Source organism: Pseudomonas sp. CCC4.1, from assembly GCF_035019225.1.
GTDB classification, from domain to species: domain Bacteria; phylum Pseudomonadota; class Gammaproteobacteria; order Pseudomonadales; family Pseudomonadaceae; genus Aquipseudomonas; species Aquipseudomonas bubulae.
Map to the genome: position 1 here is coordinate 1 of NZ_JASJWL010000032.1, position 51992 is coordinate 51992.

At 59.8% G+C, this 51992-nt stretch carries 41 protein-coding genes; 28 read left to right on the top strand and 13 right to left on the bottom strand.

The features are described from left to right. Positions 1–241 precede the first annotated feature (241 nt). From QN377_RS13980 to QN377_RS13990, 3 genes are all read left to right on the top strand, one after another. Positions 242–2620 carry an efflux RND transporter permease subunit gene (locus QN377_RS13980; protein WP_322213135.1) on the top strand — a complete coding sequence of 793 codons (2379 nt, stop codon included), beginning with the start codon at positions 242–244 and terminating at the stop codon, positions 2618–2620. 139 nt (positions 2621–2759) lie between these two features. Beyond that, positions 2760–4142 carry a DUF1329 domain-containing protein gene (locus tag QN377_RS13985; protein ID WP_322213134.1) on the top strand — a complete coding sequence of 461 codons (1383 nt, stop codon included), beginning with the start codon at positions 2760–2762 and terminating at the stop codon, positions 4140–4142. 89 nt (positions 4143–4231) lie between these two features. After that, positions 4232–5845, top strand: a complete 1614-nt coding sequence (locus tag QN377_RS13990; protein WP_322213133.1) for a DUF1302 domain-containing protein — start codon at positions 4232–4234, stop codon at positions 5843–5845. Between the two features lie 72 nt (positions 5846–5917). Here QN377_RS13990 and QN377_RS13995 read toward each other — a convergent pair whose 3' ends face one another. From QN377_RS13995 to QN377_RS14030, 8 genes are all read right to left on the bottom strand, one after another. Continuing rightward, the gene (locus QN377_RS13995) at positions 5918–7102 is read right to left on the bottom strand and encodes an acyl-CoA dehydrogenase family protein (protein ID WP_095018862.1); all 1185 of its coding nucleotides are present in this window, start codon (positions 7100–7102) and stop codon (positions 5918–5920) included. Beyond that, positions 7099–8271, bottom strand: coding sequence for an acyl-CoA dehydrogenase family protein (locus tag QN377_RS14000; RefSeq protein WP_095018863.1), 1173 nt, complete (start codon positions 8269–8271; stop codon positions 7099–7101). Before QN377_RS14000 ends, QN377_RS13995 begins: the two co-directional genes overlap by 4 nt. Positions 8272–8370: 99 nt before the next feature. Beyond that, positions 8371–9684: a hypothetical protein gene (locus tag QN377_RS14005; protein WP_301448610.1), complete on the bottom strand. Its 1314-nt coding sequence runs from the start codon at positions 9682–9684 to the stop codon at positions 8371–8373. 19 nt (positions 9685–9703) lie between these two features. After that, positions 9704–10207, bottom strand: a complete 504-nt coding sequence (locus QN377_RS14010; RefSeq protein ID WP_301448611.1) for a CS1 type fimbrial major subunit — start codon at positions 10205–10207, stop codon at positions 9704–9706. Next, positions 10207–10947, bottom strand: coding sequence for a pilus assembly protein (locus QN377_RS14015; RefSeq protein WP_095024488.1), 741 nt, complete (start codon positions 10945–10947; stop codon positions 10207–10209). The genes QN377_RS14010 and QN377_RS14015 overlap by 1 nt, the downstream gene beginning before the upstream one ends. A 38-nt stretch (positions 10948–10985) precedes the next feature. Next, positions 10986–12233 (bottom strand): hypothetical protein, encoded by a 1248-nt coding sequence (locus QN377_RS14020; protein ID WP_301448612.1) that lies wholly within the window; start codon positions 12231–12233, stop codon positions 10986–10988. Positions 12234–12304: 71 nt separating this feature from the next. Further along, positions 12305–14824 carry a CS1-pili formation C-terminal domain-containing protein gene (locus QN377_RS14025; RefSeq protein WP_095021349.1) on the bottom strand — a complete coding sequence of 840 codons (2520 nt, stop codon included), beginning with the start codon at positions 14822–14824 and terminating at the stop codon, positions 12305–12307. 101 nt (positions 14825–14925) lie between these two features. After that, on the bottom strand, positions 14926–15420 hold the full coding sequence (locus QN377_RS14030; RefSeq protein WP_232527604.1) for a CS1 type fimbrial major subunit: 495 nt from the start codon (positions 15418–15420) through the stop codon (positions 14926–14928). A gap of 604 nt (positions 15421–16024) precedes the next feature. Between QN377_RS14030 and QN377_RS14035 the strand changes: the two genes are divergently transcribed. From QN377_RS14035 to QN377_RS14095, 13 genes are all read left to right on the top strand, one after another. After that, positions 16025–16789, top strand: coding sequence for an enoyl-CoA hydratase family protein (locus QN377_RS14035; protein WP_095018868.1), 765 nt, complete (start codon positions 16025–16027; stop codon positions 16787–16789). 10 nt (positions 16790–16799) lie between these two features. Next, positions 16800–17954: an acyl-CoA dehydrogenase family protein gene (locus QN377_RS14040; protein WP_095018869.1), complete on the top strand. Its 1155-nt coding sequence runs from the start codon at positions 16800–16802 to the stop codon at positions 17952–17954. 8 nt (positions 17955–17962) lie between these two features. After that, on the top strand, positions 17963–19021 hold the full coding sequence (locus tag QN377_RS14045) for an acyl-CoA dehydrogenase family protein (protein WP_095018870.1): 1059 nt from the start codon (positions 17963–17965) through the stop codon (positions 19019–19021). A 3-nt stretch (positions 19022–19024) separates the two neighbouring features. After that, positions 19025–20176: an acetyl-CoA C-acetyltransferase gene (locus tag QN377_RS14050; protein WP_322213132.1), complete on the top strand. Its 1152-nt coding sequence runs from the start codon at positions 19025–19027 to the stop codon at positions 20174–20176. 10 nt (positions 20177–20186) lie between these two features. After that, positions 20187–21065: an SDR family oxidoreductase gene (locus tag QN377_RS14055; RefSeq protein WP_133144401.1), complete on the top strand. Its 879-nt coding sequence runs from the start codon at positions 20187–20189 to the stop codon at positions 21063–21065. A gap of 88 nt (positions 21066–21153) precedes the next feature. After that, positions 21154–21939, top strand: a complete 786-nt coding sequence (locus QN377_RS14060; RefSeq protein ID WP_095002415.1) for an SDR family oxidoreductase — start codon at positions 21154–21156, stop codon at positions 21937–21939. Positions 21940–21949: 10 nt separating this feature from the next. Then, complete coding sequence (locus QN377_RS14065) at positions 21950–22420, top strand: MaoC family dehydratase (RefSeq protein ID WP_095002416.1); 471 nt, start codon at positions 21950–21952, stop codon at positions 22418–22420. A 9-nt stretch (positions 22421–22429) separates the two neighbouring features. Then, positions 22430–23638, top strand: a complete 1209-nt coding sequence (locus QN377_RS14070) for an acetyl-CoA C-acyltransferase (RefSeq protein ID WP_095002417.1) — start codon at positions 22430–22432, stop codon at positions 23636–23638. A 146-nt stretch (positions 23639–23784) separates the two neighbouring features. Further along, entirely contained in the window at positions 23785–25881 is a 2097-nt protein-coding gene (locus tag QN377_RS14075; RefSeq protein ID WP_095002418.1) for a putative bifunctional diguanylate cyclase/phosphodiesterase, read from the top strand. Between the two features lie 66 nt (positions 25882–25947). After that, on the top strand, positions 25948–26694 hold the full coding sequence (locus QN377_RS14080) for an SDR family oxidoreductase (RefSeq protein ID WP_095002419.1): 747 nt from the start codon (positions 25948–25950) through the stop codon (positions 26692–26694). A 177-nt stretch (positions 26695–26871) separates the two neighbouring features. Further along, positions 26872–27372, top strand: coding sequence for a sigma-70 family RNA polymerase sigma factor (locus tag QN377_RS14085; RefSeq protein ID WP_095002420.1), 501 nt, complete (start codon positions 26872–26874; stop codon positions 27370–27372). Further along, positions 27369–28346 (top strand): FecR family protein, encoded by a 978-nt coding sequence (locus QN377_RS14090; protein ID WP_322213131.1) that lies wholly within the window; start codon positions 27369–27371, stop codon positions 28344–28346. Before QN377_RS14085 ends, QN377_RS14090 begins: the two co-directional genes overlap by 4 nt. Positions 28347–28446: 100 nt before the next feature. Further along, positions 28447–30882: a TonB-dependent siderophore receptor gene (locus tag QN377_RS14095; RefSeq protein ID WP_146541074.1), complete on the top strand. Its 2436-nt coding sequence runs from the start codon at positions 28447–28449 to the stop codon at positions 30880–30882. A gap of 30 nt (positions 30883–30912) precedes the next feature. On the opposite strand, the gene QN377_RS14100 is transcribed toward QN377_RS14095, so the two are convergent. Both QN377_RS14100 and QN377_RS14105 read right to left on the bottom strand, forming a co-directional pair. Further along, positions 30913–32157 carry an AGE family epimerase/isomerase gene (locus QN377_RS14100; RefSeq protein WP_322213130.1) on the bottom strand — a complete coding sequence of 415 codons (1245 nt, stop codon included), beginning with the start codon at positions 32155–32157 and terminating at the stop codon, positions 30913–30915. Between the two features lie 92 nt (positions 32158–32249). Beyond that, positions 32250–33113, bottom strand: coding sequence for a LysR family transcriptional regulator (locus QN377_RS14105; protein ID WP_322213129.1), 864 nt, complete (start codon positions 33111–33113; stop codon positions 32250–32252). Positions 33114–33289: 176 nt separating this feature from the next. Here QN377_RS14105 and hcnA point away from each other — a divergent pair, with 176 nt between their 5' ends. Genes hcnA through hcnC form a run of 3 tightly spaced genes read left to right on the top strand, consistent with a single transcriptional unit; the run spans position 33290 to position 36259 of the window. Continuing rightward, complete coding sequence (hcnA, locus tag QN377_RS14110; RefSeq protein ID WP_322213128.1) at positions 33290–33607, top strand: cyanide-forming glycine dehydrogenase subunit HcnA; 318 nt, start codon at positions 33290–33292, stop codon at positions 33605–33607. Beyond that, positions 33604–35001: a cyanide-forming glycine dehydrogenase subunit HcnB gene (hcnB, locus tag QN377_RS14115; protein ID WP_322213127.1), complete on the top strand. Its 1398-nt coding sequence runs from the start codon at positions 33604–33606 to the stop codon at positions 34999–35001. Before hcnA ends, hcnB begins: the two co-directional genes overlap by 4 nt. Position 35002: 1 nt before the next feature. Then, positions 35003–36259, top strand: coding sequence for a cyanide-forming glycine dehydrogenase subunit HcnC (gene hcnC, locus QN377_RS14120; protein ID WP_322213126.1), 1257 nt, complete (start codon positions 35003–35005; stop codon positions 36257–36259). A gap of 57 nt (positions 36260–36316) precedes the next feature. Here hcnC and QN377_RS14125 read toward each other — a convergent pair whose 3' ends face one another. Next, positions 36317–38791: a TonB-dependent siderophore receptor gene (locus QN377_RS14125; protein WP_095024497.1), complete on the bottom strand. Its 2475-nt coding sequence runs from the start codon at positions 38789–38791 to the stop codon at positions 36317–36319. Between the two features lie 250 nt (positions 38792–39041). On the opposite strand from QN377_RS14125, the gene QN377_RS14130 reads away from it, so the two are divergent. After that, a complete protein-coding gene (locus QN377_RS14130) occupies positions 39042–39908 on the top strand; it encodes a pirin family protein (RefSeq protein ID WP_095025095.1) in 867 nt (288 codons plus the stop codon). A gap of 81 nt (positions 39909–39989) precedes the next feature. Then, complete coding sequence (ycaC, locus tag QN377_RS14135) at positions 39990–40616, top strand: isochorismate family cysteine hydrolase YcaC (RefSeq protein ID WP_095002456.1); 627 nt, start codon at positions 39990–39992, stop codon at positions 40614–40616. Positions 40617–40690: 74 nt separating this feature from the next. On the opposite strand, the gene QN377_RS14140 is transcribed toward ycaC, so the two are convergent. Both QN377_RS14140 and QN377_RS14145 read right to left on the bottom strand, forming a co-directional pair. Next, positions 40691–41872 carry an acetyl-CoA C-acyltransferase family protein gene (locus tag QN377_RS14140; protein WP_095021359.1) on the bottom strand — a complete coding sequence of 394 codons (1182 nt, stop codon included), beginning with the start codon at positions 41870–41872 and terminating at the stop codon, positions 40691–40693. A gap of 44 nt (positions 41873–41916) precedes the next feature. Further along, complete coding sequence (locus QN377_RS14145) at positions 41917–42831, bottom strand: LysR family transcriptional regulator (RefSeq protein ID WP_095002430.1); 915 nt, start codon at positions 42829–42831, stop codon at positions 41917–41919. Positions 42832–42964: 133 nt separating this feature from the next. Between QN377_RS14145 and leuC the strand changes: the two genes are divergently transcribed. From leuC to QN377_RS14180, 7 genes are all read left to right on the top strand, one after another. After that, on the top strand, positions 42965–44398 hold the full coding sequence (gene leuC / locus QN377_RS14150; protein WP_095002431.1) for a 3-isopropylmalate dehydratase large subunit: 1434 nt from the start codon (positions 42965–42967) through the stop codon (positions 44396–44398). Beyond that, the gene (gene leuD / locus QN377_RS14155; protein ID WP_095002432.1) at positions 44395–45039 is read left to right on the top strand and encodes a 3-isopropylmalate dehydratase small subunit; all 645 of its coding nucleotides are present in this window, start codon (positions 44395–44397) and stop codon (positions 45037–45039) included. The genes leuC and leuD overlap by 4 nt, the downstream gene beginning before the upstream one ends. A gap of 121 nt (positions 45040–45160) precedes the next feature. After that, a complete protein-coding gene (locus tag QN377_RS14160) occupies positions 45161–45928 on the top strand; it encodes a class I SAM-dependent methyltransferase (RefSeq protein ID WP_095002433.1) in 768 nt (255 codons plus the stop codon). 56 nt (positions 45929–45984) lie between these two features. Continuing rightward, entirely contained in the window at positions 45985–47067 is a 1083-nt protein-coding gene (gene leuB, locus QN377_RS14165) for a 3-isopropylmalate dehydrogenase (RefSeq protein ID WP_095002434.1), read from the top strand. Positions 47068–47135: 68 nt separating this feature from the next. Beyond that, entirely contained in the window at positions 47136–48248 is a 1113-nt protein-coding gene (gene asd / locus QN377_RS14170; RefSeq protein WP_095002435.1) for an aspartate-semialdehyde dehydrogenase, read from the top strand. Positions 48249–48414: 166 nt separating this feature from the next. After that, positions 48415–49425, top strand: a complete 1011-nt coding sequence (locus tag QN377_RS14175; RefSeq protein ID WP_095018882.1) for an aspartate-semialdehyde dehydrogenase — start codon at positions 48415–48417, stop codon at positions 49423–49425. 61 nt (positions 49426–49486) lie between these two features. After that, a complete protein-coding gene (locus QN377_RS14180) occupies positions 49487–51853 on the top strand; it encodes a FimV/HubP family polar landmark protein (protein ID WP_133144406.1) in 2367 nt (788 codons plus the stop codon). Positions 51854–51992: the final 139 nt, after the last annotated feature.

Here is a 51992-nt window from a genome sequence, read left to right on the forward strand (position 1 = left end):
CTCTGTAGATACTCTGTTGCAGGTCAAGCCCTATTGTGGGAGCGAGCCTGCTCGCGAACGACCTTCGCGAGCAGGCTCGCTCCCACAGTTGCAGTGTTCCTGCAGCAGCCTTCGTTCCTCGGCAGCTACAGGGGCAGTTGCCCCATCCCTCAAACAGCCTAACCCTTACGGACGATGTTCAAGGCCCGGCCCCGTCTGATTATCGCGATCACTTTCAACCAGTGTGCGAGGGACCGCGAGCATGGGCGCTTTTGTCTTGTCATCGGCTGTGCAACGCTGCGCCGAGCAGTTGATGGCCCGGCGCAAAGCCTTGCTCGGCTTTTTTCTGTTGCTCACCCTGGCCTTGGGCTACAGCGCCACCCAGGTTCGCCTGGACCCCGGTTTCAACAAGCAGATACCGGTGCGCCATGCCTACATGATCAACTTCCTGGACTTCAGCCGTATCTTTACCGGCGCCAATCGCCTGCTGGTCAGCGTGCACTGGAAAGGCGAGGGGGATATCTATAACCCCGAGTTTCTCCAGACCCTGCAAAACGTCACCGATGACGTGTTTTATCTCTCCGGGGTCAGCCGCCCCAGCGTCACCTCGCTGTTTACCCCCAACGTGCGCTATATCGAAATCACTGAAGACGGCTATGTCGGTGATCTGGTGGTGCCGCCGCAATACGCCGCCACCCCCGCAGATTTGCAACAGGTACGCAGTAATGCCGCACGCTCCGGGCAGATCGGCCGGCTGCTGGCCAATGACCTCAAATCCGCGCTGGTGCGCGCTGACCTGCAGGACATCGATCCGAAGACCGGCCAGCCCGTAAGCTACATACAAATTGCCCGTGGCCTGGAAGACATCCGCGCCAAATACGCCAGCGACGATATCGAAATCAATATCGTGGGTTTTGCCAAACTGGTCGGCGACGTGGTCGAAGGGCTGAACACGGTGATGGGCTTTTTTGCCATCGCATTTCTGATCACCGCTGCGCTGCTGTGGTTGTATTCACGCTCGTTACGCCTGACCCTGGTGGCGCTGTTTGTCGCCTTGCTGCCGGTGATCTGGTTGCTTGGCCTGCTGCCGTTGCTGGGCCTGGGTATCGACCCGATGTCGATTCTGGTGCCGTTCCTGATCTTCTCCATCGGTGTGTCCCACGCCGTGCAAATGACCAACGCCTGGAAGCAGGAAGTGCTCGCCGGGAGTGATTCGGTGAGTGCGGCCAAGGTGGCGTTCAGCAAGATTTTCATTCCCGGTGCGCTGGCGTTATTGATGAACGCCCTGGGTTTCGGGGTGATCATGCTGATCGATATCCCCATCGTCCACGAGCTGGGCGTCACGGCCTGTATCGGTGTGATGCTGATGATCATCACCAACAAAATCGTTCTGCCGCTGCTCATCGCCCATCTGCAACTCGAGCCGCACCTGATGACGGTCAGGGCGCGCATTGCCAGCTCGCGTCACCCCCTGTGGTGGCGATTGTCGGCGCTGGCCACACCGGTACCGGCACTCTGGGTGTTTGCCCTGAGCCTGCTGCTGCTGGCGGCAGGCGCGATCAAGGCCCGCGAACTGGCCACTGGTGATATCGGCACCGGCGCGCCGGAGCTGCGGGCCGACTCGCGCTACAACCAGGACAACCAGAAAATCATCAGCAGTTACGCCATCGGCCTGGATGTGCTATCGGTGTTTCTGACCATTCGCGATCGCAGTGAAGCCTGCCTGGACCCGGCCGTCATGCGAGCGGTGGAAACATTCGACTTCAAGATGCGTGAAGTCCGCGGTGTGCAATCGGTGCAGAGCGTAGCGGGGATGAGCAAGCAGGTGATTGCCGGCAACAACGAAGGCAACCCGCGCTGGGCGGCCATCCCCGGTTCCGCCCAGGGCTTGCAACAGGGCGCCTACGCCTATTCACCGGACTCGGGGCTGGTGACGGACGGCTGCCAGAAAATGCAGATCCTGGTGTTCCTGACCGACCACGAAGGCGCCACCGTGGCCCATGTGCTGGATGAGGCCAGGCGCATTATCGCTGCGATTGCCGTGCCGGGGGTGGAGTTCAAGCTGGCGGGGGGCAATATCGGCGTGATGGCGGCGTCCAATGAAGCGGTCAAGCAGGCCGAAGTGGTGATGCTGGCGGCGTTGTTTGTGTCGGTGGCGCTGTTCTGCCTGCTGACCTTTCGCTCGGTGCGCGCAGTGCTGTGCATTCTGGTGCCCTTGGCGATTGTCGCGGTGCTGTGCAATGCACTGATGGCCCTGCTGGGTATTGGCCTCAAGGTCGCGACCTTGCCGGTAATGGCGCTGGGTGTGGGGGTAGGGGTGGACTACGGCATCTATCTGTACGAGCGCATCGAGCATGAGATGGCCGCGGGGCATGACCTGCGCGAAGCCTTCTACCGCGCCATGTGCCAGCGCGGCACGGCGGCGGTGTTTACCGCGCTGACCATGTCGCTGGGGGTGTGCACCTGGGTATTTGCGCCCCTCAAGTTCCAGGCCGACATGGGTGTGCTGTTGGCCTTCATGTTTATGGTCAACGTGCTGGGGGCGATCTTCCTGCTGCCGGCACTGGCTGCGTGGTTCAACCTGGGCAAGCCGCTGGTGGAACCCGCGATGCTCACGATTGCGCAATCAGCCAGAGCGTGAGTGGGCGCCAGGTTTCAGGTGGGAGCGGGCTTGCTCGCGATTCAGGCGCCGCGATGTATCAGCCAGACCACGTCGATCCAATCGCGGGCACGCCCGCTCCCACCAGTAAATGTGCATGACCAATAAAAAGGAGAACTCCATGGGACGCATCACCCATATGGGCGGCTGGCTGTCAGTTGCCCTGGCATTGCAGGGTTACAGCGCTCTGGCGCTGGCCCAGGCCCCTGCCGACCAGATCACCCGGCTGGGCAAGGACCTGACCTGTGTCGGCGCCGAAAAGGCGGGTAACGCCGCAGGCACCATCCCTGCTTTTGGCGGCCAATGGCTGGGCGCGGCACCGGGGATGAAGTTCGAGGGCACGGGCAAGCATCCCGTAGACCCTTACCCCAACGAAAAGCCGCTGTTTGTGATCACCGCGCAAAACCTCAGTCAGTACGACGGGCACTTGTCCGAGGGGCAAAAGGCCCTGTTCAAACTCTATCCGCAAACATTCCGCATGCCGGTTTACCCTTCGCACCGTGACTTTCGTTTTTCTGACACGGTGTGCAAGGCCACTCTGGAAAACGCCTCGGTCGCCAAGCTGGTCGATGATGGCGAAGGCGTGGTGGCCCGCACTGGCGGCGTGGCATTCCCCATTCCGCAAAACGGTATCGAGCTGCTGAAAAATGCCTCGCTGTTTACCGTGCGTGCCTGGACCGAGGAATACACCTCGGACAACGCTTATGTGCTCAAGGACGGCAATATCAACTGGGGCCGCGTGCACTCGCGCAACATGGCGCCGGGGCTGGAGCCGGGCAAGATCGGCGATACGGCGGGCAATTCGTCTTTCTACCTTAACGAAACCCTGCTGCCACAGCGCGACAAGGGTGAAATCAATACCGGTACCGAGTACTGGAACGACAAGACCGAACCGCGCCAGAGCTGGCGCTACGACCCGGGTACGCGGCGTGTGCGGCAGTCGCCGGGTTACGGTTTCGACATGGCCTTCCCGGGCTCCGGCGGTTCGATCACCGTCGACGAAGTGCGCATCTTCAACGGCTCGGCCCAGCGCTACAACTGGAACATTGTCGGTAAAAAAGAGCTGTATATCCCCTACAACACAGCACGCCTGCACGCTAATGACCTCAAGTACGCGAGCATGCTCACCCCCGGGCATATCAACCCTGACAACATGCGTTACGAGCTGCATCGTGTGTGGGTGCTTGAAGGTGTGCTCAAGCCGGGCAACCGCCATCTATATGGCAAGCGCACGCTGTATATCGACGAAGACAGCTGGTTCCCGATCATGGGTGACAACTACGACAACCGCGGCGAGTTGTGGCGCACCTCGATGGTCAATTACTTCTATGCCCCGGAAACGCAAACCTGGCAGGCCGGTGTTGGCCTGTATCACGACCTGAACGCTGGCAGTTATCTGGCCTTCAACCTGATCAACGAACAACGCAACGGCTATGTGCTGAACAAAGGCGGTTTTGCTGCTGGCGATTTTGGCCCCGAAGCGGCACGTCGGGCCGGCAAGTAACGCCCTGACGCCATCCTGCTGTCTGCCACGGGCCCTGCCTGTGCGCAGGTGGCCGGGCGGAGCAAAACAACAATAACAAGGAGCAAGGCATGTTCAAGCAATACACGCGTGTTGTCGGGACCGGTTTATTGTCGGGGCTGAGCGGTCTGGCCCTGGCGGCACCTACCCTCGAGCTGGGCGAAAACACCACCCTCGACTCTTCCCTGACCGTCAACTACACGGCCTCGATGCGTATCGCAAAACCGGATCACGAATACCTGAACAACATCAACTACGATGATGCCACGCGCAACTTCAAGCGCGGCTCGCTGATCAACAACCGGGTCAGCGTATTTGGCGAGTTGATGCTCAAGCACGACAACCTCGGCGCCGTGGTGCGCGGCAGTCATTTCTATGACGAGGTCTACCACCAGCGCAACGACAACGACTCACCGGACACGGTGAACAAGACCGGACGCTACAACGACTTCAGCCAGGACACGCGCAAACTCAGCGGCAGCAAGGCGCGGCTGCTGGATGCTTATGTGTATGGCGACTTTACCGTCAATGACGACCAGTACCTGTCACTAAAGGCCGGGCGGCATCTGGTGGCCTGGGGCGAGAGCCTGTTCTGGCCCAACATCAGCCAGGGCCAGGCACCGGTGGATTCGACCAAGTTCAACGTGCCCGGCACCGAAGCCAAGGATGCCTACTTGCCGGTGGGGCAGATATCGGGCGCGTGGTCAGTGAACGAAGACCTGACCCTGCTCGGGTTCTACCAGTACAAATGGGAAGAAACCCAGCTCAACCCCGTGGGCGACTACTTTGGCAGCGATACCTTTGGCCCGGGGGCCGAGTTTTTCCGGCTCGCCCCGGGTATCGTCGACAACCTGCCCAACGGGGCCGCAGTCGGCTACGCCGGCTCGGTCAAACCGGGCGACAGCGGCGAGTGGGGCCTGGGCACCCGATACCGGGTGACGCAAAACACCGAGGTCGGCCTGTTTCATTACAGTTATCACGACCGCGTCCCGGCACTGTTCTTCGACTTTACCGGGCAGACCCATTACTCGTCTCTGAACAAAGTGGGTGGCAACGGCAATGGCCCGAGTTACCAGCTGGGTTACTTTGACAACATCAAGCTCACCGGCATCAGTTTCACCACCAAAGCCGGTGATTCGGTGCAGTTCGCCGGTGACCTGAGCTATCGCGACGGCGCGGCGGTGTACCTGAGCAACGGTGCGCCGGCGCGGGGGCAGGTGTGGCAGGGAAACCTGAATGCCGTGTACATGATCGGGCCGACGTTTATGGCGCAGCAGACCACCCTGATGACCGAGGTGGTGCACCAGCGCATCCAGGGCGTGGATGACCTGACCATTAGCGGTGGCGGGGCGGGCACGGACGGGACTTTCAATAAATATGTGTATGACGGTCAAACACGGGGTTCAAGCCTGTTGGGGATCGGCGCCTATTTCGATCACCCCAGCGTATTCAACGGCTGGGACTTGACCACCAAGGCCACCTGGACCCAGAACATTGACGGCAGTGCCTATTCGGGGTTGGGCCGTGCTGAAAAGCGTCTGACAGTGGGTGGTGATTTCAAGTACCTGGGCAACTTTCAGCTGGGGCTGACTTATGTGGCGTATTTGAGCTCGGCCGATATTGCCCAGGGACGGACAATGGCGGATCGGGATTACCTGTCGTTCAATGGCAAGTACACCTTTTGACCCGGGCCCTCACGGCAACCCTCTCCCGGAGGGAGAGGGGCGGGATGAGAGGGCTTGTGATTCTCAGCCCGTCTACCGGGCCTCCCGCGGCATCCCCAGCGCTCGTTCGGCAATGATATTGCGCTGAATCTCATTACTGCCGCCATAAAGGGTATCCGCACGGGTAAACAGAAACAGCGCCTGCAACCGTGTCAGCTCATAAGGCGCCCCGGCCAGCAACTCGGCCTCTGGCCCCAGTACATCCATCGCCAGCTTGCCCAGGGCCACATGCCAGGTCGACCAGGCCAGTTTGTAGATCGTCGCTTCAGGCCGCAGGCTGCCATCCTGTACCCCGGACAACATGCGCAACGAGTTGTAGCGCAACACCCGCAAGCCGCTCCAGGCCTGTGCGATGCGCTGGCGCAGCACCGGGTCTTGCGCCGCACCATTGGCCTTGGCAATACGCACCACTTCGTCCAACTCATTCTGAAACTGCATTTGCTGGCCCAGGGTCGATACCCCGCGTTCAAACCCCAGCAGCGCCATGGCGATTTTCCAGCCATCACCCGGTTGGCCGATCAGGTTGTCTGCCGAAGCCCGCGCCTGATCAAAAAAAACCTCGTTGAATTCACTGGTACCGGTCAATTGCCGGATCGGCTGTACCCGTATACCCGGCTGGTCCATCTCCACCAGCAAGAACGACAGGCCGCGATGGCCAACACTTCCCGGCTCGGTACGTGCCAGCACAAAGCACCAGTCCGATTCATGAGCCAGTGAGGTCCAGACCTTTTGCCCGCTGATCAACCATTGCCCGCGGTCTTCATCGAAACTGGCGCGGGTCTTTATATTGGCCAGGTCCGACCCGGCACCCGGTTCGGAGTAGCCCTGACACCAAAAGTGCTGGCCCGCCAGTATCGGCGGCAAAAAACGTTGCTGCTGTTCCTGGCTGCCAAAGGCCGCAATCGTCGGCCCTACCAGCCCTTCGCCGATATGGCCCATACGTCCCGGGCCACCCGCCCTTGCGTACTCTTCGAAAAAGATCACTTGCTGGCTGATGCTCAAGCCACGGCCGCCATGCTCGGTGGCCCAGCCAGCACCCACCCAGTGGCCTTGGGCCAAGACCTGTTCCCAGCGCTTGCGCAACCCGGGAGCAAAGTCCTCATCCCCCGGGCCACCGCGAAAGCGCAAAGCTGCAAAGTCACCGCTCAGGTGCTGCTGCATCCACTGCGCAACCTGTTGGCGAAACTGCTCATCTGCTGCGCTAAAACCGATATTCATGTGCACTCTCCGAAAATCTGCCGGGCCAATTGCTCGCGATGAAACGCCGGGGTGCCGAGCATCTGCTCACTGGCCCGGGCTCGCTTGAAATACAGATGCGGGTCGTATTCCCAGGTAAAACCCACGCCACCGTGCAACTGGATGGACTCGGCGGCACACTGGAAAAAGCCTTCGCTGGCAAAAATTTTCGCAGTGGCCGCGGCTTCCCCAAGTTGCTCACGGATACCCGGATCACCATCGATATTCAGGCACTCGGCGGCGATGCAGGCAGCGTAGTAACTGGCCGAGCGCGCGCATTCGATGGCCAGCATCAAATCGGCACAGCGGTGCTTGATGGCCTGGAAACTGGCGATAGTGCGACCAAATTGTTCGCGGCCGCTGATATAGGCCAGAGTGATGTCCAGCGACTGCTGTGCGCCACCGGTCTGCTCGGCCGCCAGGCCAACACAGGCTATCTGCAGCACATCGCGCAGCATCGGCCAGCCTTGCCCGGGTTCGCTGAGCAACTGATCGTCGTGGACGACTACATCGTTCAGGGTGATGGTAGCCAGGCGGCGGGTCTGATCCAGTGTCGGTTGCCACTGGCAAACAATCCCGGGAGTATCGGCAGGCAGTGCAAACAGGCGGATACCGGCTTCGCCGACGCTGCCCGGCGTGCGTGCGGCAATGATCAACAGCTGGCAATCGCTGCCATCGATCACATAGTGATACTCGCCATTGAGGCGATAACCCCCCGCATGGCTCTGCGCATACACCTGCACGGCGCTGTCGTCCCAGCGAGGCGCGCTGGTGTAGGCGAGGCTGGCGCGAATCTCACCGGCGGCAATCAACGGCAGCCAGCGTTCCTTGAGTGCTTCATTGCGACTGAGCAGCAGGGCAGGGGTGGCCAGGCAGCAGGTTGCAAAGAATGGTGTGGGCAGCAGGCAGCGCCCGAGCTGTTCCTGGAGCAGACTGACTTCGACAAAGCCCAGGCCAAGACCTCCATAGGCCTCGGGGATCGCCAGTGCGGGCCAATACAGCTCCCTGGCCATTCGCGCCCAGGTAGCGGTGTCGTACCCCTGATCGCTGGTCATGGCCGTGCGCACCGCAGCGGAGCTGGCCACTTGGTTCAAAAAACGTTCGGCGGATGCCTGAATCATTCGCTGTTCGTCTGTCAGGGCAAGCTCCATATGGGCCTCGTCGTAAAAATACGGATCAAGGCGCCAGCATGAAAGCGCGCAGCACGGGTGCAATCCCTGAGCCGGACTAGTCCGTTTGATTAGCCCGAGTCAGATTTCGGAGTCCCAGACTACCGTGATATTCCCGGAATACTTGCCTTGCTCGGACAACATCTGCAGGACATGCTGCCTTTGTATTTCAAAATGCAGCGTGGATGGCTTGTTATCGACATAGTGCGTGGACTTGAACAGCAGTCCAGTTGAAGCCCTCAGGGGTTCTCGAGAGACCGAGGAGTCATCATCATTGCCGATGCCATTGGGCATGCTGACCAGAACATCGACTGGAACTGAGTGGCCGCTGCTGGTATTGCTGATTGCGCAGGTATCGCCTACCAACCGGTCACAGGCCAGTTGCATCTTGAAACGTGAGCTGGCAGAAATCATGAAAGGCTGATCCCGAAAAAGTTTCTCGGGCGTGCGGCCATTTTGCATCCATTCTTGCCAACTACCCTTGGGTGTCAGTTCTACTTTATTGCCGCCGGGTGGAATATCCACTTTAAGGGTGTGCTGGACATTAAGCAGGAATTTGATCGTGAGTATATTGTCGCTGGGGAGCATATTGTCTCCCATGTCAATGTCTTGGTAAGGCCCCACGGTATAGTTGATTTCACCATTATAATCACCCGATGACATTCCGAGTGGGTTGGGCGTCTTCATTTCATAAGAGAAGTCCAGGGTTCGATAAGTGAAGTTGGGGATGTCGTACAGTGCTGCTCTACTACAGGTTGCTCCGGAGACAGGTGTTGTCCAGTAGATCGGGATTCCGAACCAGTTAGCGACGAATGTCGTCGCACCAATGCAGGTGCCAGCCCCCCGCCATAAATAACCTCCCACCCATAATTTATTGAGACCATCCGACCAGCTGCTTGCATTGGGTACCAAGGTATGGATGTTCTGTGGTTCGATAGATGTATATGTTCCAATGCCGGTGATACGAACCTGTAACTCTTCAGTTTCCAGCGTTTGAGCATGGGTGACGATCAGAGTACGCCAATCACTGTTTGCCCGAATCATCATGCCTTGCCTGGGGTCTGGGTTGTTGGCAATTATCCGGCTGGAGTTGCGAAAGGAAATAGGGGCGGAAATGCTGATAATGCCTTTATTGATACAGGTTTGAGGCACGTAGCTGCAGTAGTGGCTATTGCTGGGTGTTTTGTTTGTGAATGTATTTTGGTGTGGAAGTGCCGGGTCGGGCTTGAACTCGGCCCGCACATTGACGTTCGCAGCATACACAGGCTGAAGAAAACCAAGTGTCAATACAAAAATGGCCAATACACAAGTTTGCCGATATATTGAGAATGGTGCGTTATTCAAACGGGTGGGGTTGTGGTCAATGACAGAGGCCCTGGAGGGTTTAATCTTCATGCTATTACCTGAGTGCTGTTTATTGAGCTGCAGAAGGCGTCGGCCCATCAAACATGATTTGGACACTGCCAAAGTATGCCCCTGGCTTAAAACCTGTTTCAGGCTTGATCGCCTCGATTCGTAAGGGAACCCTGTAACCCGTTTTGGCTTCGTTGTCGGGCACGACCACTGTGTCGGTCAGCGCAAGTTCGTGGCCATTGAACTTGACCCGCAGGCTGATCAGATCCCGTCCGTTGGACAGTATTGATTCATGGCCCAGGCGTGCGGTAATGGCGCCACTGCGACTGCGTACATCGAATGATGCCTGCAGGGGCTCCAGATACCCGCGGGCAAGGTTCCACTTCATTATTTGTGTGCGTTCAAGAAACTGCGACTCCACGGGCAATATATAGAAGTCCGGGGTCGGAATAGTGACACTCACTTCAAAGATGTGTTCTTCGCGCGCTGCAAACCCCGCTTGCATCCAGAGTGCCAGGCTTGCCGCGACAGTCAGGCATGAGATTTTGCACGCAGATAGATGCATCAGCCTTTAACCTCCATGGGTTTATTGTTACTGCCCTCAATCAGGATAAAGCGATAATGACGGCCAGCTTTTTTGGTAAAGCTGAACAGGCGACCCGGCAAGATATGGTTTTTGGTAACGGGCTCGCACTCCAGCGGGTTCTGGACGGAGCAATCTTTGAATTCATCAAGCAGCATGATGGTATTGCCGTTGTTTTTGACTGAGTACTGTTGTGCGGTGTCGTTTATCTGGGTATCAAAACCGGCGTTTTCAGGGCGTACAACAAAGAAGGTGCCATAGCCTGCGAGCACGTTGATCCCGGCCGACAGGGTCTTTTTATAGACGTCGGTTTCTTCGGTGGAAAGGGCAAATTCATCTTCTTTTTCCGGCACGACCGGCACAAAACGCACGCGAAAGTACCGCTCTTGGTCTCGTATCCCCTTGAACAGCAGGCGGGTGCCCTGGGTGCCGCTGGCAGGGATTATCAGCCGTGCCGGGCTGGCGATCAGGCCATCACGCATGGCTGCATTGCCTTGGGTTTTCAGCGGTACTTCTTCTGAAGTGCCGTCGGCTTTGTAGACTATCTCCAGTATGGAAACGCGAACAAAGGCGGTGCTGCCGCCGCCGTTATACACCCGCTTCAAATAGGTGCTTTTATCGCCATCCATATAGTCAAAGACGGTTCCGACGTTGATACTGGGGCCCGCGATGGCACCCAATGAGATACCCCATAGACTGAGTATGGCACTTGCAAGTTTCATGGTAAGTTCCTGTTTTCTCTATTGACTACCCGGGAGTCTTAAACTTCCGAATCCCAGATGACGGTCACATTTCCTTTATAGGTGCCTGCCTGGTCGAGCATTTCATTCACGTATTTCTTTTCGATTTCGAAGTGCAGTACCCCGGTTTTTCCATCCACATATCGGCTGGGCTGGAACAGTTCAGTACCCTGGCCGCTTGTAAGCAAGGGCTTACGGGTGATCGAAGCGCCGTTTGAATCGGTAATGCCGCCGGGCAGACTGACAAATATATTGATCGGCACGTTGTGGCTCACGTTGTTGCTGAGTGCGCAGGTGTCGCCCATGACTCTTTCGCAGCTCAACAGCATCTTGAAACGTGAACTGGCGGAAACACTAAAGGATTGGTCGCTGGCAAGTGTTTCCGGTACTCGAGCTATGAGCAACCATTGATACCAGCCGCCTTTGGGAACCAGCTCGACCCTATTACCGCCCGGGGGGATATCAACTTTTAAGGTGTGCTGAACGTTCAGGTTAAAATTGAGATTCAGCACGGAGCTGTTAGGGATCAACAAATCACCCATGTTGAAATCCTGGTAAGGCCCTATTGTGTAAGCCAAGTTTCCGGAATAGTCACCTGCTGACATGCCTAATGGATCAGGTGTCTTTAATTCGTAGGCGAAGTCCAAAGAGTGGTATGCCAACTTTGGGATGTTGTAAAGTGCCTTTTTGGCACAGGTTACATCGGCCTCCGGTGCTCCCCAAAAGAACCAAAAATTTCCACCGGTGTAGAGGGGCGTCGATTTTCTGGTGCAGGGTGACGGCGGTATCGACCAGTTACTTCCGGACCACAGTTTGTTATGCCCGTCCCCCCAGCTTGTCGCACCAGGAACCAGGGTGTGTACGGTGTCGGGGTCAATGCTCAGTACTGTACCAAAACCGGTTATACGGATCTTCACTTCCTCTGTTTCCAGAGTCTGGTTGTGCCTGACGGTTAATGTCCGCCATGCTCCCGGGATTGTCACCATCGCACCTTGACGCGGATCTGTGTGATTGGCTACTACAGGCACCGCAGACCTGAAAACTACGGGGGCGGCGATGCCGAACACGCCTTTGGAAGCGCAGTCAGCAGGGTTGTAATAGCAATATTGACCGGTATTCGGTGTTTTATTCGTAAATACATTGCGATTGGGAAAGGCGGGGTCAGGTTTGAACTCTGCATTTATTGTTATCTCTACCCCGTGAGTATTGGGCGGGGCAACAAGGCCACAAACAAAAATCAATACAATACCGGCAGCGGTTTTTGCCATCCGATTTAGCCTGCGGCTTTGTACCAGACTCAATAAACACTTTACGTTGAAGTCCGCCAGATTGTTCCGCTTCATCCTGCTGCCTCAACATTATTAGCCGATTCTGCCAACGTGTCGGGATGGCAACGCAGGTCGCCGATTTCCAGCACATTGTTCTGCCTGAGGGTTTTGGTGATGTCGATACGGAATTGGCAGAGTAATGCTTCGTCCTTGCGCACTTCCAGAGTGGGAGTGCCGGCGTTCATCTCCATTGAGAAGAAACCGTCCACTTCACTGATGCCGCGGCTGGTGGTGTTGATGATGTGATAACCCTTGAGCGGGTTACCGTCCGCGTCAATCAAGCGGCCAAGAACGGTGACGGTATTCACCACGTTGATCTTGCGGTAGCCCACGCCGCCCTTGTTCAGGTGATAACGGGCGCGAGGTGGCTGGATCGCAGCGGCGGGCACGTGGTTGCCCTGAAAGTCGAAACTGACTGAGCTGCTCTCGTACGCGGTGAGGGGAATATAGTTGCGGCCGGGGCGCAGCATGGTGCTGCCACCGCTGAGGTCATCGGCACGCAAGGCAATGTTGGCGATATCGGACTCGACGTCGACGATCATTCCGGCCCCGCGCCCGGAGGGCTCACTGCTCATGGCCATGGTCAAGCCGCTCAGGGCGATGGTGCTGTCCAGGTTAAGGCCACCGCTTAGGTAGCCGTTATAAGACGAGCGTTGCACAAAGGTATCGGCGCTGAGGCTGTCGGTCAGGAAGGTCGCCCGGCCATTGACGCCCACTCCGTAGGTATCGGTACTTGCGGTGGCAGCCACGCTTTGCAGGACGTGGCCTTCGATATTTTTGCTGTAACTGAGGGAGGCATTGTTGTCACGCTCACCGTCCCGGCCGGTGCGTGACCCCAGGCTGGCTGACCAGCGTTCACCCGGGCCGCCGAGGGCCAGGCTGATGCTCAGGTCGACCCCGCGATTGCGCTTGTTGCCGGAACTGAGGCTGCCGGGTCGATCAAAGACCGACAAACGCCAGTTACCGTCGCTGCCAAACAGGTGCGTGGGTTGCGCCCAGCCCACGTCCAGGCCGTAGCCGCGGCTATAGCCATTGCTGTGGGAGAGGCGGGCACTCAAGGTGCTTTGCAGGCCGAAGCGATGGTTCAGGGACAGGGCGGTAGTGCTGGTCTGGCCCACATAGCTGGACTTTGTGCGCAGGCGCGTGCCGTCCGGCAGGGTTTCGTAGGTGTTACGGGTGTCGAGCCAGCTGCGGTTGTGGTTGAACACGACATTGCCGAGGCCGTAGTGGTACTGGCCGTTAAAGTCGACACCGGTGCCGTAGCTTTGAGTCTTGTAAAGATTGGCATAAAAGGTGAGATTGCTGGCCAGCGTCCAGTCAATGGCGGTGCCCCATTGCATCCTGTTTTTTACCTGGCGCGCAGACAGACCCAGGATGGCGCGCGGGTGCAGCAGGTAATTGAGCGAGGCGCCGGCGGTCATGTCGCCGGTGGCCTGGTCGTCCCAGTTGCTCAGCAGTTTGCTTTCGCGTCCGGCGAACAGGTTATAGCGCCATGGGTCGTCGTAGTTGCGCCAGTTGGACGGTTTATAGATCAGCTCCGAAGACGTGCTGCTAACTCGGCCGTCTTCGACCAGGCGAACCTCGACTTCGTAAATACCGCTGGGCAAGGGGCGGGTATCGAGGCTCTGCAATCCGGCGGCAACCAGCTGGGAATTGATCAACAGGCCGTTGCGGTAGATTTGTGCCGTTGCCGGACGACTGGCGGTGACATACACCGGGTATACGCCGGGTTTGGCTTGATCGATGACCAGGCTGTCGGAACTGCCATACATGATGCCCACTGTGGTATCGGGGCTGGCGCCAAAAGTGCGAATTTGCCGGGTCAAACCTTCGGAGCCTGGAGTGAAATAGCCCAGGCGCAGAAATGTACCTTCCAGTTCACGCTGGGTGTGGGCTTCATAGACAGCATGTTTGAGCTGACTTTGGTCCGGACCATCCATGCGTGTGAGTTGCAGGTTGAGCGTTTGGCTCCAGTGGCCGATGCTGCCGCTGGCCTCCAGGCCATAACGACCGTCAACTTGCTCTCGCTGGCCGGCGGTGAGGTTTAGCTGATTGCGCACAATCAAACCGCCGCTGCCGCCGCTGGGCAATTCGTGATAGCGGCTCTTCTGATAATCCTGTTCCGCCCTGGCGGTCAGCAACGAGACCATGGAGTTTTCCAGGTTGTAATGAACCGCCATTAACTGTTCGGGGCATTTGCCAGTGCAGGCTCCCAGTTGCACTCCTTGCTGGAGAAACTCCGACCAGGTGTCGCGCTCACTGGCCGGAATCTGGCTGGCGTTGAAGTCGGTGAACTCAAGGAGGGTCAGACGATCATCGCGGGTCAGTACGACCATGGCTTCACCCACCAGTTGCGAGTTGCGCTCGACCTGAACGGCCAGCGGTACATCGAAAAGGTGCTCTTCGAAGTCAGCCGGCAAGCCTTTGGCCTGGGCAAGCAAACTTCGGGGTGTACTGACTTCTGCGGCTGCCATTGATGCTGCAGGGAACAACAAGGCCAGCGTCACCGCGATGCGAGTCATCGGGAACATAAACGCAATACTCTAATAACGGACAGTCAATCCAGAAGAGGCGCCCGGTCGAAAACCGGCCGGGCGCGGGTATCGCCAGATGAATCAACGGTGTTGGCAGATCAGGGGGTGGGTGGCGTGCTGTCGAACATCACGGTAAATGCGGTACTGAAATTGCCAGAGGCACCTGTTGGTATGGCGCCAGCAGAAACCTCCAGCTCTGCAGTACCGCCTGCGGCGGAGGCGGGGGCGGTTGCCACCTCCAGGGCTGCAGCCGTAAGGGTCACACCGTTGAATTTGGTGGTCAGAGGGATGTTGTGTGCGGTGTTACCGTTGAACAGCGCCCGTGGCCCGCCATCGATATACGCGCGCAATGCACCGCCTGTGCTCTTGTAGGTGAAGTTTTCACGAAGGCTGTTGATTTTGTTTTGGCCGATGTCATAGCCCATTACTTCAGCCTGACCGAAGGTCGGGCTAGAGGCTTGTGCATAGAAAGCAGTGCTTGGAACAGTGGCGCTGATATTAATCTGGGTACTTGTACTGTCGGCAGCCCATGCACTGGAAACACCGAACACCATTACTGCCGCAGCAACCAGAGCGGTTTTGTTTATTAACATTTTGTTTACCTGTTGTATAATAGGTGTAAAGGAACATGCATTTGTGGAAACAGAGTGTTTTCCAATCGGCCGAGGATGATTAAGTTTGAATTCCGTCCAGATATCTGGCGTTTGTCATCAGGCTGGAATGGGCTTTCGACCCCCGGCTGGTCAAGCTGGATCAGAATATTAGAATTTCAGGATGGTTGAAGTAGCCAAGTGCGAACGTTTAAGTGGCTTTGGTCTTGCGATCTTGCGGCTTTCTTCCTTTGATAGTTGAGTGAATAATCCTGCTTGTATGAGTTCCTCCTGTAAGTGCAGGCTATGGCAACAAGTTGTATTGTTTGAGCTTTGTTATTTTCTGCTGGGGCGGCTGATCTGTTTTTATAAGAGAGTGCTGTGTTGTTTGAGTGAAATATCCAAGTAAAACGTAAGTTCATTAGTTCTTATGGCGTAGGGTGTGATTAATTAATGATGATTGATCGCTGCCGCGGGCATTTACTTGTGGCTATACGGGCGTGCGCCTGTGGCTCTGTGTCTTATGTTTAGTCTCAACGGACGATGATCCGCCTCGCGCGCCTTCCCATACTGCTCCCATGGTTTTTTTGCCAATCCAGGAGCACATGTGAACAGCGCAGCCCATACCGCATTTCAGACCAGTATCGACGCGGGCGTCGCTGAACTGGTGATCGACCGGCCACCGGTCAATGCCCTCGACAGCCAGGAATGGCTCGATCTGGCACGTACTCTCGAAGCATTGGGGCAAGACCCGCAAGTGCGAGTCATCGTGATCCGCTCCGAGGGCCGTGGCTTCTGCGCCGGGGTCGATATCAAGGAACTGGACGCCCACCCCGAACGTATCGTGACCGTCAATGCCGGCAACTACGCCACCTTCAAGGCCATTCACCGCAATCCGGTGCCGGTGATTGTTGCCGTGCATGGCTATGTGCTGGGTGGCGGGATCGGTATTACCGGCGCTGCCGATATTGTCGTTGCCTCCGATTGCGCCAGTTTTGCCTTACCCGAAGTGGATCGCGGCGCCATGGGCGGCGGGGCGCATTTGCAGCGTCTGTTCCCGGTGCAGAAAGTCCGTTATCTGTTTTTGACCGGCGACAAGATCAGTGCCGTTGACGCCCAGCAATACGGCTTTATCGAGCGCGTGGTGCCCCTTGAGCAATTGCGTGAAACCGCGCTGCAAATTGCCCGCAAGATCGCCAGCAAAAGCCCGGACATGATCCGCATCGCCAAGGAGGCCCTGAACGGTATCGAAGACGGCAACCTGGAAGACAAATACCGCTGGGAACAGGGGTTCACGCTGCAGGCCTACAACAGCACGGACTCCGCCGAAACCCGCCGCGCATTCGTTGAAAAACGCGACGCCAACTTCTGAGGAGCTGACGATGGATCTGACCTACTCCCCCAAACAAAAGGCCTTTCGCCAGGAGGTGCGCCAATGGCTGGCGGACAACCTGCCGACCACGCCGCTGGCCAGCTACGATACCCGCGAGGGCTTCGAGCAACACCGCCAGTGGGAAGCCAAATTATTCGAAAACCGTCTGTCGATGGTCATGTGGCCCACCGAGCTGGGCGGGCGCGGCTGCGACCTGATCGAGTGGCTGATTTTCGAAGAGGAATATTACGGCGCCGGCGGGCCGATGCGGGTCAATCAGAACGGCCAGCTGTTGCTCGGCCCGACGCTGATGGAGTTCGGCACCGAGGCGCAAAAACTGCGTTTCCTGCCGCGCATGGCCGCCAGTACCGACATGTGGGCCCAGGGCTGGTCCGAACCGAACGCAGGTTCCGACATGGCCGCTATCACCAGCAAGGCCACCCGCGATGGCGACAGCTACGTGCTCAACGGCCAGAAAACCTGGTCCACACGAGCGATTTTTGCCGACTGGCTGTTCGGCCTGTTCCGTAGCGATCCGTCGTCCAGCCGCCATCACGGGCTGTCCTTCGTGATGGTGCCGCTCAATGCACCGGGGGTCACCGTACGCCCGATCAAGGCCCTGAACGGCAAGGATGCGTTTGCCGAAGTGTTCTTTGATGACGTGCGCATCCCGCTGGAAAACCGTATTGGCGATGAAGGCCAGGGCTGGCATGTGGCAATGGCCACTGCCGGCTTCGAGCGAGGTCTGCTGCTGCGTTCCCCGGCCCGTTTTCAATACACGGCGCGCAAATTGGTGGAGCTGTACCAGGCCAACCGCACCAGCGCCGATCGTGATCCGAGCCTTGGCGAGGCGGTGTGCAAGGCCTGGTCGGACGCCCAGGCTTACGCCCTGTCTGCGTACCACACCGTGGGCCGCCTGAGCCGCGGGGCACAGATTGGCGCCGAGTCGAGCACCAACAAAATATTCTGGTCGGAGCTGGATCTGCGCATGCACGAAACCGCCATGCGCATTCTCGGCGCCAGTGGCGAGCTGACCGGTCAATCGGAGGGCGGCTACAGCTGGCTGGACGGCTTTTTGTTCGCCCAGGCCGGGCCTATTTACGCCGGCACCAACGAGATCCAGCGCAACATTATCGCCGAGCGCATGCTCGGCCTGCCGAAGTGAGGCCGGGCATGGACTTTACCTTTACCGAAGACCAGATCTCTTTTCGCGAGGCCATCAGCCGTTTTCTGATGACCGAAGCGGCCCCCGAAATGCTCCGTGAAATCTGGGAAACCGATGTCGGTCGCTCCCCGGATTTGCGCAACAAGATCGCCGAGCAGGGCCTGACCGCATTGTCGATCCCCGAGGCTTTCGGTGGCCTGGGCATGGACGATGTGGCCTGGGCCCTGATGACCCAGGAACTGGGTTACTACGCCATCCCAGATTCCCTGGGTGATACCGCTTATGTGGCCAGTGCGCTGATCGCCGGGCTGGATGACGGCGTAGCCCGTCGCGGCGAATGGCTGGAACGCATTGCCGACGGCAGTTTGCGGGTGGCCATCGGGCACCCGGTCAATCCGCTGGTGGCCGATGCCGCCCACGCTGACTTGCTGCTGCTGGCCCATGGCGATGAAGTCCACGCCGTGCCGCGTAGCCAGGTCGATGTGCAAAATCACGCCAGTATCGATGCCTCTCGGCGCCTGGCGCAGGTCAGTTGGCAACCCTGCGCAGCCACCCTGGTGGCGCAGGGCGAACAGGGCCGCCAGCTGTGGGCGCAAACCCTTGATCGGGGCGCGCTGTCGGTGGCTGGGCAGTTGCTCGGGCTGGCTCAGCGCATGCTGGATTTATCGGTGGACTACGCCGCGCAGCGTAAACAATTCGGTAAGCCCATCGGCAGTTTTCAGGCAGTCAAGCATCATCTGGCCGACGTGGCTACTGCGCTGGAGTTCGCCAAACCGGTGCTGTACCGCGCCGCTTACGCCCTGGCACACAACGAACCGAATGCCGCCGTGTGGGTGTCCCAGGCGCGCCTGGCCAGTTGCGAAGCCAGCTGGCTGGCGGCCCGCCACGGCATCCAGGTGCATGGGGCGATGGGTTACACCTGGGAAGTCGACCTGCAAATGTTCATGAAGCGCGCCTGGGCACTGGACAGTGCCTGGGGCGACCGTGCGCTGCACAAGGCTCGTGTGGCCGAATATGTATTGAGTGGCGCGGCGCCTCTGGGCTGCGGTCACACCTTCGAGGATTGACCGATGCCCCAAGCCTATATTGTTGATGCATTGCGCAGCCCCACCGGCAAGCGCAAGGGTGGCCTGGCCCATGTCCATGCCATCGACCTCGGCGCCCATGTGCTCAAGGCACTGGTGGAGCGCAACGCAATTCCGGCCGACGAATATGACGACGTGATTTTTGGGTGTGTCGACACCATCGGCTCCCAGGCCGGTGATATCGCCCGCACCAGCTGGCTGGCCGCCGGTTTGCCGCTGAACGTGCCGGGCACCACCATCGATCGCCAGTGCGGTTCATCGCAACAGGCGCTGCACTTCGCCGCGCAGGCGGTGATGAGTGGCACCCAGGATGTGATTGCCGTGGGTGGCGTGCAGACCATGACCCAGATCCCTATTTCCTCGGCGATGCTGGCCGGGCAGCCACTGGGCTTTGCCGACCCGTTCTCCGGCAGCAAGGGCTGGCAAGCGCGCTTTGGCAAACAGCCGGTCAACCAGTTCTACGCCGCTCAGCGTATCGCCGACCACTGGAACATCAGCCGCCAGGACATGGAAGCCTATGCCCTGGAGAGCCATCGCCGGGCGCTGGCCGCCATGGCCGACGGCCGTTTCGTCAACGAAATCGTGCCCTGTGAAGGGGTAAGGGACGACGAAACACCGCGCCAAACCAGCCTGGCCAAAATGGCCGAACTGGAGCCGGTGTTTGCCGAGTTTGCGTCGATCACCGCTGCGGTATCCAGCCAGACCTGCGATGCCTCGGCTGCCTTGCTGGTGGTCTCCGAGGCGGCGCTCAAACGCTACAACCTCACCCCTCGGGCGCGGATCCATCACCTGTCGGTGTTGGGCGACGACCCGATCTGGCACCTCAGGGCCCCGATTGCCGCCACCCGTGCCGCACTGAAAAAGGCTGGCATGGGCATGCAGGACATTGACCTTGTTGAAATCAACGAAGCCTTCGCCTCGGTGGTGATGGCCTGGGCCAAGGAGCTGGATTTCGACCCGGCCAGGACCAACGCCAACGGCGGTGCAATTGCTCTCGGCCATCCGTTGGGGGCAAGCGGTGCACGGTTGATGACCGGCCTGCTCAACCAGCTTGAGCAAAGCGGTGGCCGCTACGGTTTGCAGACCATGTGCGAAGGCGGCGGTCAAGCCAACGTGACGATTATTGAACGCCTCTAGGAGCAACGACATGGCAATTTGTGCAGAACGTACCGTCATCATTACCGGCGCGGGCGGCGGTTTGGGCCGCGCTTACGCGCTGGCGTTCGCCGGGGAGGGCGCCAATGTGGTGGTCAACGATATTCGTCGCGAAGCCGCCGAAGAGGTCGTGGCAGAAATCCTCCAGGCTGGTGGGCAGGCCATTGCCAATGCCGATGACATCACCACCCTGGCCACGGCACAGCACATCGTCGACGCCGCCCTGGCCGCGTTTGGCGAAGTGCATGTGCTGGTCAACAACGCCGGAATCCTGCGTGACCGCATGTTTATCAGCCTCGCTGAAGAGGACTGGGATGCGGTCATGCGTGTGCATCTCAAGGGGCATTTTTGCCTGGCCAATATCCTCGGCAAGCGCTGGCGCGACCTGGCCAAGGCCGGCCGGCCGGTGGCGGCACGGATCATCAACACCAGTTCCGGCGCGGGCCTGCAGGGGTCGGTGGGGCAGTCCAACTACAGCGCAGCCAAAGGCGGGATTGCCGCGCTGACCCTGGTGCAGGCAGCCGAGCTGGGGCGCTACGGCGTGACGGCCAATGCCCTGGCGCCGGCGGCGCGGACCTCGATGACCGAAAGCGCGATGCCGGACATGGTGAAAAAACCTGAAGACGGTGGCTTTGATTCATGGGCACCGGAAAACGTCGCGCCGCTGGTGGTATGGCTGGGCAGCGAACTGTCGGGGGATGTTACCGGGCAGATCATCGAAAGCCAGGGTGGGCGATTGTCCCTGGGCGATGGCTGGCGCACCGGGGTGACCCGCGACAAGGGCGCGCAATGGCAACCCGAAGAAGTGGGGGTTGCCCTGGGCCAGATTCTGGCCGAAGCGCCTGCACCGCAGCGGGTGTGGGGTAGCTGATACCGCTGGCCCTCACCCCAACCCCTCCCTTTGGAAGAGGGCCAGGGTGAGGGGCTTTTGATTTGCCGCTTAACAAGAGAATTCAACCATGAGACAAGCACCTCCCTATGTCCCCGGCCACCAGTTACTGGCTGGCAAGTCGATTTTGATCACTGCCGCAGCCGGCGCCGGTATCGGTTATGCCGCGGCCAAACGCTGCGCGGAAGAGGGCTGTCGCGCCCTGATGATTTCCGATATCCACCCGCGTCGTCTCGAAGAGGCAGTCGAGCGGCTAAAGGCCGAAACCGGCTTGCAGGCGGTCTACGGGCAGCTGTGCAACGTCACCGTCGAAGCCGACGTGCAAGCCCTGGTCGCCGCCGCTGAGGATGCGCTGGGCGGTGTCGATGTGCTGATCAACAACGCCGGGCTTGGCGGTCAGGTGCGCCTGACCGAAATGACTGATGAGCAGTGGTCGTCGGTACTGGATATCACCCTGACCGGCACCATGCGCATGACTCGCGCCATGCTCCCGCATATGGAGCGTCGTGGTGCCGGGGCCATCGTCAACAACGCCTCGGTACTGGGCTGGCGCGCGCAAAAGGAGCAGGCCCACTACGCTGCGGCCAAGGCCGGGGTCATGGCCCTGACCCGCTGCAGCGCCCTGGAAGCCGCCGAAAACGGCGTGCGGATCAACGCTGTGGCGCCGTCGATCGCCCTGCACGACTTTCTGAAAAAAGCCGCCAGCAGCGAATTGCTCGACCAGCTCACCAGCCGCGAAGCCTTTGGCCGCGCCGCCGAAGTGTGGGAAGTGGCCAATGTCATGGTGTTTCTGGCCAGTGACTATGCCTCGTACATGGTCGGCGAAGTGCTGCCCGTCAGCTCGCAACAAGCGTGAGGAACAGAGCATGAGCACAGTTTTCAGCAGCACCGGGCAGTTGCTGGCGGCCGAGGGCATGGATCTGGGGCGCACAGACTGGCTGCTGCTGACCCAGGAACGGATCAACCTGTTTGCCGAAGCCACGGGCGATCACCAGTGGATCCATGTCGACCCTCAGCGCGCCGCCACCGGGCCATTTGGCGCCTGCATCGCCCATGGTTACCTGACCCTGGCCCTGGCCAATCTGTTTATGCCGCAACTGATGCAGTTCGAGAACCTGGCCATGGGCGTCAACTACGGCAGTGACCGGCTGCGCTTCCCTGCGCCGGTCAAGGTCGGTTCGCGGATTCGCGGCCATGGCCAGTTGGTACGGGTCGAGATGCAGGGCCAGGCCGTGCAGGCTGTAGTGCGCATGAGCGTCGAAATCGAGGGCAGCGAACGCCCCGGCTGCGTGGTGGACACCATCAGCCGCTACACCTTCAACCCCCTTGAACAGTGAGCCTTGAACATGAATTTGAATGACGTTGTGATCGTATCCACCGCCCGCACTGCCTTGACCAAATCCTTTCGTGGCTCGTTCAACGATACCGAGGCGCCTGTGCTGGGCGGTCACGTGGTGCGTGCCGTGGTCGAGCGCGCGGGTATCGAGCCGGGTTCAGTGGAAGACGTGATCATGGGTGCCGCCGCCCAGCAGGGCACTCAGAGTTACAACATCGGCCGCCTGTGTGCGTACACCGGCGGTTTGCCCGATACTGTGCCGGGCATGGCGCTCGATCGCATGTGCGCCTCGGGCCTGATGAGTATCGGCGTGGCGGCCAATGGCATCATGACCGGCGAAATGAAGATTGCCGTGGCCGGTGGCGTGGAGTCATTGTCGCTGACCCAGAACAAGTACAAAAACACCTACCGCGCCCAGTCCGAGGCCGTGCTTGAGTGCATGCCGACGGCTTATATTCCGATGCTCGAAACAGCCGAAATCGTGTCGCGGCGCTACAACATCAGCCGCGAGGTACAGGATCAGTATGCGTTGCAGAGCCAGCAACGTACTGCCGCCGCCCAGGCTGAGGGCCTGTTTGCCGATGAGATCGTGCCCTTGGCGGCGCGCAAGCTGTGCTTTGACAAGGAAGGCAAACCCGCCGGTCATCAGGACGTGATCGCGGACCGTGACGAGTGCAACCGTCCCTCTACCACCCTTGAAGACCTGTCGACCCTCAAACCGGTGTGGAAAGACGGCAAGTGGATTGAACAGGGTGAGTTCATCACGGCAGGCAACGCCTCGCAGTTTTCCGATGGGGCCGCTGCGGTATTGCTGATGAGTCGTGCCGAAGCCAGGCAGCGCGGTATCGAAGCGCTGGGCGTGTATCGCGGGATTGCCGTGAGTGGTTGTGCACCGGAGGAAATGGGCATTGGTCCGGTGTATGCGATTCCCAAGTTGCTCAAACGTTTTGGCCTGACCGTTGCGGATATTGACCTCTGGGAGATCAACGAAGCGTTCGCCTGTCAGGTGGTGCATTGCCGTGACTTTCTGCAGATCCCCAATGACCGCCTGAACGTCAATGGCGGGGCGATAGCCATTGGTCATCCGTTCGGCATGTCGGGTGCACGGATGGTGGGTCACAGCCTGCTCGAAGGTCGCCGCCGTGGTGCGCGGTTTGTCGTGGTTGCCATGTGCATTGGCGGCGGGATGGGGGCGGCGGGGTTGTTTGAGCTGAGCTGAAGGCAGGGGGACAGTTTCTTTGTGGGAGCGGGCATGGAGCTTAAGGATTTAGTCGCGCGGATAGGTGCGTAAATGCAGGGAAGCAGTACAATTGCGCTTCTTTACCGGGCATGGACGCTGTTCGGCATCTGTTCACGAGTAGGCCCATGGTTTCCGCTAGTTACTCCCCCGCGCTGGTCCTGATTTCCCTGTGTGTGGCCATTCTGGCCTCTTATACCGCCCTTGACCTGAGTGGTCGCATCGCCACGGCGCGCGGCCGTACCCAGTACCTGTGGATTGCCGGCGGTGCACTGGCAATGGGCTTTGGCGTGTGGTCGATGCACTTTATCGGCATGCTCGCGTTGCAGTTGCCACTGGCGCTGGGCTACGACCTGGGGCTGACCCTGTGGTCATTGCTGGTTGCCATCCTGTCTTCGGGCTTTGCCTTGTGGCTGGTCAGCCAGCCGCGTTTGCCGGCGCTGCAGTTGTTGTTCGGCGCCCTGATCATGGGCGCGGGCATCAGCGCCATGCACTACAGCGGCATGGCCGCGTTGCGCATGCAACCGGGCATCGATTACGACCCGGCACTGTTTGGCCTGTCGCTGGTGATTGCGGTGGGGGCCTCGGCGGCCGCGTTGTCGATCGCGTTTCGTCTGCGCCGGCAAACCCCTTACGTGCGGCTGATGCGCGGTGGTGCTGCGGTAATCATGGGGCTGGCCATTGTCGGCATGCATTACACCGGTATGGCTGCGGCGAATTTTCCCATCGGCAGTTTTTGCGGTGCCGCCATCGACGGTCTGAGCGGTAACGGCCTGGACAATCTGGTACTGGTGTCCAGCCTGGCGGTATTGGTCATCGCCTTGCTGACCTCTATTTTTGATGCCCGCCTCGATGCCCGTACAGCTGCGCTGGCGGACTCCCTGACCCTGGCCAACGAAGAGCTGACCCAACTGGCGCTGCACGACACCCTGACCGGGTTGCCCAACCGCATCCTGCTGGCTGACCGTATTGGTCAGGCGATGAGCAAGGTGGCGGAGCAGGGCGGCTGCTTCTCGCTGATGTTTATCGACCTCGATGGCTTCAAGCCGGTCAACGATGCCTTTGGTCATCATCTGGGCGACCGTTTGCTGCGGGAAGTTGCCCTGCGCCTGCGCGAGCAGTTGCGCAGCCAGGACACCCTGGCGCGTATTGGCGGCGACGAATTTGTGCTGCTGGTGCGTCTGCTGGAGCCTGATGACGCACCGCAAGTGGCAGCGCGGCAGGTGGGTCTGTTGTCCAGGGCGTTCCGGGTCGATGAGCATGAGCTGCTGATCTCCGCCAGTGTTGGTATCGCCCTGTACCCCGGCAATGGCCTGACCGCCGAAGAGCTGTTGATGAACGCCGATGCGGCGATGTATCACGCCAAGGGCGCGGGCAAAAATGGCTACAGCTTTTTCGACGCGTCGATGAACACCAATGCCCGCAAGCAATTGCAGCTGCTGCAGGACTTGCGTCAGGCCCTGGAGCTGCAGCAGTTTCGCCTGCACTACCAGCCCAAGTTCGACGCCAGCAACAGCCGGCCGGTGGGGGCCGAAGCGCTGTTGCGCTGGGAGCATCCGCAGCAAGGGTTGCTGCTGCCGGAAAATTTTATCGACCTGGCGGAAAAAACCGGCCTGATCATCCCCATCGGTGACTGGGTGCTCAATGAAGCCTGCCGCCAGATGCGCATATGGTTCGATCAGGGCTATAGCCACTGGCGCATTGCGGTCAACCTGTCGGCATTGCAGTTCTGCTATTCAGGGCTGGTTGACAGCGTGGTCGCGGCGCTCGAGCGTCATCGGTTACCGGCCAACAGCCTGACCCTGGAAATCACCGAAACCACCGCCATGAGCGATGCCGATGCGAGCATGGTGGTGTTGCAGCGGTTGTCGCAAATGGGCGTGGACCTGTCCATCGATGACTTTGGCACTGGCTATTCCAGCCTGATGTACCTCAAACGCCTGCCCGCCAATGAACTGAAAATCGACCGCGGTTTTGTGCGCGACCTGGAGCACGACAGCGACGATGCGGCGATTGTCTCGGCCATTGTCGCGCTGGGCCAGGCCCTGGGTTTGCGTATCGTCGCCGAAGGGGTGGAGACCGATACCCAGCAAAGTTTTTTAACCACGCTTGGCTGTGATGCCCTGCAAGGTTTTCTGCTGGGCGAGCCGCTGCCGGCGGAGCAATTCATGGCCGATATCCAAGGTGCCGAACCCGCCGGGCCGGGCAACAAAACAGCGACCTGACAAAACCGGGCCTTCGCGGTTATTCTGACAGCCAGATTTGGATCGGTGTAAGGGGAACACGTATTTATGGATAAAGTCATCGTGATCACCGGCGGCAGCCGCGGCATAGGCGCTGCCACGGCCTTGCTGGCTGCAAAGCAGGGTTATCGGATCTGCATCAACTACCTGACCGATGATGCTGCAGCCCATGAGGTGCTGGCGCAGGTTCGCGCCATGGGCGCCAAGGCCATTGCCGTGCGTGCCGATGTCAGCGACGAAGAGGAAATCATTCGCCTGTTTCTCGAAGTTGACGAACAGTTGGGGCCTGTCACCGCGCTGGTCAACAACGCCGGCACCGTGGGGCTCAAATCGCGAGTCGACGAGCTGACCGACCTGCGCATCATGCACACCCTGAAAACCAACGTGCTGGGGCCCATTCTGTGTGCCAAGCATGCCGTGCTGCGCATGTCGCCACGTTACGGCGGGCAGGGCGGTAATATCGTCAACGTGTCGTCGGTGGCGGCCCGCCTGGGTTCGCCCGGTGAATACGTCGATTACGCCGCCTCCAAGGGCGCGCTGGACACTTTCACCCTGGGGCTGTCCAAGGAACTGGCGGGCGAGGGGATCCGGGTCAACGCGGTGAGGCCGGGCTATATCTTCACCGATTTTCACGCCTTGAGCGGCGATCCGGGCCGGGTCAGCAAGCTTGAACCTATCATCCCCATGGGGCGTGGCGGGCGGCCGGAAGAAGTGGCCGAAGCCATTGTTTGGCTGCTGTCGGACAAGGCGTCGTATACCACCGGCACCTTTCTCGACCTGGGCGGCGGGCGCTGAAGGTCGTGCTTTTGTGGGAGCGGGCTTGCTCGCGATGGCATCAGCGCGGTCAGGCTGAGTAACCGCGCCGCCTGCATCGCGGGCAAGCCCGCTCCCACATGGCTTGCATTTATGCTTGATCCGACGATAATGCGACTTATTGCTATTTAAGTATGGTTATCTATCGTGTCGAGTCCTGTGGATCCCCAAAGGCTGCTGGCCAGTCTATATCACGACAATCACGCGTGGCTGCGCGGCTGGTTGTCGCGACAGGTACGATGCCCGCAGGATGCGGCCGATCTGGCCCAGGACACATTTTTGCGCGCTTGGGATGCCCGCCAACTGGAACGTATCCAGGAGCCTCGGGCTTACCTGAGTACCGTTGCCCGGCGCTTGCTCTGCTCACTGTGGCGGCGGCGCAAGCTTGAGCAAGCCTATCTCGACCAACTGGCCGAGCTGCCTCTGGCCTACGCACCTTCTGCAGAAGACATTGCCCTGGTCCGTGAGGCGATCGAAGCCATTGATTGCCTGCTCGAAGGTTTGCCATCGCGGGTCAAGCGCGCCTTTTTGCTCAATCGTCTTGAAGGTATGCCCCAGCAGGCCATTGCCGAGCAACTGGGCGTATCCCTGGCCACCGTTGAGCGCGACTTGCGCCGCGCTTTTGTTCATTGCCTGTCGCAAACGGCGGAGAGCCCATGAGTACAGCCAAGGTTGACCCGACCACCCGTGCCGCCATTGACTGGATGCTGCGCCTCGAGTCCGGGCAGGCCTGCCCGTCGGAGCGTCAGGTGTTCAAGGCGTGGCTGGCCGAAAACCCGGCACATCTGGCTGCGTGGCAGCGGGTCGCCGGGGTGCTCAAGGCTCCCGTAGCCGATCTGCAATCGGTTGAGCGGCGCAGCCCGGGGCAATTGCAGGCGGTACGTCGGGCGCTGCTGGCCGGTACATCACCATCGGGCAAAAAGACCCTGCAAGGCGGCCTGCTGCTGTTGGTGCTCGGCCTGGGTGCCGCGGGTCTGGTGGATCGCGTGACGCCCCTGACGGGGTTGACGGCCGATTACCAGACGGCCACCGGCGAGCGCAAAACCGTCGAACTGGCCGATGGCAGCCTGCTCACCCTCAACGCCCGCAGTGCGGTGGATATCGACTTCAATAGCGATCAGCGCCGGGTGCACCTGCGTGAAGGCGAGTTGCAGGTGGATGTGGCAGCCGACGCCCAGCGTCCTTTTGTGGTGAGCACTGCCCAGGGCCAGGTGCAAGCCCTTGGCACGCGCTTTATGGTGCGCCAGGGCAGCACTGAAAGCCTGGCCAGCGTGCAACAGCACAGCGTGCAGTTGCACACCCTGGACGGTCAGCAACTCCACCTCGAAACCGGTCGGGCGGCGTCATTTACCGCCACCCGGATAAACCCGCAAACCCCGACATCCCGTAGCCAGCCCGACTGGCTCGCGGGCCGGGTCGAGCTGCACGACGAACCTCTGTCAGCCCTGGTCGAGGCGCTGCGGCCCTACCAGACCGGCATGCTGCGTATCAGCCCGGAAGCCGCGCGGGTGCGGGTATTCGGTGTATTCCCGCTGGACAACACCGCACACACCCTGAATACGCTGGCGCAAACCTTGCCGATCAAGATCACGCGCTATGGGCCGTGGCTGACCCTGATCGATGTGCGCCAGTAAAAACCAATGAATGCGAATTAATTGCAGATAAGGTGAGGGGAAAGGCTTTCTCGTTGGTCAAGGTTACAACTGCCTACCTTGCAACGAGAAAGGATGCCCCATGCCGTACGCCCATCCCAAAACCTGCCTGCTGGCGCTGGCCATCACCCTGAGCATTGGCGGTTACCCGCTGAGCGCGGTGGCCGAAACCCTGTCTGGCGAGCAAAATGCCACGCGTTTTTTTGACTTGCCTGCCGCGCCCCTGGGCGTGACCCTGAGCCGCATTGCCCGCGACAGCAACCTGACCCTGTCGGTGGCCCCGGCCTTGTTGCAGGGTAAAACCTCCGCGCCGGTCAATGGCATGTACACCCCGCAACAGGCCGCCGAACGCGCGCTGGCGGGCAGCGGGCTGGGCCTGGGCGTGACCGGTAGCGGTGCCTTGAGTGTCTACCCCAATGCCGGTGACGGGGTACTGAATCTGGGCGCAACCAACGTGTCTGCGCTCCTGGGTGAGGATGGTCGTGGCCATGTTGACGGCTTTGTCGCCACCCGTTCGGCCACCGCCACCAAGACCGACACACCGATCCTCGAGATTCCGCAAACCATCAACGTGGTCACTGCTGATCAGGTTGAAGTGCAGGGCGCCCACGATCTGACCCAGGCCCTGCGCTACACCCCGGGGCTCAGCACCAACGGCTATACCGACCGCAACACCATTGCCGATGAAATCACCAGCCGCGGTTTTGCCCCGACCCTGCTCTACCTTGATGGCGCCTATCTGCCTTCGGCGGGCAGCCTGGGCGGCACCCCGCAGATCGACCCCTACACCCTGGAGCGTATCGAAGTGCTCAAGGGGCCGTCCTCCGTTCTGTACGGGCAAAACCAGCCGGGGGGCATGATCAATATGGTGGCCAAGCGCCCGAGCACCGAGGCCAGGCATCAAATCAAGGTCGGCACCGGCAGCTTTGACCGTTACAACCTGGCCTTCGATACCACCGGCCCGCTGGATGAAGGCAAAACCCTGAGCTATCGGCTGATCGGCGTCGGCAACACCGGCAGCGAGCAAATCGACTACACGGAAGATTCCCGCATGCTGCTGGCGCCCAGTCTCACCTGGGCGCCGGATGACCGCAATGAACTGACGGTCTACGCGCAAGTGCAACGGGACGATGCCCTGGCCGACTACCAGTCCTTGCCGGCCGTGGGCAGTCTGTACCGCAACTCCCAAGGCAACAAGATAGATCGAGACTTCTTCTCGGGCGACTCGAAATGGAACGACTACAAGCGCGATCAATATGTGCTCGGCTACCAGTTTTCCCATGCCTTCAACGAGGTCATGACCTATCGCCAGAGCCTGAGCTACATCGACGTCAATGACCGTTACAAGGGCTTTTACCTGAACCGTTTCGTCACCGCCCCGGACGGCGCCACCGATACCCATGCCAGCCGCACCAAGCTCGACTGGCGCCAGCAAAACAGCTCTTATACTTTCGACAACCACCTGCAAAGTGACTTCACCACCGGGCCTGTGCAGCACACCCTGCTGGTGGGGCTCGACTACCGTGACTTCACCCGCAAGTTCCAGGGCTACAACCTGTCCGGCAGCGAGGTGATTGACCTCTACAACCCCACCAACTACCGCACCACGGGTGTGCCGACCCTGACTACCAAATGGGATAACAGGGTCAAGCAGACCGGTTTTTATGTGCAGGACCAGATCAAACTGAACAACTTTATCCTGACCATTGGCGGTCGCCAGGATTGGGCCAAGGTCGACAACAATGACTTGCTGGCCAACTCCCACGAGATCCAGAGCGATAGCAAGTTTACCGGGCGTGTGGGCCTGACCTATGTCACTTCGTTTGGTCTGGCGCCGTATATCAGCTACACCGAATCCTTCCTGCCTTCTGTGGGCACTGCGGCACCGGCCCGAGGTGGCAAGGCGTTCGTGCCCATGACGGGCAAGCAATATGAAGTGGGGGTCAAATACCAGCCCGATGAGAGCACTTTGCTCAGCGCCTCGGTATTTGAAATCACCCAGCAAAACGTCCTGACCGGTGACTTGCAGTACCAGGAGTATCAAATCCAGGAAGGCGAGGTCCGGTCGCGGGGGATCGAACTTGAAGGCAAAAGCAGTTTCAGCAACATCGACCTGATCGCCTCGCTGTCGTATCTGGACGTGTTCTACACCAAGTCCAACTATGGCAATGAAGGCAACCGCAGCGAGGCACAGGCACCCTGGGCAGCCAGCGTGTGGGCCGACTACCACTTCACCGGACAGGCCCTGGCGGGCGTGACCCTGGGCGGCGGTGCACGTTATACCGGGAAAAACTTCGGCGACTCGGACAACACTTTCAAGACGCCGTCGTTTGTGGTGTATGACGCAACGCTCAGCTATGACCTGGCGGCCCTGGATGCGAGCTTCAAGGGTGTCAGTACCCGGCTGAACGTGCAGAACCTGTTTGATCGAGAGTACGTGTCGTCGTGCAACTACAGCTTTGGCTGCTACTACGGCCAGCAGCGCACGGCGTCGCTGGAGGTCAAATACGATTGGTGAGGGAGCGCTCTGCTACGGGGGCGGGATTGCTCAGCGCCGCAGCTTGAGCGCGCTGGCCAGGCTGATAGCCAACGGCAAACGGGGCAGCAGCGTGGCCTGGTAAGCATGGTAAAGGTCCGGCTTGCCCGGCCAGATATTTTGCGAAGGCAGGTTGTCGATCCCCAGTTCGTGATGCCAGCTACCGTTCTGGCGGTCGATCATGTACAGGTCGATATAGTCCCAGAACTGTTGATACCAGACTTCGTATTCATGCTCACCGCTGCGTTGCAATAACGCCGCCGCAGCTGCCGAGGCTTCGGCCAGGGTCCAGTGCAGACGCTCACGCACCAGCGGCTGGTGGTTCCAGTCCACGGTGTAGACGATTCCGCAGTCACCATCGACGTTCCAGCCGAACTGGCATGCACTGGCGAATAACCGCCGCGCGTCTTCCAGCAGCCATTCGGGCGCCGCCAGGCCGCGTTGCTTGCGGGCCGCCTCGAGGTGCAACAGCAGGCGCGCCCATTCGAAGGCGTGGCCGGGCGTTTTGCCGAACGGGCGAAAACCGTCTGCCGGGTTGTCCCGGTTGTAATCGGGCAATGGCTGCCACTGGCTGTCGAAATGTTCCACGGGCAGGTAGCCGGATTGCGCTGCATGCTGGTGAACAAGCTTTTCGGCAATCGACAGGGCGCGATCGAGCCACAGGTCTTCATCGAGGACATCGGCCAGGGCCAGAAAAGCTTCGACACCGTGCATATTGCTGTTGGCTCCGCGATACGCCTCGCAGTCACTCCAGTCGCGGGCAAAGCTTTCCAGCAGGGCGCCTTCTGCCTCGGACCAGAAATTGCCTTCAAGAATGGCCACCGCATCGCCCAGCAACTCGGCCGCACCACCGCGCCCGGCCACCGCTGCAGAGCTGGCGGCCAGCGCGACAAAGGCATGCAGATAGGCCGCTTTGCGCGTGTTGCCGTCCTGCGCGCCGGGGCGGGCAAACCAGCCGCCATGCACGGCATCACGCAGCGGCCCGGCCAGTGCGGCCAGGCCGTGGTCGATCAGCGGCGCGCAACCGGGCAGGCCTTGAATATGGGCCAGGGCAAAACTGTGCACCATGCGTGCGGTGGTGATGGTGTCTGCCGGGGCGTTGTCCGGGCGGCGACCAAACGGGTCGAGCGCGGCGAAGCCGCAGGGCACGCGGGCGGCCTTGGCGAAATCCACCAGCGCCTGGCCCTGATCGCGCAGCCACTGTTGATGGATCGGCGATGTCAGCCAGCTTTCGTTGGCCCGGGTTAGGTCGGTCATGTGCCACCTGTATTGTTTTTATGGGTGATTCAACGCTCGCAGACTAAGGGATCTGGCACAAAGCTGAAAGCTTTCATCCGGCGCCTGGCGACTTAAATTTCCGGCTCCCGGGGCTGTGACCAGTCGCTGTCCTGCCTGACGATTTCGCGCAGCAGCGCGATGCCCTGTTGCAAGGCTGCGCAGTCACGCGCGCGGGAGTACACCAGGTAGGTGGGGTAGCTGAATTCCGGGGCCTTGGGCACCCGTTCCAGGGCACCGCTGTCCAGATAGCGCTCGACCACACGGGTGCGGAAGTAGCCGCTGCCGCCGTTGTCCAGGATGTAATGCAAGGCCACCGGGCCCAGGTTGAAGCTGATGGCCGCTCGCGCCCTGTCGGGCAGGGCGGCGTCATGCTGGCGGCGAAAACCCTCACCCCATTCGACGTATACATAAGGTTCAGGTTGTTCGGGGCGGCGGATCTGGATCAGTTTTTCCTCCAGCAACTGCTCCACTTGCACACCGGGCCAGTAGGCGGGCTGATAGACCAGTGCAGCATCCAGCAGGCCCATCTCGATCTGACGCAGTAATTGTTCGGCATCGCTGATTTGTATGCGCAAGGCATGGCTGGTGAGGTGCTGACGCAGGGCTTTGGCCCAGTTGAGGATCAGCGGGTTGCACAGGCTGACTTCCCCGCCGATATGCAGCAACTGATGCAAGCCTTCGGGGCGCGGCAGATCGCGCCGTGCGGCTTCCCAGGTGTGCAGCAACTGGTTGGCGTACACCACAAAGGCCTCGCCTTCGGGGGTGAGTTTTGCGCCGGCGCGGTTGCGGGTAAACAGGGTGACGCCGAGCAGGCTTTCGAGCTTGTGTACCCGTGCGGTCACGGCTGTCTGGGTAACGTGCAGCTTTTCGGCCGCACCCACCAGGCTGCCGTAGCGGACAATTTCAAGGAAGGTACGGGCCAGGTCGAGGTCCATAAGCGCGCCAGTGTGCAAGGGGCTTGCAGTGTAAGGGTAATGGCTGGAAAACACATGAAACGCGACGTTTATTGGCACGCATCAATGTTTGTTTTCAGGAGCAGGCTAAGGTCGTCGGCCCTGGTACCCGGTGCCAGTGATTGACCGGGCAACACCACATAAAAAGGATGACAGACATGGATGACTTGAAGCGACAGTACGATATTCAACCCTTGAGGCAGGCCGACATGTCCATTCTGGTCAATGGCCAGCCAGTCAATGCCGCTCAAGGTGAAACCGTGCTCAGCGTGTTGAACTCAGTGGGTGTGCGGCAACTGTCGCGCAACGACCACGGGCGGATGACGGGCGCTTATTGCGGCATGGGCGTGTGCTACTGCTGTCTGGTGAATATCGATGGCAGGCACAAGCGTCGCGCCTGCCAGACCGTGGTAAAGCCCGGTATGCAGGTCGAGACCGGGATCAACCGCGTCGCCAGCCAGGAGCTGATGCTATGAGCGCCCGTACGGTGATTGTCGGTGGCGGACCGGCAGGGATGTCGGCGGCAATAGAGCTGGCGCAGCATGGCGTGCAAAGCACGTTGTTCGAAGAAGCCTCGCGGCTGGGTGGTGTAGTTTATCGCGGGCCTTTGCGCGACGGTGTCGAACTCGACTATCTGGGAGAACGCTACAAGGCTGCGCTGCACAAGTTGCACGGCGAATTTTCGGTCATTGCCCACTCAGTGGATGTACGCCTCAACCATCGCGTTGTCGGCGGGCAAGGTCAGCAAAGCCTGCAAGTGCTGGATGAGCATGAGCAATTGCAGCAAATCGGCTTCGATCAACTGCTGCTGTCCGCTGGCTGCCATGAGCGCAGCGTGCCGTTCCCGGGTTGGACCACCCCGGGTGTGATCATGCTGGGTGGCCTGCAGCTGCAGATCAAAAGTGGTGTTGTCAAACCCCGTGGGCCGACGCTGATTGCGGGCACCGGGCCCTTGCTGATGCTGGTGGCGTGCCAGTTGCACGCAGCGGGTGTGGAAGTGGCCGGGGTATATGAAGCGTGCGAGTTTGGCCGCATTGCCAAGGAAAGCCTGGCGCTGCTCAACCAGCCCCAGTTGTTCCTCGACGGCCTGAGCATGCTGGTTTACCTCAAGCGCCATGGCGTGGCCGTGCATTACGGCTGGGGTGTGGTGCAGGCGTTTGGCGAAGGGGAACTGAGCGAAGTGATCGTGGCTCCCTATTCTAGCACCTGGCAGGCCGACATGAGCCAGGCGCAGGCGGTGAAAGCCTGCACCCTGGCGGTGGGTTATGGCTTTATTCCACGCACTCAGCTCAGCCAGCAGATGGGTCTGGATCATGCTTACAACGTCGACGGTTATCTGGCGGCCAAAGCCGACAACTGGCAGCAGAGCAGTCAGGCGTCAATCCACCTGGCCGGTGATGTCACGGGCATGCGCGGGGGCGAGGCAGCGATGCTCACGGGGCGGATTGGCGCGTTGTCGATCTTGCAGCAGCGTGGGGTCCTGAGTGTAAAACAGGCGCTTGAACAGCGCCGCGAGTACCTGTCCAGGCTCAACACCCTCATGCGCTTTCGCGGCGGGATTGATCGTTATACCCGGCGTGGTACGCGCCAGATCGATCTGCCCCAGGCCGACACGGTGGTATGCCGTTGCGAGCATGTCACCCGCGCCGATATCGACCTTGCGCTCAGCCAGGGCGTGCAGGATATGGCCAGCCTTAAAATGCGCACACGCATCAGCATGGGCGACTGCCAGGGCCGCATGTGTGTCGGTTATTGCAGTGACCGCCTGCGTGAAGCCACCGGGCGCAAGGATGTGGGCTGGTTGCGCCCGCGATTCCCGCTGGAACCCGTGCCGTTTTCGGCTTTTATCAACGCGAGCAAGGATGCCTGACATGATCAAAACCTATGACGTTGTCATCGCCGGTGGCGGTGTTATTGGCGCCTCCTGTGCGTATCACCTGTCCCGGCGCAAGGATCTTAAAATAGCCCTGATCGACTGCAAGCGCCCCGGCAATGCCAGCCGCGCGTCGGCAGGCGGGCTGTGGGCCATCGGCGAGTCGGTGGGGCTGGGTTGCGGGGTGATTTTTTTTCGCATGATGTCTGCCGAACGCAAGCGTGAAGCCCAGGGTTCGGCCGTGATTGTCGACGCCAGTACCCCGCATATCCTGCCAGCGTGTTTTTTCGAGTTTGCCCTGCAATCCAATGCCTTGTACCCCGGCTTGCACAAGGAACTGCTGGAAAACCACGGGATGGATTTCAAGTTCGAGCGCACCGGGCTCAAGTACGTGATTTATGACGATGAAGACCGGCTCTATGCCGAGCATATTGTCGCCAATATCCCGCATCTGGCCGATGAGGTGCGCTGGCTCGACCAGGCGGCCCTGCGCGAGGCGGAGCCGAGCGTCAGTCACGATGCGCAAGGTGCGCTGGAGTTTTTGTGCGATCACCAGGTGAGCCCGTTCCGGTTGACCGATGCCTACACCGAAGGGGCCCGGCAAAATGGAGTCGATCTGTACTTCAACACCAACGTCATCGAGGTCATGCGTCAGGGCAGCAAGGTGACCGGCGTGCGCACCGACAGCCAAGGCGCGTTCCACTGCAAAACCCTGATTAATGCCGCTGGCGCCTGGGCGGCAGAACTCAGCGTGATGGCCACTGACTTGAGTATCCCTGTGGCACCGGTCAAGGGGCAGATTGTATTGACCGAGCGCATGCCCAAGTTGCTGAACGGCTGCCTGACCACCAGTGATTGCTACCTGGCGCAAAAGGACAACGGCGAAATCCTGATTGGCAGCACTACCGAAGACAAAGGCTTCGACGTGACCACCACCTTCCCTGAAATCACCGGGCTGGTACAGGGAGCGATGCGCTGTATTCCCGAACTCAAGGACGCCAACCTGAAGCGTACCTGGGCCGGGTTGCGGCCAGGCTCCCCCGATGAGCTGCCGATCCTGGGGCCCATGAAGGGGATTGAGGGGTATTTGAATGCCTGCGGGCATTTCCGTACCGGCATCCTGACTTCGGCGATCACCGGTGTCATGCTCGACGCACTGGTGCGGCAAGAGCCGCTGCCGCTGGAGGTCACGCCGTTTCTGGCGGAGCGTTTTGACTTGCAACCGGTGGCGCTGAAAAAAGCCGTGAGTGCCTGATACGGTCTGCTCGCGATGCGCTTGGCCTTCGCGAGCAGGCTCGTTGCCGCTGCTGACTTAGAAGGTGTACTTGGACGTCAGCATCAGGCTGCGTGGTTCGCCATAGTAGGTGGTGTTGAAGTTACCCAGCCCCGACAGGTACTTTTTATCGAACACGTTGTTGGCGTTGAGGTTAAACGTCAGGTGTTCGTTGTACTCGTAGCGGGTCATCAGGTTGACCAGCGCGTAGCTGTGCTGCTCGATGATGTCGTAGTCGCCCTTGGCATCGTTGTAGATCTTGCCGTAGAACGGGCTTTGCCAGTTCACGCCACCGCCCACGGTGACTTTGTTCAGCACCCCCGGCAGGCGGTAAGTGGTGAACAACCGCGCCACGTTTTCCGGCTTGGTGGTTTCCAGCGGGTAGCCGTAGACACGTTCGCCATCATCAGAGCGGGTGCGGGCGTAGGTGTAGCCGGCGATCAGGTTCCAGTCCGGCATCAGTTCACCGGCCAGTTCCAGCTCGATGCCGTTGGTGGTCGCACCATCAAGGGATTCATAGATGCCCAGGTTGGTGTTGGCGTTGGTGCCGACCTGAATCGGTACATTTTTTTGCTCGGTACGGAAAACGGCCGCACTGGCATTCAAGCGGCCATCAAAGTACTCGCCCTTCAAACCGAGTTCGTAGCTGTTGCCTTCTGTGGGGGCCAGGGTGGCACCGGAACTGCTCTGCTCGGTAAGAGGTTTGTAGATCGAGGTGTAGCTGCCGTACACCGAATAGTTGTCGTTGATGTCGTAGACAACCCCGGCGTAGGGCGTCACCTCGCCGTGCTGTTTTGCCGTGGTCTTGTTGTCCTGGAACGTGCTGGTCTGCTCGTAGTACTTGTAGGTGCTGTTGTACTGGAAATCACTTACGCGGCTGCCAAGGATAATCGACCAGTCGTCTGCCGGCTTGAAGCGTGCGGCGATATAGGCGCTGTTTTGATTTTGGTTGGTTTCGTATTTGCCGTTTTTCGGGAAGTCCGGTCTCGGGTATTTGCCGTTCCAGTCAAAAATGCTGCTCGACAGCTCACGGAATTCGCTGCCGTCGAAGGTCGCGCCGGTCTGGCGGGAGGTCTGGGAGGTTGCTCCCACTACCAGTTCATGTTCGCGGCCAAACAGGGTAAACGGGCCGGTCGCATTGATATCGAAGGTGTTCTGGACGCGATGGCCTTCCCACTGGCCCCAGTAGAAGAACATGCCGTCACCCGTGACCGGATCAGGCATCCCGCCGCTGGCCGAACCCAGCAGGGTGTCGTGGTCGTTGGTTTGCTGGGTGAGGGTGCCTTTGACTTTCCAGTCATTGGCGAAACGGTGCTCCAGGGAGGCGAAGGTGGACTGGATCTGGACGTCGCGGCGGCTCCAGTCGGTGGCCGGGTTGAACGAGCGGCTGAAGTCGGTTTTGGTGTAGTTGGAGAAGTAATACGGGTTGCCGGTCCAGGACGAGCCGCGAGGCTTGATATTCTGGTAGTCCATGCCGAAGGTGAACAGGGTGTCGGGGGTGAGGTCGGCCTGGATGATGCCGTAGAACACGTCATTTTTACGTGAGTAGTGGTCGCGGTACGAGTCGGCATCCTGGTAAACCGCCACCATTCGCCCGCGCACGCTGCCATCGTCATTCAACGGCCCGGAGATATCACCTTCGGTGCGATAGTTGTCCCACGAGCCCGCGCTGGCAGTGACCGATGCCTTGAAGTCGCGGGTCGGTTTTTTGCGAATCAGGTTGACCGTGGCCGACGGCTCGCCCGAGCCGGACAACAGGCCGGTAGCGCCCTTGACGATATCAACGCGGTCATACAGGGCCATATCGACCTTGGTCGCACCTTCATCGAACACGCCGTCATACAGGGTGTTGACCCCGTCGTACTGAAAGTTGGTGATGGCATAGCCGCGGGCCGAGTACTCCATGCGGTCGCTGTCGTAGGCCTGGGTGGAAATGCCCGGCGCGTTGCGCAGTACATCGCCGATGCTCTGTGCGGCTTGATCGTCCATCAGTTGGCGGGTGACTACTGTGACGGTCTGCGGGGTTTCGCGAATCGACAGCGGCAGTTTGGTCGAGCTGTTGCTGGCGCCGGTGGTATAGGAATGGGTGTCTTCGGTGGTCAGCGAATCGCCCAGGCCCTGGCCTGTGACAGTGGTTGCACCCAGTTCCAGACCTTTGCCTTGGGGGGCGCTCAAAATCACCGTGTCGCCGTTGAGCTGATACGAGATGCCGCTGCCCTGCAGCAGTGACTCCAGTGCCTTGACCGGCTCCAGCGAACCGCTCACTGGACGCGACTTGATGCCTTGCACCTGATCCGGGCTGTAGAGGATCTGCAGGTTGGCCTGCTTGCCCAGTTCATTCAGCGCGCTGGCCAGGGCTTGCGACGGAATGTTCAGGGCCACCGGCGCCGCGCTGGCAAGGGATGCCCCCAGCATGACCGAGGCCATCAGGGCACTGGACAGCAAGGTGTGACGTACCGTCCGGCGTTGGGTGGCGATCGAAAGAGGGGTCCGGCTCAAGTTGGGTCGTTGCATCGCGTGCCTAGGCTCCGAAGTAAGAAATTTCATTCTTGTTAATAGGAATAGTTATTAGACGCAGCACGATTGATAAACCAGAAACAAGTTTCTGATTTAGTTGGTTTTGCTCCGGCCATTACAGGCTTGACCCGCTGATGCAGGGCGGAATAATTGTTCCATCCATAGAACGATCAGTACCAAAAAACCTATCTAGTCTTATGGGTGCGACGAATCTATAGTTGTTGCCATGATTTACAGGAGGTGCAACATGAAAAAAATTCTTGGTGTTTATCAGGCCCCCCGCCCTCATTGGGTCGGCGATGGTTTTCCGGTTCGCACGATGTTTTCCTACGACAGCATGGGCAAACACATCAGCCCGTTTCTGTTGCTGGATTACGCCGGGCCAGCCGAGTTCACGCCCACTACAGAGCGTCGTGGTGTAGGCCAGCACCCGCACCGTGGTTTTGAAACGGTGACCATCGTCTACAAGGGCGAAGTGGAACACCGTGACTCCACCGGCAACGGCGGGGTGATCGGCCCGGGTGATGTGCAGTGGATGACCGCAGCGTCCGGCATCCTGCACGAGGAGTTCCATTCCGAGGCGTTTGCCCGCAGTGGCGGCCCGCTGGAGATGGTGCAGCTATGGGTCAACCTGCCGGCAAAGGACAAAATGGCCGCGCCGGGGTATCAGGGCATCGTCGACCGTGACATCCCCGACCTGGCGCTCAAGGACGATGCCGGCCGTTTGCGCCTGATTGCCGGTGAGTTCGATGGCAAACGCGGCCCGGCCCATACCTTTACGCCGATCGACGTGTGGGATATCCGCTTGAATGCGGGCAAGTCGACTACGCTGGATCTTCACCCGGGCCGCAACACTGCGCTGGTGGTGCTGCATGGTGCGGTCGAGGTCAACGGTCAGGACGTGGTGCGTGAAGGGCAGCTTGCGCTGTTTGAGCGTGATGGCTCGAGCATCCGCCTTGAAGCCAATAACGACGCCGTGCTGCTGGTCCTCAGCGGCGAGCCGATCGACGAACCGATCGTGGGCCATGGGCCGTTTGTGATGAACACCGACGCCGAAATCCATCAGGCGTTTGTGGACTTCCAGTCGGGCAAGTTTGGCCGCATGCCCGCGTAGCAATGCTGCACCGAAGCGCAATGCCAGGCCATGAGGGTCATGGCCTGGCCTTTTCTGTCTTATCCCAGAGAGGTAAACCCTGTGACAACTTCTTACAAGCGTTTGGACAAGGACAATGCCGCCGTTTTGTTGGTGGACCATCAGGCGGGTTTGCTGTCGCTGGTGCGGGATATCGAACCGGACAAATTCAAGAACAACGTGCTGGCGCTGGCTGATCTGGCCAAGTACTTCAAGTTGCCGACCATTTTGACCACCAGCTTCGAAACCGGACCCAACGGCCCGCTGGTGCCCGAGTTGAAGGCGCTGTTCCCGCAAGCGCCCTATATCGCCCGCCCGGGGCAGATCAATGCCTGGGACAACGAGGATTTTGTCAAGGCGGTCAAGGCAACAGGTAAAAAGCAACTGATCATCGCAGGGGTGGTCACTGAGGTCTGCGTGGCATTCCCGGCACTGTCGGCACTGGCTGAAGGCTATGAGGTGTTTGTTGTGACGGATGCGTCGGGTACGTTCAACGAAATCACCCGCCATTCGGCCTGGGATCGCATGTCATCCTCGGGTGCGCAACTGATGACCTGGTTTGGTCTGGCCTGTGAGCTGCATCGCGACTGGCGCAATGACATTGAAGGCCTGGGCGCGCTGTTCTCCAACCATATCCCGGACTATCGCAATCTGATCACCAGCTACTCCACGTTGACAGCCGGTAAATAACCGTTGGGCTCGTAGCGGCTGCCGAAGGAACGATGCTGCGTTCGGCGGCAGTTGCTACGAGTTTTGGTCGTGTTTCACACCCGTTCGAAAATCACCGCTATGCCCTGGCCGCCGCCAATGCACATGGTCGCCAGGGCATAACGACCCTGTGTCCGATGCAGTTCATGGATGGCCTTGGTCGCGATGATCGCGCCCGTGGCCCCCACCGGGTGGCCCAGGGCGATGCCCGAACCGTTGGGGTTGACCCTGGCCGGGTCCATATCCAGTTCCTGCATCACGGCACACGCCTGGGCGGCGAAGGCAATGTTGGCTTCGATCACGTCCATGTCACCGATCTTCAAGCCAGCCCGCTTCAATGCCAGCCGCGTTGCCGGTATCGGCCCCAACCCCATCAGCTCGGGTTCAACCCCTGCATGGGCGTAGGCCACCAGCCGCGCCATCGGCGCAAGATTGCCCGCCAGTACTGCCGCGCCAGTGGCCAGCACCAGCGCCGCCGCCCCATCATTGAGCCCCGATGCATTGCCTGCAGTCACGCTGCCGTCTTTCTTGAAGGCCGGTTTCATCAGCGCCAACTGCTCCAGGGTAGTGGCCCGCGGGTGCTCGTCCTGGCTGAACATCACACTGCCTTTGCGGCTGCGTACCTCGACGGTGGCGATCTGGCTGTCGAAGTAACCTTGCTCGATAGCCCGGGCGGCGCGTTGCTGGTCTTCAAGCGCCAGAGCGTCCTGGGCCTGGCGGCTGATGCTGTTGCGTTGGGCGATATTCTCGGCCGTTACACCCATATGAATGCCGTGGAACGGGTCGTGCAAAATACCCAGCATGTAGTCGAGCATTGGCGTATCGCCCATGCGCGCACCCCAGCGGGCGGCGGGCATCAGGTAGGGGCCGCGGCTCATGGCTTCGGCCCCGGCGCCAATGGCGAAGTCGGCGTCGCCGAGCATCAGGGTATGGGCGGCAGAAATGATCGCCTGCAAGCCCGAACCGCACAGGCGGTTGACGTTGTAGGCCGGGGTTTCCTTGGGGATCCCGGCATTGATCGCCGCAACCCGCGCCAGATAGGCATCCTGGGGCTCGGTGGGAATCACGTTGCCCATCACCACATGACCGATGCGCCCGGGGTCGACCTGGCTGCTGTGCAACGCGGCCTTGACCGCAGTGCTGGCCAGCTCGGCCAGGGGCACGTCCTTGAGCGAGCCGCCAAAGGTGCCGATGGCCGTGCGCCGGGCGCTGAGGATGAAAATTTCAGGAGTTTGCATGGCGGGTCCTTATTGTTTTATCGGGCCAAATGCGCGGGATTATTTCACCGGTGTACGGTTTGGGCGTCGTCCGTTTGTGCGGGCAGGGCATCTACCTGGGCATCGAGCAGGGTCATAAAGGCATGGGCCGCATTGGACAAGGTGCGTTCGGTATGCAGGATATACCCCAGCTGGCGGGTCAGCTGGATGCCGGGCAGGGCAATCGATGCCACCTGCTCATCCAGCATGGTGCGCGGCAACACGCTCCAGGCCAGGCCGATGGACACCATCATCTTGATGGTCTCCAGGTAATTGGTGCTCATGGCGATGTTGGGCGTCAGGCCCTGGGCTTCAAACAGGCGATGGACAATATGATGGGTAAAGGTATTGCCGCCGGGAAACACCGCTGGATGGCGTGCAATATCGGCCATGCTTACGGCTTTTTGCCGGGTCAGGCGGTGCTCCGGGGCCACCACGAAATCCAGCGGGTCATCCCAGACCGGTACCGCGCGAATCAGTGAATGGGGCTCCGGCGCCAGGGTAATCACTGCCAGTTCGGCACGCCCATGCAGAATTTCATCGTAGGCCACTTCTGAATCGAGAAACTGAATATCCAGCGCGACCTTGGGGTAAGTGCGGGTGAACTCGCGCAGTAAAGGTGGCAGTCGGTGCAGACCGATATGATGGCTGGTAGCCAGGGTCAGGCGCCCGCTGACTTCGCCATTGAGGTTGTTGAGTGCCCGGCGCGTGTCATCCAGTACGTTGAGGATCTGGTAAGCGCGCGGCAGCAAGGCCCGGCCGGCTTCGGTGAGGCTGACCTCACGGCCCAGCCGGTCGAACAGCCTGAGCTTGAGTTGCTGCTCGATGCTGGCAATGCGTTTGCTGATGGCTGGCTGGGTCAGGAACAGCCGTTCGGCGGCCCCGGAAAAACTGCCGGTTTCAGCAATTGCAATAAACGCATTGAGATTCGCGAGATCCATCTATTCGAATTCCTGTTGGTTATCCAAAGCATAAAAATTATGAATTTGAGTTATTCACTGTAACCCCATAGGATCGACCTCACAAGCCAAGTGGTTATTGGCACAGAAAAGTAGCTGATGAGGAAACCGTCTGATGGCCGGCAAAACGCTCTACGACAAGCTCTGGGATTCGCATTTGGTCAAGCAGCGTGACGATGGCTCGGCGCTGATCTACATCGACCGTCACATCATTCACGAAGTGACCTCGCCGCAAGCCTTTGAAGGCCTGCGGCTGGCCGGGCGCAAGCCTTGGCGTATCGATGCCAACATCGCCACCCCGGACCACAACGTACCGACCACGCCGGAGCGTAAAGGCGGGATCGAAGCGATTGCCGATCAGGTTTCCCGTCTGCAGGTGCAAACCCTGGATGACAACTGTGACGAATACGGCATTACCGAATTCAAGATGAACGACGTGCGTCAGGGCATCGTTCATGTGATCGGCCCGGAGCAGGGCGCGACCTTGCCGGGCATGACCGTGGTCTGCGGTGACTCGCACACCTCGACTCACGGCGCCTTCGGTGCATTGGCCCACGGTATCGGCACTTCCGAGGTCGAGCATGTGCTCGCCACCCAGTGCCTTGTCGCCAAAAAAATGAAGAACATGCTGGTGTCGGTCGAAGGGCAATTGCCGTTCGGCGTAACCGCCAAGGACATCGTACTGGCCGTGATCGGCAAGATCGGCACCGCGGGCGGCAATGGTCATGCCATCGAATTCGCCGGCAGCGCGATTCGTGACTTGTCCGTCGAAGGCCGCATGACCATCTGCAACATGTCCATCGAAGCCGGTGCCCGTGTAGGCCTGGTGGCCGCCGATCAGAAAACTGTCGATTATGTAAAGGGCCGTCCGTTTTCGCCTAAAGGCGCTGAATGGGACCTGGCGGTCGAAGCCTGGAAAGACCTGGTGTCCGACAGCGATGCGCAGTTCGACACCGTGGTTGAACTGGACGCTACGCAGATCAAGCCGCAAGTCAGCTGGGGCACTTCGCCCGAGATGGTCCTGGCGGTTGATCAGAACGTGCCGGATCCGGCACAGGAAGCCGACCTGGTCAAGCGTGGCTCGATCGAACGTGCATTGAAGTACATGGGCCTGACCGCCAACCAGGCGATCACCGATATCCAGCTCGATCGCGTATTTATCGGCTCGTGCACCAACTCGCGGATCGAAGACTTGCGTGCTGCGGCAGTGATTGCCAAGGGGCGCAAGGTGGCGTCCACCATCAAGCAGGCGATTGTGGTGCCGGGCTCGGGTCTGGTTAAAGCCCAGGCCGAGGCTGAAGGTCTGGACAAGATCTTTATCGAGGCCGGTTTTGAATGGCGTGAGCCGGGTTGTTCGATGTGCCTGGCGATGAATCCGGACCGCCTTGAGTCGGGCGAGCATTGTGCCTCGACCTCCAACCGCAACTTTGAAGGCCGTCAGGGCGCCGGTGGCCGTACTCACCTGGTCAGCCCGGCCATGGCCGCTGCCGCCGCCGTGAATGGTCGTTTTATTGATGTCCGTGAATTGATCCAGGGGAGCGCAGCATGAAGGCTTTTACTCAGCACACCGGTCTGGTCGCGCCTTTGGATCGTGCCAACGTCGATACCGACCAGATCATTCCCAAGCAATTCCTGAAGTCGATCAAGCGTACCGGCTTTGGCCCTAACCTGTTTGACGAGTGGCGTTATCTGGATGTGGGTCAGCCCTACCAGGACAACTCCAAGCGCCCGCTGAACAAGGATTTTGTGCTTAACGCCGAGCGTTACCAGGGCGCCAGTGTGTTGCTGGCCCGGGAAAACTTCGGTTGCGGCTCCAGCCGTGAGCACGCGCCGTGGGCGCTGGAAGAGTACGGTTTTCGCAGCATCATCGCGCCGAGCTACGCCGATATTTTCTTCAATAACAGCTTCAAGAACGGTTTGTTGCCGATCATCCTGAGCGACGCCGAAGTCGATGAGCTGTTTGCCCAGGTTGAAGCCGAGCCGGGTTACCAGCTCAAGATCGACCTCGAGGCGCAAACCGTGACCCGCCCGGATGGCAAGGTGCTGGGCTTTGAAATCGATGCGTTTCGCAAGCATTGCCTGCTCAACGGCCTGGACGATATCGGCCTGACCTTGCAGGACGGCGATGCAATTGCCGCGTTTGAAAGCAAGCACCGTGCGAGCCAGCCGTGGTTGTTTCGCGACGCTTGAATGGCCTCTTTGCGGGCAAGCCCGGCACCCACAGGGGAATGCATTTCAAATGTGGGAGCGGGCTTGCCCGCGATGACGGCAGTGTGGACAACCCAAGTCTTGACGCTAAAAGGAAGTTTTAATGACCAGTACCGCCCAGCACACCCAGGTCGTACAAAGGCAGTTCGGCGAACAGGCGTCGGCCTATCTGAGCAGCGCCGTGCATGCGCAAGGCACCGAGTTCGGTCTGCTCAAGGCCGAGCTGGCGGGTAAAGTTGAAGCGCGGGTGCTGGACCTGGGGTGTGGCGCGGGCCATGTAAGCTTTCATGTGGCTGCACTGGTCAAGGACGTGGTGGCATACGACCTGTCGCAACAAATGCTCGATGTGGTCAGTGCTGCCGCCAGCGATCGCGGGCTGGGCAATATCAGCACCGTTTGCGGCGCGGCAGAGCGTTTGCCGTTTGCCGATGGCGAGTTCGACTATGTGCTCAGCCGTTACTCGGCCCATCACTGGAGCGATCTGGGCGTTGCCCTGCGCGAAGTGCGCCGGGTGCTCAAGCCGGGTGGCGTAGCGGCATTTATCGATGTGATCTCACCCGGCAGCCCGTTATTCGACACCTACCTGCAAAGTGTCGAAGTGCTGCGCGACACCAGCCATGTGCGCGACTATTCGAGCGCCGAATGGCTGCGTCAGGTCAGCGAAGCCGGTTTGCACGTGCGCAGCACACAGCGTCAGCGTTTGCGTTTAGAGTTCAGCTCCTGGATCGAGCGCATGCGTACGCCACAGGTTATGAGCGCGGCCATCCGCCAGTTGCAGCAGTCGATGGGCGCCGAAGTACGCGATTATTTTGAAATTGAAGCCGATGGTTCGTTCAGCACCGATGTGCTGGTGCTGTGGGCCGAGAAGTAACCTGAATATTTCCGGGTGCGCCTGCGGGGGCATCAACAGACAAGAAAGAGGAACCCATGAGCAAGCAGATTCTGATTCTCCCTGGCGACGGTATTGGTCCGGAAATCATGGCCGAAGCGGTCAAGGTGCTGGAGCTGGCCAGTGACAAGTTCAACCTGGGCCTGGAACTGACCCACGACCTGATCGGCGGCGCAGCCATCGACAAGCATGGCGTACCGTTGGCCGACGAGACCCTTGAGCGCGCCCGTGCGGCCGACGCTGTCTTGCTGGGCGCCGTGGGTGGCCCGAAATGGGACAAGATCGAGCGCGACATTCGCCCCGAGCGCGGCCTGCTGAAAATCCGTGCGCAACTGGGCCTGTTCGGCAACCTGCGCCCGGCAATCCTGTACCCGCAACTGGCTGATGCATCGAGCCTCAAGCCGGAAATCGTTTCCGGACTGGATATCCTCATCGTTCGCGAATTGACCGGTGGTATCTACTTCGGCGCCCCCCGTGGCACCCGCGAGCTGGAAAACGGTGAGCGTCAGGCTTATGACACCCTGCCGTACAGCGAAAGCGAAATCCGCCGCATTGCCCGCGTCGGTTTCGACATGGCCCGCGTGCGTGGCAAAAAGCTCTGCTCGGTGGACAAGGCCAACGTGCTGGCGTCCAGCCAGCTGTGGCGTGAAGTGGTCGAGCAAGTGGCCAAGGACTACCCGGACGTCGAGCTGAGCCATATGTACGTCGACAACGCGGCCATGCAACTGGTGCGCGCACCCAAGCAATTTGACGTGATCGTCACCGAAAACATGTTCGGTGACATCCTGTCCGACCAGGCTTCGATGCTCACCGGCTCTATCGGCATGCTGCCATCGGCATCCCTGGACACCCACAACAAGGGCATGTACGAGCCTTGCCACGGTTCGGCGCCGGACATCGCGGGGCAGGGCATTGCCAACCCGCTGGCGACCATTTTGTCGGTGTCGATGATGCTGCGTTACAGCTTCAACCAGACCGCTGCTGCCGATGCCATTGAGCAGGCCGTAAGCCTGGTTCTGGACCAGGGTTTGCGTACCGGTGATATCTGGTCGACGGGTTGCACCCGGGTCGGAACACAGGAAATGGGCAATGCAGTAGTCGCGGCGCTGCAGAATCTGTAATCTCTCGGGCCCGTTACTTCCTGTTGGTGGAAGTAACGACCCCACTTTTTGTTAAAGGTGTAGTTGCGATGAAACGTGTAGGTCTGGTCGGTTGGCGCGGTATGGTTGGTTCCGTGCTCATGCAGCGGATGCTGGAAGAGCAGGATTTCGATCTGATCGAACCGGTGTTTTTCACCACTTCCAATGTCGGTGGACAAGGTCCGTCCGTGGGCAAGGATATTGCCCCGCTCAAGGATGCTTACAACATTGAAGAGCTGAAAACCCTCGATGTAATCCTGACCTGCCAGGGCGGCGACTACACCAGCGAGGTGTTCCCCAAGCTGCGTGAGGCGGGCTGGCAAGGTTACTGGATCGATGCAGCGTCGACCCTGCGCATGCAGGATGATGCGGTCATTATTCTGGACCCGGTCAACCGCAAGGTCATCGACCAGCAGCTGGATGCCGGCACCAAAAACTATATCGGCGGCAACTGCACTGTCAGCCTGATGCTGATGGGTCTGGGCGGTCTGTTCGAAGCCGGTCTGGTAGAGTGGATGAGCGCCATGACCTACCAGGCGGCCTCGGGCGCCGGTGCGCAGAACATGCGCGAGCTGATCAAGCAGATGGGCACCACTCATGCGGCGGTCGCCGATCAACTGGCCGACCCGGCCAGCGCGATTCTGGATATCGACCGTCGTGTGGCCGAGGCCATGCGCAGCGATGCCTACCCGACCGAAAACTTCGGTGTGCCATTGGCCGGCAGCCTGATCCCGTGGATCGACAAAGAGCTGCCGAACGGTCAAAGCCGTGAAGAGTGGAAAGCGCAGGCAGAAACCAACAAGATCCTGGGTCGCTTCAAGAACCCGGTTCCGGTGGACGGTATCTGCGTACGTATCGGTGCGATGCGTTGCCACAGCCAGGCCTTGACCATCAAGCTGAACAAAGATGTGCCTATCGCCGATATCGAAGGTTTGATCAGCCAGCACAACCCCTGGGTCAAGCTGGTGCCAAACCAGCGTGAAGCCAGCATCCAGGAACTGAGCCCGACCAAGGTTACCGGCACCCTGAATGTACCGGTGGGCCGTCTGCGCAAGCTGAACATGGGTTCGCAGTTCCTCGGTGCCTTTACCGTGGGCGACCAGTTGCTGTGGGGCGCGGCAGAACCGCTGCGCCGCATGCTGCGGATTTTGCTGGAGCGTTAATTCGCCACCGGCAGGTTCAAGCCCGCGTCTCGCAAGAGGCGCGGGCTTTTTATTGGATGATCAGCTGCTACGAATTGTCATCATCCATCAAATAGGCCGGGCGCGTTGCCTGTCGGGGTTGTGCCCGGTACAGTGCCGCTCCCCACGTTTCGCCTGAGGTAGATACATGAACCAGTCCTTTGATATCGCCGTCGTTGGCGCCACCGGCACTGTCGGCGAAACCATCGTACAAATGCTCGAAGAGCGTGATTTTCCGGTTGGCAAGTTGCACTTGCTGGCCAGCAGTGAATCTGACGGGCATTCGGTGCCTTTTCGCGGTAAAAACGTCAGGGTGCGCGATGTCGACACGTTCGATTTCAGCAGCGTACAGCTGGCATTCTTTGCCGCAGGCCCTGCCGTGACCTTGAGTTTTGCTGCCAAGGCCAGTGCAGCCGGCAGCATGGTGGTCGACCTGTCCGGCGCGCTGCCTTCTGCACAGGCGCCGCAGGTGGTACCTGAAGCCAACGCGCAGGTGCTGGCAACCTTGAAAAAACCACTGCAAGTCAGCAGCCCGAGTCCTTCGGCCACCGCACTGGCCGTGGTGCTGGCGCCTTTGCTAAGAGTGCTGGAAATTCAGCGGGTCAATGTGACGGCCTGCATGGCAGTTTCCGCTCAAGGCCGTGAAGCGGTCTCGGAGCTGGCACGCCAAACCACCGCGCTGCTGAACCTGCATCCGCTGGAAACCAGCTTCTTTGATCGTCAGATGGCCTTCAACGTCCTGGCCCAGGTCGGCACGCCGGACGCACAGGGCCATGTGCCGCTGGAAAAACGTTTGGTCAATGAGCTGCGCGAAGTTCTGGCTATGCCTACGCTGAAGGTATCGGCCAGCAGTGTGCAAGTGCCGGTATTTTTTGGTGACAGCTTCAGCGTGTCCCTGCAACTGGCCGGGCCGGTGGATCTGGTTGAAGTCAATGCCGCCCTCGAGGCAGGTGAGGGTATCGAGCTGGTGGAAGCCGGTGACTACCCGACTGCTGTTGGCGATGCCGTAGGTCAGGATGTGGTGTATGTCGGTCGAGTGCGTCACGGTGTGGACGACACATCTGAACTTAATCTGTGGCTGACGTCAGATAACGTACGCAAGGGTGGCGCATTGAACGCCGTGCAGTTGGCTGAGTTGTTGATAAAAGACCAACTGTAAAAGATACTTGGCTGCTATACAGGTCTCGTGGGACGAGGCCTGTACCAATAAGGAAGAGGCTATGGTTCAGGTTCGCAAATTGGTGTTGGCAATCGCTGCCGCTTCGGCGCTGTCATCCGGTATGGCGCAGGCGCTTGAGCTTGGGGAGCTGACGCTCAAGTCGGCGCAGAACCAGCCGCTGCTGGCAGAAATCGAGCTGCTCGATGTCAAGGACCTGACTGCTGCGCAAGTGGTGCCAAGCCTTGCCCCCGAACAGGAGTTCAGCAAAGCCGGAGTTCCGCGCCCGGCGTTTCTGGATGATTTGCGCTTTACCCCGATCATCAACGCCGATGGCAAGAGCGTATTGCGCGTCACCTCCAGCCAGCCGCTGTCCGAACCTTTTGTGAACTTCCTGGTGCAGGTGATGTGGCCCAACGGCCGCTTGATGCGCGATTACAGCGTGTTGCTCGATCCCGCCCGATTCTCGCCGCAGGCCGCGTCGGCGGCATCAACGTCTGCGCCTGCCGCGCCCGTGCAGTACACCACCACGTCCCGTGACACACTGTGGGAGATCGCCGCCAAGGCGCGCAACGGCGGCTCGGTGCAGCAGACCATGCTGGCAATTCAGGCCCTGAACCCTGATGCGTTTATCAACGGCAATATCAACCGGCTTAAAACCGGCCAGGTGCTGCGCCTGCCAGATGCCTCGCAAAGTGTGCAATTGCCCCAGGCCAGGGCCATCAACGAAGTGGCGTCGCAAAATGCCGACTGGCGCAGTGGCCGTCGCACCGTACCCTTGGCCCAGCAACTCGATGCAACCGGTCGCAAGCCTGTGCCGGCGCCTGCCGCCAAGGCTGTGCATCAGGATGCCTTGAGTCTGGTTTCCGCTCAGGCAGGCAAGGGTGCTGCCGGGGATGCGAAAAAACTGGCTGACCAGCTGGCGATGACTCAGGAAGGTCTGGACAGCAGCCGTCGTGAAAATGCCGAGCTGCAAGACCGGATGAAAGACCTGCAAAGCCAGTTGGACAAGCTGCAGCGTTTGATTGAATTGAAGAACGATCAACTGGCCAGGCTGGAGGCCGGCAAAGGTGCGCCTGTCGACCCGGCAGTTGCGTTGGCCGGCGTACAGGCCGCGGATGCGCCTGAAGCCGATATTGCGCCGGCAATCGAAGGTGCACCGGCCACTGCAGTGGCACCAAGTCCTGAAGACACCGGGGCGACGCAAGGCCATGAGCGAAACATTCAGGACCTGCTGAACAGCCCGCTATTACTGGGGCTTGTCGGCGGCGGGGCGGTCTTGTTGCTGCTCTTGCTGTTGTTGCTCGTGCGTCGGCGCAAGGCGCTGCAAGAAGCACAAAAACATGCGCGAATGGCTCGGGATCTTGAAAATGAGTCCGGGTTTGCAGCCGATCTGGATCTGCCGCAAAGCAGTTTTGAGGGGCTTGAAACGCCGTCGCGCAGTATCGATCCTGCACCTGCACCTGCACCTGCACCTGCACCTGCACCGGTCGTGGAGGCAGTAGCTCCGGTGGTCGCGCCGGTTACCCTGGCCAAGCCTGCGGCTGATGTGCTGGATCAGGCCGAGCGGTTGATTGAGCAGCGTCAGTTGAGCGAGGCCGTTGTATTGCTCAAGGCTGCGATCGATCGGGAGCCCCAGCGCAGTGATTTGCGTCTTGAGTTGATGCGGGTTTACGCCGAACTGGGTGATCGTGACGCTTTTATCGCTCAAGAGCGCCAACTGGTAGCCAATGGCAAGAATCACGCCCAGGTCGAGCAGCTCAAAAATCGTTATCCGGGCATGGCGGTGGCGGCAGCGGCCGGCATTGCTACCGCAGCGGTGGCCACCCAGCTGCAAGCGCAATTTGTCCAGGACATGATGCGCGACGATCGCGAGGTCGAACCGCAGCCGGAGCCTGCTGCACCTGCACCTGCAGCGTTCGATCACGATTTTGATCTGAGCCTTGATGAACTGGAAGCGGCTTCCCCTGCGGTCGTGACGCCAGAACCTGCAGGGCTCGACAAGCCGGCGGCAGACAGTTTCGAAGCGGTGCTTGAACAGCAGGCTCAGGTTCAGGCGGCTCACGAAGGGGCGTCGGACTTTGATCTGGACCTGCCGGCGGACTTTGACCTGTCCCTGGCTGAAGAAAGCGCTCCACCCGCTGTGGCGGCGGACAGCTTTGCCCTTGAGCTGGACAAGGTCAATGCCGAGTTGCATCGCCTGTCGCAAAGCCTTGAGCAATCATCGCTGGAGCAGCCCTTTGCCGATGATGAACCGGAATTCGACTTCCTCTCGGGCGCCGATGAAACGGCCACCAAACTCGATCTGGCCCAGGCCTATATCGATATGGGTGACGACGAAGGTGCGCGGGATATTCTGACCGAGGTCATGGAGGAGGGTAATCCACAGCAGCAGGCCGAAGCCCTGGAAATGATGGCACGCCTGACCTGAGTGAAACTCCTTTAGATACTCTGTTGCCGGTCAACCCTCCCTGTGGGCTGTCTCTTATACACATCTGGGTTGGCGTGTTGTGGGTGTAAAAAAAAAATGGGGGGGGGGGGGGGGGGGGGGGGGGGGGGGGGGGGGGGGG

Bases quoted from the DNA above. Each gene is read 5' to 3' on its own strand.
- QN377_RS13980 (WP_322213135.1), top strand. From the start codon at position 242: ATGGGCGCTTTTGTCTTGTCATCGGCTGTGCAACGCTGCGCCGAGCAG.
- QN377_RS13985 (WP_322213134.1), top strand. From the start codon at position 2,760: ATGGGACGCATCACCCATATGGGCGGCTGGCTGTCAGTTGCCCTGGCA.
- QN377_RS13990 (WP_322213133.1), top strand. From the start codon at position 4,232: ATGTTCAAGCAATACACGCGTGTTGTCGGGACCGGTTTATTGTCGGGG.
- QN377_RS13995 (WP_095018862.1), bottom strand. From the start codon at position 7,102: ATGAATATCGGTTTTAGCGCAGCAGATGAGCAGTTTCGCCAACAGGTT.
- QN377_RS14000 (WP_095018863.1), bottom strand. From the start codon at position 8,271: ATGGAGCTTGCCCTGACAGACGAACAGCGAATGATTCAGGCATCCGCC.
- QN377_RS14005 (WP_301448610.1), bottom strand. From the start codon at position 9,684: ATGAAGATTAAACCCTCCAGGGCCTCTGTCATTGACCACAACCCCACC.
- QN377_RS14010 (WP_301448611.1), bottom strand. From the start codon at position 10,207: ATGCATCTATCTGCGTGCAAAATCTCATGCCTGACTGTCGCGGCAAGC.
- QN377_RS14015 (WP_095024488.1), bottom strand. From the start codon at position 10,947: ATGAAACTTGCAAGTGCCATACTCAGTCTATGGGGTATCTCATTGGGT.
- QN377_RS14020 (WP_301448612.1), bottom strand. From the start codon at position 12,233: ATGGCAAAAACCGCTGCCGGTATTGTATTGATTTTTGTTTGTGGCCTT.
- QN377_RS14025 (WP_095021349.1), bottom strand. From the start codon at position 14,824: ATGTTCCCGATGACTCGCATCGCGGTGACGCTGGCCTTGTTGTTCCCT.
- QN377_RS14030 (WP_232527604.1), bottom strand. From the start codon at position 15,420: ATGTTAATAAACAAAACCGCTCTGGTTGCTGCGGCAGTAATGGTGTTC.
- QN377_RS14040 (WP_095018869.1), top strand. From the start codon at position 16,800: ATGGATCTGACCTACTCCCCCAAACAAAAGGCCTTTCGCCAGGAGGTG.
- QN377_RS14045 (WP_095018870.1), top strand. From the start codon at position 17,963: ATGGACTTTACCTTTACCGAAGACCAGATCTCTTTTCGCGAGGCCATC.
- QN377_RS14050 (WP_322213132.1), top strand. From the start codon at position 19,025: ATGCCCCAAGCCTATATTGTTGATGCATTGCGCAGCCCCACCGGCAAG.
- QN377_RS14055 (WP_133144401.1), top strand. From the start codon at position 20,187: ATGGCAATTTGTGCAGAACGTACCGTCATCATTACCGGCGCGGGCGGC.
- QN377_RS14060 (WP_095002415.1), top strand. From the start codon at position 21,154: ATGAGACAAGCACCTCCCTATGTCCCCGGCCACCAGTTACTGGCTGGC.
- QN377_RS14065 (WP_095002416.1), top strand. From the start codon at position 21,950: ATGAGCACAGTTTTCAGCAGCACCGGGCAGTTGCTGGCGGCCGAGGGC.
- QN377_RS14070 (WP_095002417.1), top strand. From the start codon at position 22,430: ATGAATTTGAATGACGTTGTGATCGTATCCACCGCCCGCACTGCCTTG.
- QN377_RS14075 (WP_095002418.1), top strand. From the start codon at position 23,785: ATGGTTTCCGCTAGTTACTCCCCCGCGCTGGTCCTGATTTCCCTGTGT.
- QN377_RS14080 (WP_095002419.1), top strand. From the start codon at position 25,948: ATGGATAAAGTCATCGTGATCACCGGCGGCAGCCGCGGCATAGGCGCT.
- QN377_RS14090 (WP_322213131.1), top strand. From the start codon at position 27,369: ATGAGTACAGCCAAGGTTGACCCGACCACCCGTGCCGCCATTGACTGG.
- QN377_RS14095 (WP_146541074.1), top strand. From the start codon at position 28,447: ATGCCGTACGCCCATCCCAAAACCTGCCTGCTGGCGCTGGCCATCACC.
- QN377_RS14100 (WP_322213130.1), bottom strand. From the start codon at position 32,157: ATGACCGACCTAACCCGGGCCAACGAAAGCTGGCTGACATCGCCGATC.
- QN377_RS14105 (WP_322213129.1), bottom strand. From the start codon at position 33,113: ATGGACCTCGACCTGGCCCGTACCTTCCTTGAAATTGTCCGCTACGGC.
- hcnA (WP_322213128.1), top strand. From the start codon at position 33,290: ATGGATGACTTGAAGCGACAGTACGATATTCAACCCTTGAGGCAGGCC.
- hcnB (WP_322213127.1), top strand. From the start codon at position 33,604: ATGAGCGCCCGTACGGTGATTGTCGGTGGCGGACCGGCAGGGATGTCG.
- hcnC (WP_322213126.1), top strand. From the start codon at position 35,003: ATGATCAAAACCTATGACGTTGTCATCGCCGGTGGCGGTGTTATTGGC.
- QN377_RS14125 (WP_095024497.1), bottom strand. From the start codon at position 38,791: ATGCAACGACCCAACTTGAGCCGGACCCCTCTTTCGATCGCCACCCAA.
- QN377_RS14130 (WP_095025095.1), top strand. From the start codon at position 39,042: ATGAAAAAAATTCTTGGTGTTTATCAGGCCCCCCGCCCTCATTGGGTC.
- QN377_RS14140 (WP_095021359.1), bottom strand. From the start codon at position 41,872: ATGCAAACTCCTGAAATTTTCATCCTCAGCGCCCGGCGCACGGCCATC.
- QN377_RS14145 (WP_095002430.1), bottom strand. From the start codon at position 42,831: ATGGATCTCGCGAATCTCAATGCGTTTATTGCAATTGCTGAAACCGGC.
- leuC (WP_095002431.1), top strand. From the start codon at position 42,965: ATGGCCGGCAAAACGCTCTACGACAAGCTCTGGGATTCGCATTTGGTC.
- leuD (WP_095002432.1), top strand. From the start codon at position 44,395: ATGAAGGCTTTTACTCAGCACACCGGTCTGGTCGCGCCTTTGGATCGT.
- QN377_RS14160 (WP_095002433.1), top strand. From the start codon at position 45,161: ATGACCAGTACCGCCCAGCACACCCAGGTCGTACAAAGGCAGTTCGGC.
- leuB (WP_095002434.1), top strand. From the start codon at position 45,985: ATGAGCAAGCAGATTCTGATTCTCCCTGGCGACGGTATTGGTCCGGAA.
- asd (WP_095002435.1), top strand. From the start codon at position 47,136: ATGAAACGTGTAGGTCTGGTCGGTTGGCGCGGTATGGTTGGTTCCGTG.
- QN377_RS14175 (WP_095018882.1), top strand. From the start codon at position 48,415: ATGAACCAGTCCTTTGATATCGCCGTCGTTGGCGCCACCGGCACTGTC.
- QN377_RS14180 (WP_133144406.1), top strand. From the start codon at position 49,487: ATGGTTCAGGTTCGCAAATTGGTGTTGGCAATCGCTGCCGCTTCGGCG.